The sequence below is a fragment of the Aporhodopirellula rubra genome, assembly GCF_014192335.1.
Classification (GTDB): domain Bacteria; phylum Planctomycetota; class Planctomycetia; order Pirellulales; family Pirellulaceae; genus Rhodopirellula; species Rhodopirellula rubra.
Genome location: NZ_JACHXU010000018.1, coordinates 1 through 57,671, shown reverse-complemented (window position 1 = coordinate 57,671; position 57,671 = coordinate 1). Strand labels below are relative to the sequence as shown.

The following is a 57,671-nucleotide window of genomic DNA, read 5'->3' as shown; positions in this document are numbered from 1 at the left end:
GACCGGTGTGAATCTTTGTCGGATCGGCGGCGTAGTCAAACGGATAGAGCATGGCTTCGGGGACGCCCAAGTCGACGAGCCAGTCGCGACACTCGGGACCGTGATACGTGACTGCGTCGGCCCGACGTAGCAGCATCCGGCGCTGCAGGCGACGAAGGAAGCTCGAGCGGCTTGCTTCGATCCAAGGTGACGTGCTCACTGCGATTACTAGCTGACAGCGGCGGCGTCGCAATCCGAACCAGCCCGACGTGGTGCAGTAGATGTCCGACAGGATCGAGCGGAGCCCGAGTTCCGACGAGACGACGACATCGGGGCGTGCTCGACGCAACTGGGCGATCGTATCGAGAGGCATGTGAACGTAGTTGACGTCGCTGTAACCACCGGGATGGTGATCCATGCGGGTTCGCGTCCACGTCCGTTGAACGCGAAGATCGAGTCCACCGTGTTCGGCGAGCCACGCACGATTGCCTTCCATGGCCACGCTGACCAGCACGATCAGATGCCGCGTTTTTGCGGACCACGATTGGCACACGGCCGTCATGTTGGGCGCGAGGAAGTTCAGCAAGCAAACGACGGTCGCGTCGATCGGTTCATCGGATGATGCCGACGGACGGAGAGTTGTTTCGCTCACGCGATTTCTCCGACGACCGAATCATGTGGGCGTGCTTCTCGAAGCGGCCGGGACGCCGTTTTGGTCACGAGAACCGGATAGAGGCAACACATGACAAACGCGATCGTGACAGGACCAGGGAAGGTTTCGAGCACCGCGTCTTCGGCCAGAGAGGCGATCACGACGAATGCGGCGACACCGCGGATCATCAACGCATCGGAACTCGTCACGAGATAAACGCACCACAACATCAGGCACAGCATCAATGATCCACCGATCAAGCCGGCGGCGAGCGTTGCGTGGAGGACCGCGTTGTGGGTGGCCTGAGAGTGGTCAATCATCAACGACGGGGCGGCATTGAATCCGTGACCGATGATCGGGCGGTTCGCAATGAGGCTGATGGCTTTGGTCCAAATCTTGGAACGGCCAGTGCCGCTGGTGATCTCTTCCGCGTTTCCCGACTTGGAGACTTTCGCCAAGACCTTTCCGACGAATCGATCCTCCTTACCTTGCATGTAGATCGTGGTGACGCCGACGATCCCGCAAAGGACCGCGAGCGACACGGCCATCACTCCCGCTCGGCTGAAGATTCGGTCGAGAAAAAGGACGATGACGCCCGCCGCACCGGCGACCATCGCGGTGCGGCTCATCGTCAGGTATCCGCCCAGCGTGAACATCACAATCAAGATTCCCGCAGGCAAGATTGGCAACGTTTTGGTTCGATAGAAATAGAGGGCGAGGATCAGTCCGATCATCATCGATCGGCCGGTGCCGTTTGGGTGAGCGGTGCCGCCGAGTCGTTTTACGATCAGGCCACCCTCGAGCAGCTCAGGAAAAACACCGTATTCGGGAACGAAGAACCAGAACGTTAGTGCCAACATCGTGGTGCTTGACACGCCGGCGAGAATCGCGAGACCGACGCCACGCAATTTCAGCGTCAACAAGGCGGTGATGACGAACAGCAAGTAGCCGAAGTTAATCAGCGTCGTCGGCAACGACGTCCCGCTGATCGCAATGGGCGTGGCCATTCCCGCGAGGAGCAAGATCGTGGCGATCGCGAGCGAGGGGAGTGTGAGGAATGTTTGGCGAACGGAATCCGAGGTCATGACTCCGTAGAGTCCTAACGCTCCCGCCAAACCGGCGACCATCAGTTTGAACGCGACGGTTGTGTCGAGCCCCACGGTCATTTTGGGGGCACCAGACGAAATGTCTAAGGGCCCCAGGAAGACAGCCATCACGATCAGCAACCACATCGCAATCACCAGCGGTGACATTGAAGGATGCGATTGAGAGGGAGCCACCGGCGTTGACATGGAGAGCGGGGTCGAAATCGAGGGACAAAGTGAAGCAGGACGCGTCGGGGAAAGATCGGAACGACGTCTGCCAATTTTTTTGAGCGATCGATTCAACGAAATGCAAATCGATTCGCGTTTCGCGGTGCGAATGAATCGGAAGGCACGCTGGCGACCTCATTTGCGTTTGGGAGAGCCAGTCTAATCTGCATGGCGGATTCTGCATCGGTGGCGCCACACACGGGATTGATTTTTCTGCCGGTGAATTCGGGTGGTATGGTCGCTCCTCGGTCGTTTTGGACACTGCCATTGCGGTGCGACGGGCGGGGAAGGTGGCGAGACCGCCGGGATTCCGATTGGGGTGGATTTCGGCGGTGATTGACCGTTGGCGGGGCCGCTCGGTGCGGCTCCGGTAGGACTCATTTTCGTCGCATTGCTTGGGTAGTTCGGCGTCTTCGTTGCCTTTCGCAGATTGCTCTCGAAGCATAGAATCCGGCAAAACGGACGCTCGAGCTTCGATGTAGCTCAGATGTTAGGGTCGCCCAACGCGTCAAGAGTGACGGCAGGTCTCGCTATTTGTCGAACGTCTTGACGGTTTTGGTTGCGGCCTGAGTCGCGATTCATCGCTGTGACACATCGCCCGACTCGCCCGTTTTTCGTGATTTTCCAGTCGGTTTCCCACTCCACTTCACTCTTTCCTCAAAGAGTTTTTCGAATGACCGCTTCGGCTCCCCTTGCTGCCACCGACCGCGTATTTAACTTTTCCGCTGGACCGGCCGTTTTGCCGGAGTCGGTGCTCCGCGAGGTCCAGGATGAAATGTTATGTCTTCCCGGTGCCGGGGCCTCGCTGCTCGAAATCAGTCACCGGGACAAACTGTTCGTTGAAATCCTGCACGACGCCGAAAACACTCTTCGCAGTCTGCTCGGTATTAGCGACGACTACAGCGTGATGTTCATGCAAGGCGGGGCGACGCTTCAGTTCTCCGCGATTGCGGCGAACCTGCTCCGCGGGAGCGGCAAGCGTGCGGAATACCTGCTCACCGGATCGTGGGGCAAAAAAGCGATCGCCGAAGCGAAAAAAGAAGGTGAAGCCGTCGCGATCTACGACGCCAAAGAATCCAACTACAACCGATTGCCGTCGGCGTCGGATTACAGCGTTAGTGACGACGCGGCCTATCTCTACTACTGCAGCAACGAAACGATCCAAGGCGTTCAGTTCCAAGATGAACCGACCTGCCCCGAATCGGTGCCGTTGGTCAGCGACGCGTCGAGCGATTTCCTGTGCCGACCGCTCGACGTGCAGAAGTACGGTCTGCTTTACGCCTGTGCTCAGAAGAACGCCGGACCGGCAGGCGTGACCGCCGTCGTGATGCGGAAAGACCTGATCGAAAAAGCTGATCCGTCGGTCCCTGGTTACCTGTACTACAAGAACCACCACGACAACGATTCGGAATGGAACACACCGCCAACGTTCGCGATTTACGTGCTCGGCAAAGTGGCACGTTGGCTGCGTGACGACATCGGTGGTCTAGCAGAAATGGAAAAAATCAACCGTGAGAAATCCGGTTCGTTGTACAAAATCATTGACGAGAGCGGTGGGTTCTACCGAGGGCATGCCGTCCCCGAATGCCGATCGCTGATGAACGTGACTTTCAATTTGCCGTCAGATGAATTGACCGCCAAATTCATCTCCGAAGCTGGTGAAAACCGGTTGGCGGCGTTGAAAGGACACCGCAGCGTCGGCGGTATCCGCGCCAGTATCTACAACGCAATGCCACGTGAGGGTGTCGAAGCCCTCGGCCAATTCATGACGGACTTCCTCAGCCGTAACGGCTAACCGAGAGTTCGCGCAGGTTGGGCGATCGTCGGTCGCCAACTTTTTGAATGAACGATTACGTTGACGGACTGCGGTCCGTCTCTTTTTTACCTGAACCGATCAATCATCTCCTTTCCCCACTCTCCTCCCATGCATCGCATTCTTGTTCTCGACGATATCGCCCAAGAGGGAATTGACCTGCTCGAAGCCGCTGAAGGTATCGAGTACGAAGTTCGCACGAAATTAAAAGGCGACGATCTCAAGAAATCACTGAACGAATTCGACGGCGCGATCCTTCGCAGCGGCGTAACCATTACTCCCGAATCGCTCGAAGGAAACACGCGGATGCGTGCCCTCGTGCGTGCCGGTGTCGGGACGGATAACATCGACAAGCCTGCGGCGACGCGTCGTGGAATCGTGGTGATGAACACTCCGGGCGGAAACACCGTTTCGACCGCGGAACACACGTTTGCGATGATGCTGGCACTGAGCCGCAACATTGCTCCGGCTCACCAAAGCCTCGTCGAAGGTCGCTGGGACCGGAAAGCCTACATGGGCACTCAGGTCGCCGGTAAGACGATCGGAATTGTCGGCATGGGGCGAATCGGTCGCGAAGTCGCCTCGCGGGCTCGTGCGTTTGACATGAATGTGGTCGCGTACGATCCGTTCTTGACCGATGATCAAGCCGAGTCGTTGAAGGTGCAGCGTGTTGAGACCGTCGATGAAATGTTGCCGATGATCGACTACCTCACCGTGCACACGCCGTTGACGCCCGAAACCAAAGGGTTGATCGGGATGGATCAACTCGACAAAGTCAAACCGGGATTGCGGGTTATCAACGTCGCTCGCGGCGGTATTTACGATCATGACGCGTTGGTCAAAGGGCTCGAAACCGGCAAGCTCGGTGGCGTTGCTCTGGACGTTTACGAGAACGAACCGTGCACGGACAGCCCGCTGTTTAAAATGCCCGGCACGTGCTGCACGCCGCACCTCGGGGCAAGCACCGAAGAGGCTCAAACGCAGGTCGCGGTCGAAGGCATCCACCTGTTGATCAACTATCTCAAAACCGGGGAAATCCGGCACAGCGTCAACGTTGCTTCGCTCGATCCGAAGACACTCGATGAACTGCGCAGCTATCTGAATATCGCCCACCGTCTCGGACTGCTCGTCAATCAATGGCACGGTGGCGGGATCGACCATGTTCGTTTGCTGTATCGGGGTGCGGTCGCCTGCAAAGACACTCGCGTGCTCAACAACGCGTTCTGTGCCGGTTTGCTCGAGCGAGTCGTCGAAGATGCCAATGTGATCAACTCGGAAATGCTGTTGCGTGAGCGTGGAATCGAATTGACGGTCGAACACAACAGTGATCAAGGTGCGTTCACCAGCAGTATCTCGGTCGAAGTTTCCGGCAGCGGAAAGAGTGTCAATGCCGGTGCGGCAGTGCTCGGCCATGAAATGCCTCGTCTGATCCTTCTCGACGGATATCGGTTGGAATCGTTCCTCGACGGACGTCTGTTCGTGTTCGCTCACAAAGACGTGCCCGGGATCATCGGGAACGTCGGAACGATCTTCGGCAACAGCGGCATCAACATCGCTCAGATGGCTGTTGGCCGAGAAGGTAACGCTGCAGGTGGCGACGCAATCGGTGTCTTGAGCCTGGACAGTGACGTGCCAGAATCGGTGATGAAAGAGCTGATGGATATCGACGCGATCACGCAAGCGAAGATCATCGAGTTGCCCGCCGCGGGTGAATTGCCCAGTTGGATGAGCTGAGCTCGCTCGCTGCGAGAACCGATCACCACGAGACTCCGTGCCTGAGTGCCAAAGCCTGAGTGCCCGAGCCTGATGCCTGAAACGATCCCTTTTGCTGCTCTGCGATATAATCTCGACCACGTCAGTTCGCTTACTGACGTGGTGGCACCTCCGGAGGGCCCGCGAGATGTGGCACGGGATTCAGCGACGGTGGATCGATTGTATAAACGCCATCCCGCGAACGTCGTTCGTGTCATTGCCAATCGAAGTGAACCCGGCGATGAGGAACGCGAGCGGTTCGAACGTGCCGGTGAATTCATCGAGCAATGGATATCTGAAGGCGTTCTCCATCGCGACGACGCACCGGCGATCTATGCGTTTCGTCAGTCCGGTTCCATCGGCGGCGTTCGTGAAGAGTGCTGCGGTTGGCTCGTCGGTGTTCGGATCGGTGAACGGGAGGCGACCCGGCGTGGTGGTGACGCTGAGGGCGAATCGACCGGAGAGAGTCCCGAGGACGGATCGCCGTTACCTTGGATGCTCGCAACCGACCTCGCTTGCACGCCCGTGGTTGCGTCGTGTGTGGATCCAGACGGGCGTCTTTTCGGCCCGATTGATGGCGTATTGAGCGGGCCGAATGTCCAGGCCGCCGATTTCGATGGGCGAGTTCATTCGCAAGTTCGGGTGGACGACCCGGCGGTCGTGAAGACGATTTGCGATTCGATTTCGAGCCAAACGTTGAGATTGGTCGAGGGCCAGAGGCACTACGAGGCCGCCCGAGATTATCGGGACCGGGTGCGAAAATTGAGCGGCGAGCTGCCCGGGGACCATCCCGCGAACTTCGTATTGACGATGCTCGTTGAGGAAAAGTCGAACGCCAAGGACTCGCTCGAGCGGGACGAATTCGTCGCAGATGGTTGGCTGTTGGGGGGGAATTGCGATGCGGTGCGGCTTCCCGAGAGTGTGGGGGCATCCGACGGCGATGGGCTGCCTTTGCCGCTCGCGGGGCTCTTGTTTTACCCACTCGTTACGTCTTTCCGGTTCGACGCAAACGTCGCATCTAGCTAAATTGGGATTGCAAGATCGGGGGAGAATACCGACGCTACCCCACCACCGACCTTTGCACACTCCACCCAAACTACGCCTGAGACGGTACTGATGTCGACCTCCGAAGTAATGCCCAACTCGCCGAGTTCATCCGGAAAATCGGCTTCGCCTGGCGACCGAGCAGCCGCGGAATATGATCCGATGGGCGACGAGTTGTTGTACAAGGAGGAGGAGCTGGACGGTCATGATCCGCAGCGACTGCCTCGTCCTGAGGCGACCGAACCGTTGCAGGTGATGTGGGAGTACGTGACGGTTTTGACCCTCGTCCACATCGTCGCTTTGCTCGCGGTGGTGCCACCGTTCTTTGGTTATTTGTTCACTTGGCCGGCCTTCATTGCTGCCATTGCGGGGCACTTTGTTTTTGGCATGTTAGGCATCACGATCGGCTATCATCGATTGTTGACGCACCGAGGATTTACCTGTCCGAAGTGGTTGGAGCACACGCTCGCGATTCTGGGCATGTGTAATTTGCAAGACAGTCCCGCACGATGGGTGGCGATTCACCGGATGCATCACCAGCATTCCGATCATCAACCTGATCCCCATTCGCCGTTGGCGAGTTTTCTATGGGGGCATGTGGGCTGGGTCGTTTGTCGGCACCGGGATCTCGATCGTACGAGCCGCTATGAACGTTACGTCCGCGACCTGCTACGAGACCCGTTCTATCTCAAACTCGAACGCAAAGACGGATGGTTCTTTGTCTTCTTGGCACACGCGATCGTGTTGTCGGTTATCGGTGGGGTGATCGGACTCGCGATCAGCGGTGGCGACTGGTCGGTCGCCTTGCAGCATTATCTGAGCTGGGCCGTTTGGGCCGTGGCCGTCCGAACCGTTTTCGTGCTTCACGGCACTTGGTCAGTGAACTCGCTGGGCCATGTGTTCGGTTATCGGAACTATGAAACGCGAGATCACAGCACCAACAATTGGTTAGTGGCCCTGATCAGTCATGGCGAAGGTTGGCACAATAATCATCACGCGGCACCACGTGCCGCACGCCACGGTCACAAGTGGTACGAGTTCGACATGTCGTGGGGCGTGATCCGTCTGCTCGAAATGGTAGGGCTCGCCAAAAACGTTCAGCGTCCCAAGGCTGTCAGCGTCGCGGGCAAAACGATCTCTTAGACGCGGACGCTAGTCTTCCGTTTTGACGATTTCGGCCATGAGATAGCTCTTCAGGCTGTTGATGACTTGGCGAACGCATGGCGCGAAACTGGCGCTTCGGCGGTCGCGTCCACGAACCGGAGTCACGGTCACGCTGATTTGTGTTTGCGTCAGTGAGGTGCCGCGGATTCCACGTTTGCCGCGTGACTCACTGAGCCGGATTAGAGTGTTGAAGGTCATTTGATGGTCGGCGGCGCGTCGTCCGTTGCCGCCCGAAACATTCAGACGCAGCGACAGTTCGCTGCCGTTGACGTTGATGATTTCGGCGCGATGGTCGGAGATGAATCCGCGGAGCTTTTCAACCGCGAGGTCGGTCGGCACAGGCGTCGCCAATTCGAATTCTTGTTGTTTGCTGGAGTCGTTGGATGTGAACCAGCTAAGCCAACCGGATGACTCCGTCTTCTCTTCTAGGTCAAACAATCCGCTGCCGAGTTGGACGACTCGGTTGCGGCCGTTTTCCTTGGCCTGCATCAGCGCTCGGTCGGCGCGGGCCACGACTGTTTCGGGGGCGTCGCCGGTTTGAAATTCCGTTACGCCGATGCTGACGGTGACCGACTGGCCATTGAGTCCCTTCAGGGGTGTTGCCGAAACGGCTTCGCGGATTTCTTCGGCACGGCGGGTAGCGGTGGAGTTGTCGCTGCCGATCGCGAGGAAGGCAAATTCTTCACCGCCGTATCGTGCGACGAGATCCGAGCCTCGGGTGTGTCGTTCGAGAACGTTGGCGAATTGGATGAGCGCTTCGTCGCCGGCTTGGTGGCCGTGGACGTCGTTGACCTTCTTGAAATGGTCGATGTCGCACATGATCAGGCTGAACGTGACGCCTTGCTGTTTCGCTTTGGACGTGCTGTGCATCAAACGTTGATCAAATTCGGCCCGGTTGGCGACACCGGTTAAGGGGTCACTGGTTGCTTTCTTGTGAAGCGTTTGGATTTGACTCTGCATTTGAGCGCGATCAGAAATATCTCGGACGATGATCACGGCTCCGTTGCCGTGTTCAAGGCCTACCGGCGCGACGTGCACCAGGACGTCGCGTCCGGGTAATTCCAAAGCAGGTTTAGGTGGTGCCAGTTGATCCAGGTCCGGCCCGTCGTCTTGCGGGCTGCTCGAGACCAGTTTCATGGTGCGAGTCACCGAAATTTGGCGTTGTAGGCATTCGTTCACCGGGCAGTCATTCGGGTCACTCTTGCCGACAGACGCAAATTTTAACGCGTCGGAATCCCAATGGGTGCCTACCGAAGCGACAGCAGCGATTCGAGTCATTTGAGCCATCGAATCGTTCCAATAGAGAATCTCGCCTTCTCGATCGGTGAACGCCACTCCATCACGCAGGTGACTGCCGAGTGTTTCGAAGTAGGGTGACTCGGCCGACGCGTCTTTTTCATTGCGTCGGGATTTTGAGCTGTTGTTGTCGAAGATGGACGCCAACGGTTGGCTCGACGTTGATTCGCCGCCAATCATGATTCCGGCATGCGGTGAACCAATTGGTTTTCCGAGTAGACCACCGGAAGTGTTTTGGAGTTGTTGGAGCCATCGATCCACGACGCAGCCGTGAAGCATTTCGGGGCGCTTCTCCAGCATGGTCGCGAAGTCGCGTGTTAGCTCGGGATCGAATTGCGTGTTGCTGCCGCGAAACAGTTCTTGCAGAGCACGTTCTCGACTCATCGCACCACGGTAAACTTGATCGGTCGTCATCGCATCAAACGCACCGGCCACGGATAGCATGCGTGCCCCCAAAGGCAGTGCATCGCCGCGAATGGCATCGTCCTGGCGTCGTGATTCGTACCACGTCCCGCTGTACCGAACAGTCTCGAGAAGGTTTTGGTCGTCCGTGCATCCGCGAAGGATTTCGCAGCCGAGTTCGGCACAGCAATCCATCGTCATTTGCTCTTCGACGGTCAGTTTGCCGGGTTTGCGGAGAATCCGATCCGGGATGCCGATTTTACCAATGTCGTGCAGGAGAGCGGCGACTTCGATGCGATCGCGTTCGTCGTCATTGAGTCCGAGGCGTTCGCACCATGCCGAGCAGGAGAGAGCGACTCGTAGACTGTGCGCTGCGGTGGGCGCATGTTTGGTGCGTAGGGCGTAGAAAAGCGACGTGGCCATCCCCAGACGGACCATCGCCAGCCGGTTTTCGTACTGGCGGGCCATGCCCATTTCAGAAGGCGTGGCGGACGTATCGTTGGACTGATCATCCGAATGATTAGGAGCGGCGTCGGAAGACGCGTCATCATGGCCGACGGCGGTTTGGTGGAGAGCAGCCAAATCGCCGGTGGCTGCATCCCCGAGCCCGATCAAGAGATCGCTCAATCGTGACGCTGACTGGCCCGCATTGCAGTCATCCGCCGTGGGTGTCGCGAGCGGAAAGACGGTGGAGGGAGCGTGCGGCAGGGCGTCTGCAACGTGGTCGTTCATGAGAAAAAGGCGTGGACGTGGGCGAATAATCGGAACGTTGTTGGAAGCCTAGGTCACATTGACGACTCAAGGTGCGAATAACCTTATGCGACATGTGTGATAGGTTTGTTGTTGCCCCCCGATCGGCGTCATAATGCCGAGATCCTGCCTCATCGCGTCGATAGTCGTAACCTGATTCCGTCGGATTATCGGTTCCACCAAACCAAAACTTGCTCTGAAGGCCACCTCCACTTACTATGCAACGTTAGCGGCGGGGGCCAAACGTGTTACAAACGAATCGCGATGTAGGCGAGATTTCTCTTCACGCCTGCGTTTTTACCCCGCTTCGACTTTTTTCATCCTCGCGAGCTACCACGTGAGCCTTTCCGACGTCGATCGACTCCTGCTGCAACGATGCCTCGACCGCGAACCGCGGGCATGGCAAAACTTTGTCGATCGCTTCGTGGGGTTGGTCGTCCATGTGGTCCATCGCACTACCGCCGGGCGTGGCATCTCGATCGATGAGGCGACACGCGATGACTACGTTGCCGAAGTCTTTTTGGTCTTAGTGCGTCATGACTTTGCCGTGCTCCGTCGTTTTCGGCGGCACTGCTCGCTGGCGACGTATCTGACCGTGATCGCTCGACGAGTCGTTGTTCGCCGATTGCAACAGTCGCAGCGTGAGTCAGGTGTGGCAAAAGAAGCCGCTCAGTCTCAACCGACGACCAACGGCAAGCACGCGGGGCCATCGGATGCGGACATTCAACGCATCGACAATGTGGAAGAGGTCGAGCACCTGATGACTCGACTGGACCCTCGCGAGGCGAACGTGGTGAGGATGTATCACCTCGAGGGCAAAACCTATCAAGAGATCAGCCGTGAGGTCGGTGTCAGCGAGAACACGATCGGCCCGTTGCTGCACCGAGCTCGGCAAAAAATGCACCCCGGCTGAACGAAGCCTGCCCGCCTGTGTCGAGCAGTGGGGCAGAAGTAAACGGTCGCTCGATTACGGAGTCGACTGCGTGCCGTCACCGCGATATTCGTTGATCCAGTTTTGGATCCGGTCGCCACTCATGTATCCGATTTCTTCGGAAAGGATTTCGCCGTTGCGGACCAGCATCAGTTTGGGAATGCTGGAAATATCGTAACGCTGGGCCAGTTCCGGGTTCTCGTCGACATCGATCTTCAACACCTCAACATCGTCGGGGAGTTGGCCCGCGAGCGTCTTGAGTTCTTGATCAACGTCGCGGCAAGGGGGACACCAAGTCGCGCCGAATTTGACGAGAATGATCTTGTCTTGATTGATGGTCTGATCGAAACGGGTTTGAGTGACAGCTTCAACCGGTTCGGCGGGCGTTGGCGGTTTGCATCCGACGCTCATCAAAACGACGAGGCCCGAGATGGTGACGGGTAGCGCGAATCGAAGGGACGCTAAGTTGATCATTTTAAACGAGTCCAGAGGCGGGGGGAATCAAGGTTGAGGCGGGAAGAATTAACGAATCATACATTATTGTAATGAACGTCGATGCTTCGATACCGCCGTTTTTATCCCCGTCCGCGTTAGCGTTCAAATTACCGCTGGTGCACGTGATGCGTTGCGGTGTGCCACGCCATCTTCGGATGGACGTCGGTAAATCGCGGCGGTTCCAACTCGGGTTTTCACGCCAGCAATCACTGCGGTCTTTATTCACGGTGACCCTCAGGCAATGCTATCTCGGAGGTAAGCATCACCGTGTGAACGTGCACTGCCTCGCGTAGGAAACTGCGTAGAGGCATTGTCACGGCGACCGTGGGCGATTGGTGAGCTGGGCCGGATCGGCTCAGTCATTTCCCTTCAGGAATCGGTCCATCATCGTCCAGCCGGGATCGAACGTGAGGCCTGACGCTACCGCAGTGGTTTCGTCGTAGGCTTTCGCGTCGTCGGCTTTCACACCGTGGCCTGCCATGACGAGAGGGACCGGGCCGTGGGTGTGCTTTTTGGTTCGGCAGAACGTGGGGTGATCGGGGAGGATCAAGATTCTGGCATCGTCACGATCCCGGACCGCGTTCCACAACGGCGCGACGATGTGTTCATCGATTTGTCCGAGGGCTTCGACTTTGGCGTCGGCGCGTCCTTCATGCGAGGCTTCATCGGGGGCTTCGATGTGAACGCAAACGATGTCGTACTTCTCGAGAGCTTCCACCGCGGCGGCGCCTTTGCCGGCGTAGTTTGTGTCGAGGTAACCGGTGGCGCCCTCCACTTCGATTCGGTCCCAACCCGCGATCGCGGCGAGTCCACGCAGGAGGTCAACGGCCGTGATCATGACTCCTTGTAAGCCATAACGTTCGTTGAACGTTGGTAGCCCTGGTGCACCGCCACTGCCCCAGAGCCAGACGTTCGTGGCCACCTTCTTCCCCGCGGCACTGCGGGCGGCGTTGATCGGATGTTTCGCCATGATTTCAGCCGACGCGTTCATCAAGGCGACCAACACGTCACTGCCCGGTCCTCGTGGAAAGTCATCGGTGACCGACAGGTCCGTCAGGTCATGAGGTGCCGATGTCCGCGTCGAAGGCGTGAAGGGGGATGGGTGTTCCGTATCGCCGCGATAGATCAGCAGGTTGCGATAGCTGACACCCGGCACGAATTTCAATCGGGCGGCGAGGTCGGGTGCGATCGCCGGATGGTCTCCGCCGAGCAGTTTGGTGTTGAGTTCTTCGAGCAACGCCGTGGCGTCCTCGGTGCTGATGTGGCTGGCGGTGAAGTCGACCATGATTTGGTCTTCGACGGTGACCAGGTTACAGCGGATTGCGCAGTCATGGGGACCGAGTTGGATGCCTGTGGCTGCAGCCTCGATGGGTGCCCGACCCGTAAAGAATTCGTTCGGGTCATAGCCGAGAAGGCACATGTTGGCGACTTCGCTGCCGGCGGGGAAATCGATCGGCGTGTTGTCCGTCACGCCAACGCAACCGGCCGTCGCGATCGCATCCATCGTCGGAACGTTCGCTGCCTGGAGCGGTGTTTTGCCGCCGAGCGATTCGAGCGGTTCGTCGGCACAGCCGTCGGGGATGATGATTACGTATTTCATGGCGATTCCTCCGCCGGTTTGATCTGAAAAATGTCCGAATGGCAAGTCGTAGAGTGTCGTGCAAGCGAGGAAAAAGTGAAAGGGCGGGCAAAACAAGCGTTTTCAACAGGATCGTGGTAACCCGCGCCGGCTGATCAATCGGCCGAATCGACAAGGTTGCCCCGATCCGATCCTGGTGTGGCGAAAAACCGCAGTGACGAACCTTGAATTATGGCGAGATCGAGAGAGCAAGACACACTGAATCACTTGCCCCCCCGTTTATTTCGTCGAAGAGTTTGTCGCTTATGTCAGTGCCCACGAACGCTCCGTTGAAACAGCATTGCCGGATTACCGAACTCGACTCGCTGCGTGCGTTGGCGGCGATCAATCTCGTGCTCTTTCATTTCACCCACGTCTATGCGGTGAAGTTCGGCTTTTCGACACCACTGGGCGGGCAATGGCCGTTCGGCGCCTACGGAGTGATGATGTTTTTTATCCTCTCCGGCTTCGTCAACAGCATGTCGTTGATGCGGCGTGGCAAACCTCGAGACTTTCTGGCCGCTCGGTTGATTCGGATCGTGCCATTGTTCTACATCGCGATCGTCGCAAACCTCGTCATCTGTCGAGCGGCGCCCTTGAACAGTGACCCGATCTCGACGCCACAGTTCCTCGCAAACCTGACGCTGATGCCTCGCGTGTTTGGCTATCAGTGCATTGATCCGGTGATGTGGACGTTGCAGGTCGAGATGATGTTTTACGTTTTGTTGGTGGCCTTGATGCGGTTCGGTGGTTTGCGGAATTACTTTGTCGGTTGGGGCGTGCTGTTGTTCGGCTCGCTAACGCTGTGCCCCACGCTCGATATGTTGCAAGCGAGTTATGGCAGCACCGTTTGGTTTGCGGTGGGGACGGCAGTGCGGCACTTGTTGGCTCTCGATTTTGTGCCCATGTTTGCGATCGGTTTTTTGCTCTACCAAATCAAGACGAACACTGGTCGGTTGAGTTTGAATTTGGCAGGCATTGTTGTCGCTGCCACTATTTTTCACTGCATCGATCACGGCAAGCACAACCCGGCAGCGACGATGTTGATCACCGCCGTGGTCGCGGCGGCGGCTTGGGGGAGTATGCCACTGCTTCGATTCCGAGCGCTCGTTTACATCAGCGGGATCTCGTACGCGGTCTATCTGTGCCACAACAATCTTGGTTGCGTGCTGATGAACACGTTCGATCAGGCGGGTGTTTCGCCGGTGGCGTGTTTGTTGATCGTGATCGTGTTTTCGTTCTCGGTCGGCCTAATCGTCACGCGTCGGATTGAGCAGCCGATCACACGTAGGTTGCAAGCGTTCTATCAACGTCGCTACGCCACAACCTGAGCGTGCTGAGTATCCGAACGCCCGGCGCTCGGACCGATGGAGACGGTCGAGCGTGCCGCTATCTGCCGTGGTCCACTGTCGCAACGACGGCGGACCACGTTCGGGTGAACGCAGTTACCTTTCAGTGCCCACGTGACTTGCAGGGACTTTAGCGTTCGCGGAACAGTTCGCTGATCGATTGGTCGTGGTGGATACGTTTGATCGCTTCGGCGAGTAGTGGTGCGACCGAGAGTTGCACCAGGTTGGGAAGCATCTTTTCGCCCACGACGGGGATCGTGTCCGTAACGGTGATCGAGTCGATCGGTGCGTCACGCAGTCGTTCGATGGCGGGACCGCAGAACACACCGTGGGTACACGCGATGTGAATCTCTTTGGCACCGGCTTCGTGCACCAATCGAGCGGCTCCGCAGATCGATCCGGCCGTGCTGATCATGTCATCGAACATGAGTGCCACGCGTCCTTCGACGGGGCCGCCGATGATCGTGCTTTGGCGGACTTCGAGCGCGCTGGAGCGACGTTTGTCGACGATCGCGAGCGTTCCGCCGAGTCGTTTGCCGTGGCCGACGGCCCGTTTGATGCTGCCCTCGTCTGGGCTGACGACGACGATTTCGTCACCCTCGAATCGACGGCTGATGAAGTGATCGTTGATGACCGGCGCGGCGTAAAGGTGGTCGACGGGCACGTCGAAGAAGCCCTGAATCTGCGCGGCGTGCAGGTCCATTGTGAGGACTCGGTCAGCGCCGGCGCGGGTGATCAGGTTGGCAACCAATTTCGCCGTGATCGGGACACGTCCTTCGTCCTTGCGGTCTTGGCGTGCGTAACCGAAGTACGGGATCACGGCAGTGATTCGCTCGGCGCTGGCACGTTTGCAGCAATCGATCATCGTCAACAGTTCGATCAAGTTGTCGTTGACCGGCGGGCATGTCGGCTGCATCAAGAAAACGTCGCGGCCGCGGACGTCTTCATCGAGCTTGCAAAAATTCTCGCCGTCGGGGAATTGTCCCAGCGAGATCCGTGCGGGCTTGAGGTGGAGATGTCGACACAGCTTCTCAGCGAGTTCCCGGTTGGCTCGTCCGCTGAAGATTTTGAGTTCACGCATATCCCATCGCTCGCATTGTTTGGTCGACCAGTTTCAGTTCTTCTGGATTGTTGATCGACAGTGATTCGCAATCCTTCAGGACGGGCAGTGCTTCGACGGCACGTCCCGATTCATTCAGTAACCGGGCGCAATCGGTGAGATAGTATTCGCCCTGTGCGTTGTCGTTGCTGAGGTTCGACAACGCCCACAGCAGGTCCGGAGTCGAGAACAGGTAAGTGCTCATGTTCACTTCCTTGATCTGACGTTGTTCTTCTGTAGCATCCTTGTGCTCGACGATGCCAGTGAATTGCCCGGAGTCGTCACGCACGATTCGGCCCAATCCCGTGGGGTCGTCTTTGGTGAGGGTGCCTAGCAGCAGCGCGGGGCGGGTTTTCTCAAAATGCTCGATCAGCGTTTTCAGGCTTTCCGATTGCACCAGGGGCGAATCACCTGCGATGACGAGTGTCAGGCCGTCGTGCCCCTCGAGATGTTCGCGGCACATTTGGACGGCGTGTCCGGTGCCGAGTTGTTCGTTTTGTTCGGCGAAAACAATGTCGGACTCACCGCGGGTTTGCAGTTCGTCGCGGACGGCCTGTTTTTCATAGCCGATGACGACGACTTTTTTGCCGATTCCGGCTCGGGTGGCCGCGTCGAGGACGAAGTGGATCATCGGTCGATCCACGACGGGGCAGAGCACTTTGGGCAGGTCGCTGTTCATGCGAGTGCCTTTGCCAGCGGCCAGGATGACGGCCAGCGCGGTACCATGTGTGGGGCTAGGTCCGGAGTTCATAAGACTTTGTTGGGAATTCCAGTAGTGTAAGGATGTGTCGGTGGCGTCCGGTGCCGCCCAATCGTCCTCTGTGGAGCGGATTCGGACAAGGCGGTGTGACGTCCGGAAATTGAGCTGAGAATTTTTCACGCGGATTCTAAGAATTCGCTCAAGTTTCCCTCCGGCTTGCTCTTGCCGCCGGTTTCACACGATTGCTAGTCTGGCTCTCGACCGACGTTCCAGGATTGTTTCTGTCCGAAAGACTCAAATCCCACTTCAGAAAACGCAGCGGACACGCCGATACAGAGGGTGTTCTCAATAATCTGCGCTTGCGAAGTCTCCACTGATTCTGACGGAATGCATCCTGGGACAAGGATTGCGGCGCTGGTAACCGAATTGAGAGTTGTCGTCTTCACGACCTGAAATCCGCACGGGAAATCCGTGTGGAGCGAGGGGGTGTGCCGACTCGGTTGCCGCTCAGCCCAATTCTAAGACCGTTTCTGATCGTCTCGATTTAATTGTCATTTCCGGCGCCGCTCTTGCGGTTCGGTACCCACGAAGGGTGACAATCGGGATTGTCAGGTTCCGCCTTCCTCCCAGGGAGCCAGTGAAGATGCAAATTTACGGACCATTTCGTCTATCGACCACGCAAGCCGCCTCGCCAACTAGCAGCACATCGGCTGCCGGTCGCGGTGCCAATCGACTCGCCACGCCTGCAGCAGGAAAGCCATCCGCCGCTCCCGTGGATCAATTGGATCTATCGTCTGCAGCGAAAACGTCCTCGGCTTCCGCAGCCAACCGTTTGCAAGACAGTTCGGCAGTCGCCGGTGGTGGCGAAATCCGCGTCGATCGCGTCGCCGACCTCCGTCGCCAAATCGCTCAGGGCAACTACGACACGCCTGAGAAGATGGACATGGCCCTCGATCGTTTCCTCGACGGCCTCGCATAATTCTCGAGAATCGTCTGAGGACGATTCTCACGCGCGGTCCGGCGTCGTTTCAACTGGCGACGTCGCACCGTCCAAGACACCTGAGTCGCGGAATTGGTACGTCAACCGCGGCTCAACCGGACACGGAGGCCGAACAATTCGGTCCCCTGGCAGATTGGTGCGCTGGCATACCGATGCCCTGCCAGTCGGTGAAAATCGGCCAATCGGTAGGAATGTGCCAATCGGTACAGAGTCGTTCTTAGCCGACTTGGTTACCGTCGATTCGGTCTCAGGGCGAGTTCCCGACCGGCGAGTTCCCTGACCGGCCGAATCCACTGCTCGACCGGTTTCCCGTCGCAAAAGGTCCATCTTAAAGGGAGCGACGCTCAGCCGAACTGCGCTATGTTCGGTGGACGCTGAACTATTTCGCCGCTTGAAGTGATTCGAACGAGCGGAGTTCGTAGCCGATTCCGACGTAGTCGAGCAATTTGCACAGGGCTCGGGCCGCAATGCCGAATCCGTCGGGGCCGCTGAAGCCACCGAATTGGCCTCCGCCACGAACATGTGGCTCCAGATCGACGAAAATTCCGTCGACGCCACGCGCGATCATGCGTTCGTGCAACGTGGGTAGGAAACCCTTGAGGTCTCGCAGGATCGCTTCGTGGGCGCTGTCGCCACGGTCGGCCGGAACGAAATGGCTCGCGGACTCTTCATCCACATGATCGACACGTCCACCGAGCGTCGGATCGCTGTAGTCCTTAATGTGCAACCAACCGAGGGAAGGTTTCATTGCCTGGTATTGAGCGTAGACTTGGTCGGGAGTGAAGCCCTGCATGACGATGTTGGCGCCGTCAAAAATCGTGACCATTGCCGGGTGGTTCACTTTGGCCGCGATGTCGGCGAGCAAGTGCCCGGTTTGGCCGACCAGATTGGCTTCCACTTCGAGGCCGAACGTCAGCCCTCGTGCGTCACAGGCTTCCGCGATCGCGCCGAGTTGATCGACGACTTGATCGATGTGATCTTCGGGTTGGGTGCCTTTGGGGTGATAGAACGAGAACCCGCGGAGCAGTTTGGAACCGAACGCTTCGGCCCGATCGCAGGCCGTTTTGACGTCTTCTCGGAGATAGGTTTCAAAGGGGACGAATTTGTTGGCCGTCCCGTCATCGACGTCTTTCAGCTTCACTTTTCCGATCGGCGACCCGATGCTGGAGACCTTGAGCCCGTAATCGGCGTGCATTTGTTGCAGCAAACTGATTTCGGCGTCATCGAGCACCATCACGTTTTTGATGCCGTTGCCGACATCGACAAAGCGGATCGAATAGTACTGCAGCCCGATCGCGGCCAAAGCGGCAAACTGTTCGTTTGCTTTTTTGGTCATCGCGGACTCGTCGGCAAACCCACTTAACAATACGTTCGGTGCAGAATTCATCAAAAGAAATCTCGGAGGCAAAGAGGTAACAAGTCGGCGAATAGTGTGCGATAAATCCTCGCTAGAGTGAAGCCGCCTGTTCTCCTCTCTCCCGTTGGGCTGATTCGATGACTGTCGCGATCGGCGTTTTCACCTTGAGCAATCGGCAGACGTTCTGGCGTCGGTATGAACGGATGGAGTTGGAGGCTGTTTTTCACGGCACGGGACGCCGTTTGACAGTGTTTTGAGGGAATGTGGTGTTCGGGATCGGGCGAGCCGCGTCGTCGGCGATGGAAACAGACGCCAGGTCGAGGCGGCGTCTCGGGCTGTGACTGACGTGCGGCTAACGTGGGGCTGCGGGGCACCGTTTCGAGGGTTTCGTCTCTCCAGGCACCGGGCTGGGCTTGTGGCGTTTTTTGGGCTTCCATATCATGCCGCCCTGCGCTAATTGTCTGTCGTTGCGGTTTGATGCCCCACCGCACACCTTTATTACAACCTCACCGGTGCCCGGAAACCTTCCCTTGCTGCTTCCTTTGGACCCCACATTTCTCGATCTCTTTGCCATGTTGCCCACGGTTGATCAAATCGTCGATGGTGTTTCGTGGATGTCGATGATCGGGCAGGAAACGGGCTCTCAGGCGGTTGATCCGACCGGGCAGACGGGGCCGGCCTCGCCGCTACAGTTGTTTTTCAGCAGTCCGTTGCCGCTCATCGCCGGATTGGGGATGATTTGGTATCTGACCTGGTTTTTGCCTGAAAAACGCAAGCGTCAGGACGAGGCCAACCTGCTGTCGTCGTTGATGAAAAATGATCGCGTGATCACGATCGGCGGATTGCACGGCACCGTGGTTTCGGCTCCGTCGGACAGCGACGTGGTTACTCTCAAAATCGACGAGGCGGGCACGACCCGAATCAAAGTCAACCGATCGGCCATTTCGGCGATCTCAGTTCACGCCAAGGGTAAGTCGCTCGATAAAGACGGCCGCCCCAGCAAAACACCTGGCGGTGAATCACCGTCCAAAAACGCCTCCGACGAGGACTCGTCGGACTAGCTGACACTTATTCTCAAACCGCCAGCGGACCTGTGGGACGTGTCAATGATTGACGCGTCAGCGCAGCCGCCAGCGAAAACCCCAACCGTCTTTCGAAAAATCACGATGGATCTCCCTTCCTCTCGCCTCGACTCGGTCATTTCCTCCGCCACCTCATTCGCGTCGGATTTGTTCTCGAACCTTACGATCACGCTCGCCCAAACCGATTCCGCTGTCGCGGGCGAAGTGCGAGGCATCTCTGCCGATCAATGGATGGTGCTGCTCGTTGCAGCCGCGATCCTGATTCTGCCATTCGTTTTCGGCGGTTGGTTGGCCAAACAGCTCAAGATGCCCGGATATGGCACGCGGTTCGGGTTTGTCCTCGTCGCGATCATCGGCAGTGGCGTGACCCTGTTGAACAAATTGCCCGGCCTGGGCGTTGACCTCCAGGGCGGAACGATCCTGGTCTACGAAATCGACCCGGAGAAGCAAAAAGAGCTGATCGACGCGGGCTCGCCGATTTCCAGCCAAGACCTGGTCGAACCGCTGACTCGCCGGATCAACCCGTCGGGTACCCAAGAAATCGTGATTCGTCCCTATGGTGAATCGCAAATCGAAATCATCGTGCCCGCGGTCGACGATCGCGAAGTCGCGCGGATCAAGAAACTCGTCGAAGAGGCCGGTGTGTTACGGTTCGCGATTCTGGCGAACCAAGTCGACCACCAAGCGATCATCAGTGCGGCAATCGATCAGAGCGAGTCCAATGACCCGTCAATCGCAACGAGAGTCAAAGTCGGTGATATCGAAGACGGGCTCTACGGACGCTGGGTCAAAATGGGCCGCGAGTCAAAACCAAATGCCGATGGTGTTCGCCCGCTGCGAATGTCGACGCAGGGCACACTGATCAGGAACCCGAACAACGGGAAGATTTTGGAATTGCCTCGCGAACTGCTCGGACGCGATGAAGAAGTTAAAGTCGCCCAGTGGCTCAAGACGCAGCCGTTTTCCGAAATCGAAGTGTTGATGATCATCAACCCACTGCTGGATATCCAAGGAAGCGACCTCTCCTACGCCGCCAGCACGTTTGACGAAAACGGTGGCCCCGCCGTCGCGTTTAACTTGACCGATTTCGGCTCGGGACGTTTCCGGGCTCTCACCCAAAACAACTCGCCTGAGGGAACCCGCAAACGTCAACTCGGGATCATCCTCGATGACACGTTGTTATCGGCTCCTAACATTCTGCAAGCCATTTCGAAGGAAGGCCGCATCACGGGTAACTTCACCCGCGAAGAGGTCGACAGCTTGGTTCAGATTTTGAAGGCCGGCCAGTTGCCCGCTACGGTGACCAAGCAACCAATCGCTGAAAACCAAATCGACGCCACGCTCGGTGCCGACACCATTCAAAAGGGTGTGTTCTCGATCGGTTTGTCGCTCGGTTTGGTGCTGTTGTTCATCCTGTACTACTACCGTTTCTCAGGTGTCATCGCGTGCGTCGCACTGATCATGAACCTGATGATGATTCTCGCCACGATGGTCTTCATCAACCAACCACTGACACTGCCCGGTCTCGCCGGTTTGGTGCTGACGGTGGGGATGTCGGTTGACGCAAACGTTCTGATCTTTGAACGGATTCGCGAGGAATTGAAAAAGGGTGCCAAGGAACGCATGGCGATTCGCAACGGTTTCGCTCGAGCGACCACGACGATCGTCGACGCCAACCTGACAACGTTGATCACGGCAATCGTGTTGTACGCGATCGGTACCGATCAAATTCGTGGTTTCGCCGTGACCTTGATCCTCGGCATCATGTTCTCCATGTTCACCGCGATTTACGTCTCGCGAACACTGTTCGATCTGGCTGAACGTCGGGGATGGTTGTCGCTGTCGATGTCTGACACGGTCAACTCGGTTCGTGCGGCGATGTCCGGCGGTGGCGAGTTCGATTTCATGGCACGCGGACGGATGATGCTGTTTGTATCGTCAGTACTCGTGGTGGCCGGTGTGGTCGCGCTGATCTCTCGCGGACAAGGCATCTTCGATATCGATTTCGCAGGTGGCTCGTCGGTTCAATTCCGTCTCGATGCTCCTACCGACACCGAGGATGTTCGCCGTATCGTCGCGTCGGCATTCCAAGACAGTGGCGACGAGAAAGTTCAGTTCACCGTCAACGGTGTCAGCATGGAAGGTGCCGCCGAGAACACGATCTTCAAAGTGGACTCGTCGGTTGACCAAGTTGACTTGCTCAAGAAAGCGATCCAAGACGGATTCGCCAAAGAAACGACGGTCGGTTTGTCGACCTACCAAGTCGACATCAAGCCCGCTGACCTTGGTCCGGGAACGCTCGACCAAACCGAACAACCCGCCGCCGAAACGACGGGGGCAACTGCAACGCCCGACGTGAGCGACCAATCGGAATACGCACGCTCCTACAACGGCGTGATGTTGACGGCTTTCCAAGCGACGGAAGGAACCACCGAAGAGGTCGCCGACGACGCAGAAGCGTCCGAGGAACCTGAGATGCGTGATATCGAATTGCCAGGTTTCAGCTACAGTACCTCGGACATTTCCCTCGGCATCGAGGGCAGTGAAAAACAAGCCGTGATCAACGAAGACGGTTTGAAGGACGCGATTTTGCAGGCTGCCGAAGCGGCCGGCGTTTCGGTCAACGAGCGTGGGATTCGTCTTCGCCCACTCGGCGAAGGTGCCGAAGAGTGGGCCGGCGGATCGGCTCTGCCTTATTCAAGCTGGCGAGTGCAGTTGCCGTTGACCGGTGACAACGCGATCGCAGTGATGAAGCAACTCGAGCAGAAGCTCGGCAGCGATCCGGTTTGGATCAGCAGCAGCAGCGTTGGTGCTCGCGTGGCAGGTGACATGATCAGCCGTGCTCTCGGTGCTCTGTTCGCATCGCTGTTGTGCATCATCGGCTACATCTGGTTCCGCTTCCAACGTGTGATCTACGGCGTCGCCGCTGTGGTCGCCTTGCTTCACGACGTGTTGATTACCCTCGGTGCGATCGCCGTGAGCTATTGGGCCGCGGGAGCACTCGGGTTCCTTTTGATCGATCCTTTCAAGATCTCGCTGACGGTTGTGGCGGCATTGCTGACGATCATCGGTTACTCGCTCAACGATACGATCGTTGTCTTCGACCGGATCCGTGAAACCAAGGGTAAGGCTCCTCGTTTGACGGGCGACATGATCAACGCGAGCATTAACCAAACGCTCAGCCGAACGTTGTTGACTTCGATCACGACTTTGATCGTGGTTGTGCTTCTTTACGCGATGGGCGGTGAAGGTATTCACGCGTTCGCGTTTGCATTGGTCGTCGGCGTTTTGGTCGGTACTTACAGTTCGATGTTCGTCGCCAGCCCCGTGCTGCTGTACCTCGTCAATCGCAACGAAAAGAAAGAAGCTGTGGCCACTCAAGGCCGTTAAGTCGGTTGAGTCGAGGCTCGCGGAGCCTGATTCCTGCGAATGCATCCCATAACGCGTGCGGCAATTTTGCTAGCACGCGTTTTGCATTGATGGACTGCATTGCTGGGCGGTTCGAGCACGCGAGGCAGTTCGCGTCGTCTTCCTGGTGCTCAAAAAGCAGCGTTCGCATCTCGGTAAAAAAAGCACATCCCTTATTGTCGGATGATATGCTACTGCTCCGTTGTTGCACTTCGTGAGGCGATAGCGGGTCTCATGGCACCGCAAGAAGGCGAGCGTATGCGAGAGTTGAATCAGAAGGGGCGGCTCGAGACCCGACCGAGTCGAGCGTTCACGTTAATTGAGTTGCTGGTGGTGATCGCGATCATCGGCGTGCTCGTGGGGCTGTTGTTGCCGGCCGTCCAGGCGGCTCGGGAAGCGGCTCGACGGTTACAGTGCTCGAACAACCTGAAACAGATCGCACTCGGTTTCCACAATTATCATTCGGCCCACCGGCAATTGCCTCGGCAACAGGACCCCGTGAACAGGCATACGTGGGCGGTGGGCATTCTGCCGTTTATCGAGCAGGGGGCGATCTACGAGCGGTACGATTTTGACGTTGCTTGGAACGCGGTCGAGAACCGCGAAATCATTCAAACGAACATCAGCACGTATCTGTGTCCGACAACGCCGGACAATCGCAGTTTCGCTAACGACGGTGGTTTTCCGACCGCGACGACGGATTACGTTCCGCCTGGATCGATTGCGGCAGAATTCAACAAATCCGGTCACATCACGCGGCGAAAGAACCCCAATGGGATGTTAAAGGGCAGTAAGGTGACTCGTTTTCGCGACGCGTTGGATGGGCTTTCCAACACGCTGCTGATGACGGAGTGTGCGGGGCGTCCGCAGTTCTTCGTCAAGAATCGTCTGGGCCCGTCGACCAACGTCAACGGTTGCGGTAACGCCGACGTCACCCAGTCGTTGGCGAAGTGGGGAGGCTGGGCCAATCCGGGGCACTCAATTCCCATCCACGGTTTTCAGGGCGACGGGCTGACTTGCACGGGGCCGTACGTCATTAACAAGACGAACAACAACGAGGCCTATTCGTTCCACACCGGTGGCCTGCAAATCAACTTGGCCGACGGCAGCGTCAGGTTTATCTCCGAGCAGATCAGTGCGGACGTGTTTGCCTCGTTAATCACGTACCAAGAACACGAAGTCGTCGGTGAATTCTGATGCCCTGTGGTTGGCGTGATCCGGTGACGAGCGACCTGTCGCGATTGATCGTTTCTCGGATGCCCGTCGGTTAGTGGCTGTTCAGCTGGAGTGGCGCAGCTCCGCTGAGATTCCCGAAGGTCGCCCTCTGAGAGGTTTCTCGGTGGAATTTGGCCGTGAACCGATTTTTACCCAGAACGCTCGAAGCGGATCGAATGTTGGCCCGGGACGTGACCGGGGCTGGGGAAAATGACGCCGAGAACCTAAAGTGTGGGTTTTCTGACGTGAATTCTTTCTCCACCACCTGGTTCCCTCAAGGTTCGGTTTTCGATGACCGCGAAACCCACCCCCACACCTACCCCGCAATCCTCTTCCGCATCGCAGTCGAAGTCGGCGAGCGCATTCGGAGCCGTTTCGGCGAGTCCTTCGTTTCCAAAGCTGGAAGAAGAGGTGCTCGCGTTTTGGGACGAGCAGCAGATTTACGAGAAATCGCTGGCCCGTCGTGCCGACGCGCCGACCTTCGTTTTCTTCGAGGGCCCACCGACGGCGAATGGTATGCCGCACCCCGGGCACTGCTTGACCCGCGCGATCAAAGATGTGTTTCCACGCTACAAAACCATGCGTGGCTATCGCTGTGAACGCAAAGCCGGATGGGACACGCACGGGTTACCCGTCGAAGTCGAGGTCGGCAAAGAGCTCGGGATTCATAGCAAGGAAGAAATCGAGGCATACGGTGTCGAACCGTTTATCCAGAAATGCCAGCAGAGTGTTTGGCGTTACATGCGAGAATGGGAAACGCTCACTCGCCGACTGGGCTTTTGGGTCGACCTGAAACAGGCCTACGTCACCTACCATCAGTCCTACGTCGAGAGTGTTTGGTGGAGTCTGAAGAATCTCTTCGATCGTGGATTGCTGTACCAAGGTCACAAGATCGTTTGGTGGTGGGCGCAAGGCGGAACGGCGCTGTCGGCCGGTGAAGTCGGACAGGGATACCGCGAGGTCGCCGATCCGAGTGTTTATGTTCTGTTCCCTTTGATCAGCTCAGAGGCGTCGACGTCCAAACGTTCGCTCGTTGTATGGACGACGACCCCATGGACGTTGCCGAGCAACATGTATGCGGCGGTCAAGTCGGATCTGGAATACGCGGTCGTCGAAGATAGTGAAACGGGTGAACAACTCGTGCTTGCTGCTGCGTTGGTAGAAACGCTCGCGGGTAAGATCAAACGCGAACTCAAAGTCGTCGAAACCGTCTCCGGTGCATCACTGGTAGGTCAACGGTATGAACCGCCGTTTTCCGACTATCGTGATCGTCTTAGCGACCCGCAGGGAAGTCTCAAGACCGGCGAACAAGAGCATCTCTATTGGCGAGTCGTTGCGGCTGACTTCGTGACGACGGATTCCGGGAGTGGGCTCGTCCACCTGGCCCCCGCGTTCGGTGAGGTCGACTACGAAGTGCTCGCCGAAGAACGTCTGCGATTCGTCGAATCGGATCGACCTGAGTTGCTATGTGCGGTCGGACCCGATGGAAAGTTCACTGATGAATTTCCGGCTCTTAAAGGCGAATGGGTCAAGTCGACGGACAAGACTCTGACACGACAATTGCGTGACGGCGGAAAGCTGCTGCACCAAGAACAGTACCTGCACGACTATCCGTTTTGCTGGCGTGCCGATGATGATCCGTTGATCCAATACCCGCGCGAAAGTTGGTTCATCCGGACGACGAAGTTCCGCGAACTGATGTTGAAGAACAATTCGCAAATCGGGTGGCAGCCCGAACATATCCGTGATGGACGGTTCGGCAATTTCCTCGACAGCAACGTGGATTGGGCACTCTCGCGTGAACGTTATTGGGGCACGCCGTTGCCGATCTGGGTTTGCCAATCCACCGGTAGGATGGAAGCCGTTTGCAGCTACGACGAGCTGCTGGCGAAACCGGATGTTCAAGGCACCGAGGTTTGGGATCAGGCCAAGAAAGCGAATCCCGAACTCGCCGACGACCTGCGTGTTCACAAACCCTACATCGATGCGGTGACCTACGCGTCGCCGTTTGAACCGGGGGCTCGGATGAAGCGGGTCACTGAGGTGATTGACTGTTGGTACGACAGCGGCGCGATGCCGTTCGCGCAGTGGGGTTGGCCTCACCAAAACGATGACCGATTCGCCGAGCAATTCCCCGCCGATTTCATCAGTGAAGCGATCGACCAAACCCGAGGTTGGTTCTACAGCCAACTCGCGATCAGCACGATGTTGTTCGGTGAAGGTGCGAGCGTGGATGTTTCCGATTCACCGACGCCGGTGGCGAAAGACGTCACCGGTTCGGCGCTCACGACGTCCGCCGATCAAGCGTACCCGTATCCCTATCGAAACTGCATCGTGCTCGGTCTGATGTTATCGCAGTGGTATGAAGCGACACCGAAAGACGGCGGCGCGAAGATCATTGCGTTGACCGAAGAGGAAACTGCCGAGCACCCGGGCATGTCGTTCACGAAGAAAACGGGCAAGATGTCCAAGCAGCTTCGCAACTACCGTAGCCCGTCGGAAATCTTTGACCGATATGGCGCCGATGCGATGCGTTGGTACTTCTTTGCCAATCAAGCACCGTGGAACTCCATCATCTACGCCGACGGCGCGATTCGTGATTCGATTCCCGAGTTCCTGCTCCGCCTGTGGAATACGTTCAGTTTCTTTACGATCTATGCGGAGATCGACGGGTTCGATCCAACGACGGCGACCGATGCGGATGAACAACTGTCACCGGAAAGTCTCGCGTCAGCGCCGACGTATCGGCCTGTATCGGAAAGAAGCGAAATCGATCGATGGGTGATCTCCGAAACCAACGTTGCGATTGATGTAATCGTGCAGCGTATGGACAGTCTCGATAACTACAACGCTTGCCAAGCGATCACGTCGCTGTTGGATGGTTTGAGCAATTGGTATGTCCGTCGCAGTCGTGACCGTTATTGGGCGAAAGAGACTCAGTCGCAGGACAAGCATGATGCTTACTGGACGTTGTACGAAACGTTGTTGCAATTGACGAAAGTCATTGCCCCGTTTGTGCCGTTCCTGTCTGAGAAACTTTGGCAAGAACTCACCCGTCCGTTCGGTGATCGTGTCCTCAAGAGTGTTCACCTGTGTGATTACCCGGTCGCCGACACGGCTCGAATCGACATGGATTTGTCGCAGTCGATGAAAGTGTTGCGTGAGATCGCATCGCTCGGTCGGTCGGCGCGTGCTGACGCGAAATTGAAGGTTCGGTTGCCGTTGTCCGCGGTGGAGGTCATCCTCACGGACGACTCGCAAATCGCGTGGCTGCAGTCGCACGATTCGCTGGTGCGTGAAGAGTTAAATGTGAAGAACGTCGCGTACACCACCGACGGCGGTGACTACGTGCAGTACAGCGTCGTTCCGAACTTCAAACGGCTTGGCCCCAAGGTTGGTAAGCAGATTCCCGTCGTGAAGAAACTGCTCGGCGAAGCCGACGGGAACGAACTGCTCAGTCAATTGCAATCGGTAGGCAAAGTCACCTTGTCGTTGCCCGACGGCAGCGAGTTGGAACTGGACAACGATGATATCGAAGTTCGGCTCAAGGCGCGCGAAGGTTGGGCGGCTGCCCAAGGTCCGTCGTGCGTGGTCGTGCTCAATACCGAAGTCACCGATGATTTGCGCCGCGAAGGTATCGCGAAGGATTTGATCCGCGCGATCCAAAGTCAACGCAAGGAAATCAACTGTGACTATACCGATCGAATCGAGGTCGGCATCGTGACGCAGGATGCCGAAACGCTGCAAGCGATCGAGCTGCATCGAGACATGATCTGCGAAGAGACATTGGCTGAACGCCTGGTAGTTGAAGCGTTGCCAAATGTCACGCCCGTCGAGATCGAATGTGGTGAACTGTTCGTCGCGAAGGTGAGCGTCTGATGTCAGACAAACCACGATTGCCGATTGCCGTCTTCCTCAGTGGCAGCGGCCGCACGTTGGCGAATTTGATCCATCATCGTGATCAGCACGGTCTGCCGATCGATATCCGGTTGGTGATCAGCAGTCGCCGCGACGTTCGCGGCGTCGATATAGCACGCGAAGATGGGATCGAGACTCTCGTCATTCGTGAACGAGATTATCCGGATGCCAACGGATACAGCGCTGCGATGTTTGCACCGTTGGCCGAACGTGGCGTTGAGTACGTGGTGATGGCGGGCTTCTTAAAGCACGTTTTGATTCCCGATGCGTTTGAGAATCGTGTGTTAAACATCCATCCGTCCTTGTTGCCCGCGTTCGGGGGCCAAGGCATGTACGGTCATCACGTGCATGAAGCGGTGCTCGCACGCGGTGTCCGAATCACCGGTTGCACGGTTCACTATGTCGATAACGAATACGACAACGGGCCGATTTTGCATCAACGGTCCTGTCCGGTGCTCGATGGGGATACACCCGATGCACTCGCCGCGCGGGTTTTTGAACAGGAGTGCCTGGCACTTCCCGAAGCGATTTCGATGCTACCTCGAAATCGTGTAGCGGGTTAGGCTTCGAGCAGCGTTTCGAGATACAGCGTGATGGAATCCGAGAGAGCCTCAGGATTGTAACCGCCCTCGAGAACGCTCAGTAAACGTCCGCCGGAGTGGTCTGTCGCGACACGCAGCAGCGTTTTGGCGATGGTGGCAAAGTCTTCGGTGTGCAACCCGAGCGAACCCACCGGATCATCGATGTGACTATCGAATCCAGCACTTGCGATGACGAAATCGGGTTGGAAATGATCCGCGAACGCGGTGAGTTCGCGATCAAAAAGGGCACGCTGTTCTTCGCGTGAGGTGCCCATCGTTATGGGCAAATTCTTTGTGGTACCGACCGCTGCGCCGGTTCCGGTTTCTAACGCGGCCCCGGTGTGCGGATAGAAATTGTCTCGATGCATGGAGAAGTACGCGACCGCGGGATCACCGTAAAAGATGTCCTGGGTTCCGTTCCCGTGATGGACGTCGAAATCGACGATCAGGACACGGTTCATTCCGTGTGACTTGATCGCGTGGCGGGCGGCGACGGCGACGTGATTAAACAGACAGAAACCCATCGCCTGGTCTTCGGTGGCGTGGTGCCCCGGTGGCCGTAACAGGCAGAATGCCGTCTGGTCTTCGCCGACGGCGAGACGACTTGCCGCGTCACAGGCGGCACCGCTGGCGAGGCAGGCGACCTCGTAAGAGCGATGAGATAGACGAGTATCTGGATCGAGCCAGCCGCCTCCGGAAGCGGCAAACTGTTCAACCCGGTCGATATACTCAGCCGTGTGGACGAGAGCCAGTTGCTCTCGTGAAGCAGGTTCCCAGGACGGACGCCGGCATGCGACGTCGAGTCCTAAGAAATGAAGATGACGTACGATCGGCAGCAACCGTCGAGGGCTCTCAGGATGATCGCCCGTCTGATGTTCCATGAAGATCGGATCGTAATACAGCAACGTCATCTGATGTCGGCAATCATGCCAACGGTTCAGCGCCGGCCGTTTCGGCATCGATCAGAGCGGGCTCGTGACGATGTTCGAGTCGTCCGAGCGTCTTTTCGACCAAATGAAGCAGTTTGTTGGCTGCGCCTTCAAACGCATCTTTGACGGTGGTGTCATGATGGCGAACCGACATCGGTTTCAGGCCGCGTAAGCGAGCCTCCATCACGCACCGCTTGTCATTGTCGTCGTTATGCCCGATGTGTTTGTCTCGGGAATGCTCTTCAGCTAAAAACACCTCGACTCGAGTAATCCTGTCCTCGTAACGCCCTAAGGCGTGCTCGACCGATTCTTGCACATGTGCATGAAGGGTCTCGTCGCCTTGGATGTGGTTGTCGGTGTGAGTTTGAATCTGCATTTGGTCAGCCTTGAGAGGGTGATGATGGAGTGGGCAACGCGCCGCACACTATTCAATTATAGTGCAAACTGCACACCGCAGTGGCGATCTTGGGTAGAATAAATCACCGTCGCGCCAGACGTTACAATCCGACCCCGATTACGCCGGTTTCACGGCGAAGTGTGCGGCCGCGTCATCATCGTGTGCGGCCGTGGCTCACCTGGATCAGGCTCACCCCGATTCGGTCGGATCGACCCCTTTGTCAATCTGTCGCGATTCCCGCCTCGCTCCCCACCTGCACTCCATTTTGTCGAGTGAAATTGCAATGTCTGTACGTCCAAACTGGCCCGTCGAATTCGTCCCACGAGCGTCAAAGTTAATGTGGGTTTTGCCGATCACGAGTCTTGCGATCGCCCTTCTTGCGTGTTGCGTGACGCCCAAAGTGTGGGGCGAAAGCCTCTTCGTTGAGGCTGAAAGTTTTGCGGATCGTGGCGGTTGGGAACTGGACACTCAGTTCATCGAGCAAATGGGGTCACCCTATTTACTTGCGCATGGGATCGGCCGGCCTGTTGATGACGCCAAAACGACCATTTCAGTAAACGAACCGGGCGAATACCGGGTGTGGGTACGCACTCTCGACTGGGTGGCACGGTGGGGGGCCTCGCCGTCGCCGGGCCGGTTTCAAGTACTCTTCGATGGCAAACCGCTCGAGCCGACATTTGGTACCGAGTCACCGGATTGGCATTGGCATGACGGTGGGCTCGTTCGGCTAGACGAAGGCGACCATGAACTTCGTTTGCACGACCTGACCGGGTTCGACGGTCGGTGTGACTGTTTGTATCTCACGACGGAAGTGGATCGCACGACGCCCCCACCGAGCGTCGATGACGTGCTCTCACCGTGGCGACGCGAACAACTCGGGTTGCCGGAGAAGCCTGTTACCAAGGGGCCATATGATTTGGTTGTTGTCGGTGGTGGATACGCGGGCATGGGGGCGGCACTGTCCGCGGCGAGAATGGGGTGCCGCGTCGCATTGATTCAGGATCGAGGTGTCCTCGGCGGTAACGGTTCGAGTGAAGTCCGGGTGTGGGCGATGGGGAACATTCGGCGTGGTAAGTTCCCTCGGATCGGCGAGATCATCGAAGAATTTTGTGATCACGCGACCAAATCACCGGGACGCTATGAAGAGTTCGGCGACGACAAGAAAGAAGCCATCGTGCTGGTCGAATCGAATATCGATCTGATGTTGAACCACTTTGCCTACGCAGTGGATGCTCACGATGTCGAAAAGGGGGGCAGTGATTCGAAAATGACTCGGCACATCGATGCGGTTCGAATCCTCAACACCCAAACGGGAGAAGATTTGAGAGTTACCGGCGAGATGTTCGTCGATGGCACGGGGCATGGATGGATCGGTGAATGGGCGGGAGCGGAGACCGACATGACCGATCGCGGACGAATGGGGATGAGCAACATGTGGAGTTGGGCCGAAGCCGATTCCACGAAATCATTTCCCGAGACACCGTGGGCACTAGATCTTCAAATGGCTGACTTCCCCTATCCGCGAGATCACCACGGGCAGTGGTTTTGGGAAAGTGGTTTTGATCTCGACCCGATCAACGAAGCGGAAGCGATCCGTGATTGGAATTTACGAGCGGTGTACGGCGCGTTCAACGCAATGAAAAACCGCGACGGCGCCGCCGATCACGCCACCGCCGAGTTGACCTGGGTGGCCTACGTCGGTGGGCCTCGCGAGAGTCGCCGAATCATGGGTGACGTTGTCTTGACGCAAGACGACGTGGTGGCCAAGCGGGAGTTTCCCGACGGTTGCGTTCCGAGCACGTGGTCGATTGATCTGCACTATCCCAAAGAGCAATACGCCACGAAGTATCCCGAGAATCCTTTCATCAGTTATGCCGTTCACGATCGCCGCGTCGATCGTTCATACGGCTATCCCGTCCCGTATCGATGCTTCTACAGTCGTAACGTGGACAATCTCTTCATGGCGGGACGCTGCATCAGTGTTACTCACGAAGCCCTGGGTACCGTGCGTGTGATGAAGACCTGTGGGATGATGGGGGAAGTCGTCGGAAAAGCGGCGTCAATCTGCACGCTAAACGGTTGTCTGCCGCGCGATGTTTACGAATCGCACCTTGACGAACTACTGACCCTCTTACGACTGCCCGGCAAGGCACGTCGTTCAACGCCATCGAGCGATATCGTGATCCCCGACGATGCGATGGAAGAGGCCAGTTCGATCGGTCCCATGTCGGGACGGAAGCCTCACGATTTGCCGGGCCTGGTCATCGACGACCGAGATGCGATCCGGACGGGCGAATGGATCGAGGGGACGGGGCTGCGCGGGTACGTCGGCTGGTCGTATCGGTACGCTCAGGAAAACTCAGCCTCAGCGGCTCGCTTTGAAACCAAACCCGAAAAGGCGGGACGTTATCGTTTGAAGATTTACAACCAACCCCACGCGAACCGCGGAACGACCGTTCCGGTGACATTGGTGATTGCCGGGAAGACGGCCTCTCATCTGAGAATCAATCAACGCGTTACGCCAGAATCGGGCGCGATCGATGGAGGCGAATTCGAATTGCCCGCCGGCGAGACCGTGAGTGTTGTGGTCTCGACCGAGAACGCGGGCGGCCTCATCCACATTGACGCCATCGCATGGGAATGGGTGGAGTAACGCGATGAATTTGCGGCAGTGCACGCTGCCGCGGACGCTTACGTGAGAGATCGTCGGTGGAGCCAATATGTTGCTCGCGAATTGGACCGTGGAGATGCCGCGAACGCGAAGTTTAGTTCCATGTCGCGAAAAAATTTGCAGGATCGCCAACACGGGGTGTCTGAGGTGGTAAAACGTGTTGTTGAAATTATCCTCGGGGGGTGAGTATCCGCATTGACGAGTGCAACATGGACCAGACTTTCTCAGGCGGCGTTTTTACCGAGACAATCGACGGCGGTCGGGCGGGAGCAGAGATCGAATTGCTGCCGTCGGGTGTTGGTGCACGCACGCCCGATGGTGAAGCGTTTGTGATCCCTTATCGCGAATGCCAGGTCGAAGTCGGTGGGTTCAGCGGGCGGATGGTGTTCTGCCGAAATGCGGATCGCAGTCTGACGATCTTCTGCGAATCCCCGAAGTTTGCCAAAGCGTTATCGTTCGCTTCGTCGGGAATGCTCGATGACCAGCTAACCTCCGGTTTGAAAAAGCAACGCGGCGAATCGCGACGTGGATTCGCCATTGGCACGTTCTTCGTCATTGCCATGCTCTTGCTCCTCGTTGGTGGGTATTTCGGGATTCGCGCCGGAGCCCGTTCAGCGGTGCTCGCACTGCCGGTCAGTATCGATGCTCAGATTGGTGACGCCGCGATGGGATCCATGGACCTTGGTGGTCCAAAGCTTGACGACGAAGTGGTCGTTGGTGCCATGCAGTCGATTGTCGATCGCCTCGCACCCACGGCGGCTATTGAGGGGATCGACTTTCGCGTCCATGTTGTGGAGTCCAATCAAATCAACGCGTTCGCACTGCCCGGTGGAAACATGGTCGTCTACACGGGATTGATCCGAAACGCGGAGAACCCGGAACAGGTGGCGGCGGTGTTGTCGCATGAGATGTCACACGCAACGCTTCGGCACGGCGTCCAACGGATTGGTCAGTCGCTCGGAATTTGGGCGGGTGTGTCGCTGTTGATTGGCGACGTCAGTGGTCTGATGGGATCGGCCGTGGATTTGATGCAGGTCGCATCGGTAAACAGTTACTCGCGAGCTCACGAAAACGAAGCAGATCGGGAAGGCGTTCGCATGCTGCACGCGGCCGAGATCGATCCGTCGGGCATGGCGGACTTTTTTGAACAGCTCGAAGAAAAACACGGTGATGTCCCGGGAATTTTCGCTTGGGTCAGCACGCACCCCGATCATGCATCTAGAATAGCGAGCGTTCGAGCCCAGGTCGCCGCGTTGCCGTCGCACGAATATCGCGAGATTGAAGTAGATTGGCCCGCGGTCAAACGCCGTGTGGACGAAATGGACGGACGGGAAATTGACCAGCAACCAAACGCCGATCAGGAAAACGCCGAGGTGGAATGATGCAAACTGAGATTCGTGATAGGCCCTCCTTCGCTAACATCCGTGTGCGGTTGGAACCCGGCGACGAAATCGTGGCCGAAGCCGACGCGATGGCGAGCATGAGTTCGTCGATCGAAATGAAAACGCGGTGGAGTGGCGGGTTCGTCAAAGGCGTGTTGAAGCGAATCTTTGGAGGCGAATCAATGTTCGTCAACACTTTTTCAACTTCGACCGGTGGCGAAATCATTCTTACGCAACCATTTCCCGGCGACATTCAATGCCTCGAGCTCAAGGGCAATACGATGTTTTTGCAACCCGGTGCGTTCATCGCATGTGAACCGGGCGTGAAGTTGGGGCTCGGGTGGGCGGGATGGAAAATGTTCATCGCGCGGGAAGGTTTGTTTCGGTTAAAGGTCAGTGGCACGGGACGGATTTGGTTCGGTGCGTACGGTGGGATCTTTCAACGCGAAATCGACAGCGAGTACATCGTCGATTCGGGACACCTGGTTGCTTATGAACCGACCGTTGGGGTCCGCATCGCGTTGGCCGGCGGGCTGTTTTCGAGTTTCTTCAGCGGCGAGGGTTTCGTCACCCGCGTGAACGGTCCCGGGCGGATCTACATGCAGTCGCGATCATTTGACGGTTTGGCCGCGTGGACCAACGCGCACCTGTATTGAATTTAGATTGACATCGCACTCACGATTTTTTCGCTCGTTGGCTCGCCCGCATCATGCAACATCAACTTCTCGCACAACCGGCCATGTCCATTGCCAAATTGACTCTGCAAGCCGGTGAATCGGTCACCTGCGAAGTGGGGGCGATGATCGCAATGTCGAGCGGATTTACCGTCGAGACGACGTCACGAAATCGCGGCGGAGGCGGCGGGCTCGCAAAAGGGCTCAAACGTATGTTTGCCGGTGAGAACTTTTTTTTGAATCACTTCACCGCAACCGCCCCGAATCAAACACTGTGGATTGGCCCAGGATTGCTGGGCGACGTGATGCACTATCCTTTGTCCGGCGGGACGTTGATCGTGCAAGGGTCGAGTTGGTTGGCTTCGGACGTCGGCATTGAAATTGACGCCACGTGGCAAGGACTCGGCAAGGCATTGTTCAGTGGTGAGGGAATGTTTTGGGTCAAATGCAGCGGACGTGGCGATTTGTTTCTCAATAGTTTCGGTGCGATCTATCCAGTCGAGGTGAACGGGGAATACGTTGTCGATACCGGCCACATCGTTGCGTTTGAAGACACGCTGAATTTCAAGATTGGCAAAGCGGGATCGAGTCTCATCGGCAGCGTTCTGGGAGGCGAAGGGCTGGTCTGCAAATTCAGTGGGCAGGGAAAACTGTATTGTCAGAGTCATAATCCGCCGAGTTTCGGGCAACTGCTCGGACCCAAATTGAAAGCACGCTAAGGCCGTTGGTCGGATAGAACATCATGATTGAAATCGCATGTCCCAATTGCCAAAAACGCTACCGGTTGGACGACAAGTTCGCGGGCAAGAAGGCGAAGTGTAAACAGTGCGGCGCCGTGTTGGTAATCAAGGCGCCCACGGCCGGATCAACGAAGCCGGCGAATCCAACGCCGCCGAATCAAGCTGCGGCACCGGCTGATCGTGTCGCGAAACCGAACGCGAAATCACGGGCCGCTGCCATTCCGCCGGTCGTCCCGGTAGAGCTGGTCTCACCTGTTCAACCCGCTGCTCCCGATCATTCGGATGCCGATATCCCGACTGCGACGGCGATTCCAACCGCGACCGAAATTCCAACGGCGATCCCGGTCTCGGATGACCCGTTTGCTGAAATCCCGTTTGCTGAGGTGGTTCCTTCGGCGACCCCGCAGGCGTTTGTTGATCCAAACCTGCCTCGTCAACGCACGCCTTCGCCTGGGAATGCGGCTTCCCCTGGCGTTTCCGAAACGTTGCGTGGCACGACGGGACACATGAAGTACGAGATCAGCCAACGGCCTGATTTTTCAATCGTCAAAATTGACTTGCCCCAGGGTGGCAAGGTGTATGCGGAGCCGTCGGCAATGGTTTCGATGACGCCGACGATGCATCTCGAAGCGGGCTTCAAAGGCGGGCTCGGAAAGACGTTTGGGAGATTGCTCGGCGGAGAGAGTTTGATCATCAATACGTTTACGGCGCAAGACGGCCCCGGCGAAGTGATGTTCGCCGGAGGAGCCGCCGGAGACGTGGCCTATCACCGACTCAACGGCAATTCGCTGTATCTCCAACGCGGAGCCTACATGTTCAACAGCGAAGGTGTGGAGGTGTCAGGGAAGTGGCAAGGGGCCAAGGGTTTCTTTAGTGGTGAGGGCCTCGTGCTGTTGAAGGCGTCCGGGACGGGTGACATTTTCTTTAATTCCTATGGTGCGATCATCCCGATCGATGTTACCGAAGGCTTTATGGTCGATACCGGATACATCGTTGCGTTCGAAGAGTCGCTGCAATACCGCGTCACGGTTCTGCCTGGCCTGCGGACGGCGGGCAAAATCAAATCATTCTTCTTCGGCGGTGAGGGGTTGGTGTGTCAATTCGCGGGAAGCGGTCGTGTTTGGATCCAAACCCGTCAGGTCAAATCGTTCCTTGCCTGGGTGAATGCGTTCCGACCGACGAAAAGCAATTAGATGACTCGCAGCCCGGTGTGTGGCGACCCCATGTCGGGTAAATCCGTTCCCGGTCAATCTTTTCTCAGCAGATGCTCGTGGTTGGTTTTGGCTCCGGTCGTGGCTCCGACGTGTCTGTTGGTGATCTTCGCCAGTGTTCTGTTCGGACGCGATCGCTTGGCGTTTCGAGACGTCGGTTACTTTTACACACCGCTTTATGAATGGGTCGCGACACTTTCTCGCGCGCAACCGTGGGGTGTGTTCGGCGGTGCGATCTGGAATCCTCTCGATCAAACGGGAATGCCGCTCGCGGGAGAAACCACGACGGCGGTGTTCTATCCACTGCGAATGTTGGTTTATGCACCGCCCTGGTCTGCCGAGACCGCGATTGCGGTTTACGTTGTGCTGCACCTCGTGATTGCTTCGCTGACGGCATACCACGCGACCCGATGTCTCCGCTGTGATCCCTGGTCGGCCAGTGTGGCCGGTTTGGTATACCCGCTCTCCGGGATCGTTTTGTTTTCTGCCACCAATCCACCGTTCTTGGTTGGCGCGGCTTGGTTGCCACTGATTTTGGTTCCGTTGTTATCGAAGCATTGCCGATCGGTCATCACACCTGCCGTGGCGATGACGCTGGTGATTCTCGGTGGTGATCCGCCGACCGCATTACACGCGGTGATCGTTGGTGCGGTCGTGCAGTCGCTTCGCGTTGGCGGACGTTTGTGGAACCACGGGAGACGCGGTTGGGATTCCGCAGCGGTTAGGCATCGACCGTTTGCAGATGCCGGTGAATGTCTCAAACAGATCGTGGTGGTTTGTGTCCTGGCTGCATTGATGGCGTCGCCGCAGATCGTCGCTTCGGTAGCCTGGTCGGCTCGCAGTGATCGGGTGCAGCGAGCAGGCGGGCCCGCGACGTCGAAGATCGATGCGCAGGCATACGCGTTTTCGGTGCCTCCTTGGCGAGCAATGGAGTTCGCGTTGCCGAACCTTTATGGAGCACCGTGGCCGATTAATACGCGTTGGGACCGGTTGGTGTTTGATGGAGGCGTCAATCGTGCGGCGACGTCGCTTTGGACGCCATCCTTGTATTGCGGAATTTTGTTTCCGATCCTGATCGCCGGCGCCGTCCTCGTTCGTTTGACGAAACGTCACCGGCGATGGCGGATCGGGATGATGTGGCCGTGGTGTGTTGTTTTCCTAATGGGAATTGTGAGTGCGGGTGGCGAATATGGGCCCGCCTACGTGCTGCGAAGCGGATTTTTGGCCATCAACGGATTGCTCAATGCGATCGGCTCGACGTTTTCTTTGCCTGAATCGTGGATGCGGCTTCCGGGGCGATGGGGAGGTCCATTCTGGTTCCTGCATGAGTTTCTTCCCGGCTACGATTCTCTGCGATATCCCTCGAAGTGGTTGCCTTTTGCGGCGCTCGCTGTCGCGATTGGTTCAGCAATCGGAGTTCGCCGTTGGGGATTGGTATGGAGGCGGCGGGACGCGGTTCAGGGTGGCTTTGGGCCATCTCAACGAAAGTCTCTGTTGGTTGTCGTCTGCGTCGGCGGTGTGATATTGGTGAGTTTCCTCAGCGTGATGTCGGTGCTTCAAAGCTCGACATGGAACTCGACCGATCCGTTCTGGGGACCGTTTGATGTGGATGCCGCAGGTCGCGGTTTCCTTTTCGCGTTGATGCATGTCGCCGTTGTTGGAGTGGTTTTATGGTGTGGGGCGAGATTGTGTGTGCGTGGTGCGAGAACTCAGTGGCTGGTCGCAGTGATCGCGATCGATTTAATGGTGGCAAACTTCGGGCTCGTTCCGCGGATCGACCGAGATCGCGAAGCGAGTTTGCTAAAATCGAATCAGGTTGACGTTATCGATAACGACGCTTCATTGCGATGGATGCGGGTTCATAACAACGACGGGCTCCCCAAATCTTGGGCCGAAACCTCGAGCGAAGATCGCATGATGACGGTGGAGGTTGGGCTTCGTCGTGCCCGATTCGGGCGTTGGCATCTCGAACACGGCGAGGCGGTGATCAACAACATGGTCTCAATCGGATCACGCGAGCTAGCGGAATTCTGGTATCACGCGAAGGCATTGGACAAGGAACTGAAGTCACCGCGTGCCGAACGATGGCGAAGTTGGTGTCGGATGCTCGGTGTGGCAGGATATCTCCGAATGAGCGATCCGCTGCCTAATGAACCGACAACGAAAGACACGGGCGACCGGCTACCTCAGATCGAATTTGAAGTATTCGATGAATCTGGGCAGCATCATGATTGTTGGGATGTTCTTCGACGAAACGAAAACGTTGTCGTGTTGGATTCGGATCGGGCAACCGCTTGGCGGCAAATGCTCGAGCGTCTGGCGAGCGAAGAAGACAATCCCCCGGCGTTTGTTTCAGAGGATGTTGCGAGCCGTGTTCAACCGAATGATGAGGCAACGGTCCGGCGACCAATCTTGATGAATCCGCTGGGGCATGATCCAACTGTCGAGACGTCCGAACCGGTTCTCATGTCGCGACGAGTTTACCAAGACGGTTACTGGGGCGTCGAGTTGACTTCGACTGAGGGTGCGGGGGAATCGATGGACGCAGCGGTGTTCCCGGTCGACTTCTTGTCGCAAGGGTTCATCTGTCCTCCCGGCAGTTGGCGGGTCGATTTTCGTTACACGCCGTGGTGGTACACACCGACCGTTGTTCTGGCATTTGTAACGTGGGGATGCGTGTTGGTTTCAACGCTTAGACGACGTCATAGTTGAGTGCGTCGTCGATCGCCGCCTCGAATTCTTTGTCGGTTAATTCGAGTAGGTCTCGCATCGAGTGCAGCGTCGCGAGTTTCTTCTTGCTGACATCGTCTTCGGACGCGGTGGCGGCCAAGAACATGCCTTGCAGTGCGAGCAACCGTTGTTGCATCGTCCATCGCTTGGAAACGGTCAACACATAGTTGTTAGCTTGGATGCCCGCGTGTCGGGCGATCGAGCACAGCCTGCCGAGTTCTTCGCGGTCGGTCGGTCGATCAAAGAGGACTTCGGACAACCCGAGCAGCGTTTGAATTTCCGGTTCGCTGATATCGTCGTCGACCAAGGTCATCAAGACCGCCGACCGAATCGCTTCGTCGCGGAACTTTTCTTCTTGGACCATTTGATGCGTGGCTTGGTCCATTTGAAGAACGGTCTCATCCCAACTCGATTTGCACTGATCGCACTGCACGAAGAGCTCAGGTGCGCCGATCGGCACCGTGGGGATTAGGTAGAGCGTCAGGAAAGGACGTCGGGCTCGCAAACGATAGGACTGCGTGGCACCACACGTGGGACAATAAAATTCGCCCCTTTCGCGCGTCCGCGTCAAATTCATGGTGCCGATCAAAATCATGGGCCTAATGGGTTCTGTAGGTCAGGGCGTAAAATCGTGGGGGCGTTTGGTCCGACTTCGCGGGGCGGAGCCGACGAGCGGGGAAACCAGCGAGATGGACAAATAGGCAGTGTCGCAGGAGCCGGTTTCTCTATGAGGATAGCGACTCGTCAAAATCGGAGCGACTTTCACCATGAAAACTCGGTGTATTTTCTGGGTATCGGTGCATTGGTCGTTTTGCCTAAACTCCCCGCTCGACGCCTGTGGTGAACGATTCACCGGTCGACGACGAACGCTTCGATGGAGTCAAACGGCATGGATGCCAACGCCCAACGCACCCACTCGGTCTGCGCCTCGCAATCACCTCAGTGGAATTTCGGCCCTTGGTCGACACGCCGCCATTCCATTTGGGCGTGCGGAGCCTCGTTCTTCATCGTCCTGATCGGCGTCTTAATGACGGCATCGGAATCAGATGCGGCGAATTATCGAACACAAAATTTTCTAGTCGAGGCACCGACGCCTCAACTCGCCAAATCGGTCGGCGACGCGGCGGAACGGTATCGCGACGATTTAGCGACCTACTGGACAGGATCAAAATTGCAGCCTTGGCCGGCACCGTGTCCGGTTCGAGTGGTCGCAGGGCCGAATCTCGCCGCCCAAGGCGTCACCACGTACAACCCTGCCCCGGTGCGTGACTTTCAAATGGAAGTCATCGGCACCCCTGAACGAATTCTCGACAGTGTGCTGCCTCACGAAGTCACGCACACCGTGCTGGCAACTTTCTTCGGCCGTCCGTTGCCACGTTGGGCCGACGAAGGAATTTGCACGACCGTCGAACACGTTTCCGAACGCACCAAGCACGAAGCCAAGCTGCGTGAGTTCTTGTCATCGCGTCGCGGCATCGCGATGAACCGTTTGTTCCTGTTGACGGAATATCCGGCGGACGTGTTGCCGATGTACGCTCAAGGCTATTCAGTCTGTCAATTCTTGATCGCCCAACAGGGGCCGAAAACGTTCATCGAGTTCCTCCAGGATTACATGCAGCGTCCGTCGTGGACCGCGAACGTGCAAAAACACTACGGATACGATTCGCTCGCAGAACTGCAAGAATACTGGCTCTCGTGGGTGGAAGCGGGCAGTGGTCCGGTCGCTCAGTTCGTCAAAGCGGACACGCGTGCTGCCGCCGCACCGGATGCCGCGGTCGCCTCTCTCGATACATCGACCCGCAACGCTTCTTCACGATCGCCTCGTCGATCGGCACCGGCAACGGCGCTTGCGGCAACGTCACGACCACCACGTGGACACGCCGCGGATCGGAATCGTAACCTCGTTGCCGCGAATGATCGTGGGCGTGTTAGTGAATCCGATTCTGGCAGCGGTTGGTATCATCGCCGCGCCGAGGGATTGGATTCGCCGCAAACCGAAATTGAAATGTTGCCGCCCGGTGACCGTGTCGCTGTGGCCACAGTCGACAATTCTGCAGTCGCACCGGAACAGGGACGCAGTTCGACCCCGACATGGGCACCCCCGTCGGTTCTCGCAAGCGGTCGCTATTCCGCGGCAACTCCTCAAGCCGAAACATCGGGATCGATACCGTCCAATCCTGCCGTGCTCGATTCACGCGTGATCGATCGAGCTCCGACTCGTTCGATTTGGCGATAGCCTCACGTCGGACGTTGCTTGGTTTCGCGTTCGCGGTTTTCCTTCTTACTCGTTTCGCACTCTTTCGGATCATGGTTGTGTCGTGACGGCGACCGTCGCCAGCGAACCGTTTCTCTTCACACCGGGCATGTCTGGCATTCCCTCCGGTGCAGGGAGTGGTGCGCCTTATCCGGGCGGAACACTAGGGCCAACCGATGGACTCGTCGATCAGGCGCGTCAAGAAATCTCACAGATCGTTCGTGAGGTTGCCGCGGCGCAGCGGAGCGACGGTGGGCGTGACAAGTACCTGCGGTTCTTGGCTGATCGCATCTTACGTGCCATGGCCGCTCACGGTGTCGTGGTTTGGATGTCGGTCGACGAGCAGACCGATCCGACGACGTCTGGCGAAAGTGGCCGCCCTTTTCACTACTGTGCCGAACACCGACTCGGCACTATTACCGATCATCATTTCGACGCAACGGCAACGGCGGTTCATGACCGGTTGCTGATTGAAGTCGCCGGGCAGAACGCTCCCGTGGTGGTGCCGCCCACGCCGGGGGCATCGGACGAAGACGTTCCTGCCAACCCCGCCGAGTATCCTGCCGCGATCGTTCCGGTCTTGGTGGATCCGGCGGCCGCATTGCCTGATTTCCTCATCGAGGTATTTCTCGAACCGGGAGGCAGTCCCGCGAGCCAGCGAGGTTCGCTGCGTTTTCTCGCACAAATGGGCGAGTTGGCGGGCGAGTTCTTGCGAGCCGATCAGTTGCGGTCACTTACCCGGCATCTCGGTGCGGTTAAAGAATGCAATGCGGTTATCGACCAAATGGGGCGTTTGACGTCGACGCGAGCGATCGAAGCGGCGTGGGTGGATGCGACCGCTCGCTTGATCCATTGCCCGCGGGTTGCGTTGGTCCGTGTGGATCGCGGACGGCCGCGGATCGTGGCGGTCAGTCATGTCGATCGGATTGACCAACACAGCGAAGCGGCGGATGCGATTCGCGGTGCGGCGGAAACGCCTTTGCGTAACCAAAAGTCGTTTGCGTTCGCATCCCTCGAGACCGAACGGCGTGGCGGCGCCGATCGACGTGAGTCGTCCTCGAATGCCCCTAAATCCGGAGTGAACTCTTCCCCGGTGGCTCCGCGATGGGTCGTCGCCCAACGCCCCGAATCACGCTGGCGATTGGTGTTGCTCGAACCCGTCGAAGAAGCCAGACAGCTCAAAGAGCCGATCCCCGAAGTCCGGATGATGCTCGAACGACTGCTCGTCGGCGGACATCAAGCTTGGATGGCCGCGCACCGAGTCGAAGCGATCCCGGGAGGACGTTTTTGGAATCGATTGTCAGCCACCGAAGATGATGAGATCGATTTTGCATCCGCTCGAGATGGAAAGCCCGGGCACGCCCGTGCGATCTATTCCGTCGCCCGTCGCCGCGCCGGTTTGATTACCGCGATCGCTCTGACAACGATCTTGTTGCTTTGTTTGCCGATCCCGTCTCTGATTCCCGCGACCGGTTTAATTCGCCCGCTCGAACTCGATACCTATCACGCGGTTACGGATGCGACGGTTGAAAAGTTGCACGTCTTTCACGGTCAAACGGTGTCGGCGGGCGATGTTCTCGCGACGTTGGTGTCGCGTGACCTTACCGAGCGGAAAACGACTTTGCTGGGACGCCGGGCCGTGTTGATGCAGCGACGTGATCAACTCAATCATGCCCTCGTCGCGTCTGGGAACATGACCAGTGGATCGGGCGAATTGCAAAGCGATCATGAAATCAGTGAAGAGATTGACGCGATCGATCAACAACTCGATTTGATCGCGGACAGTGAATCGGATTTGATCCTCCGTGCGCGTCGTGATGGGCGAGTGGACGCGTGGCGGTTGCAGGAACGTTTGGCGGGGCGGCCGCTCAAACGCGGCGACGCCGTGTTGAACGTGATCGCCGAAGACACGACTTGGGTTGTGGATGCAACGATCCCGCAACGACGCGTGGCGCGAGTTGACCAGGCGATCGCGGTCGACAGCCTCACCGCGGATGTCTCCACACGTTGGGCACCCGGCGATTCGCACTCCGCAACGCCTCATCGGTTTGGGCCTGTCGTGGCTGACCCTGTCGACGGGACGCCTGGCGTGATTCTGCGACTGACATTGTCGGCGGCTCCGACGCTGGGCGATCAACCGTTGACCGAAACGCCCGCGAGGGTAGCGATACATTGCGGTCAAACATCGCTCGGTTGGTTCCTGTTTGAAGACATCGCCAGTTGGGTACGAACCCGCATCGGAGTTTATCTATGAAATCACCACTTTGGTTTGCGTTGCTCGTCCTCGCGTTTTCGTTGGATTCGCGGGCCGAAGATGCGGTCGTGGTCGTGAGGGATGTCGTCGTTGAATTTGCCGGCAAGGTCGATGTGCCGGCGCGGCAGAGCGGTCCGGTCGCGGAACTCAACGCAAGACAAAATCAATGGGTGACGAAGGGGCAAACGATCGCAAAGCTCGACGACACTGCACTCGTGATCCGTCGACGGGCTGCGGCGCTGCGCTACGAGTCGGCTCGATTGATGCTGAACGACTACGTTGAAATCCAGTATGCGGAAACCGCTCTTGCCGAAGCACAAGCCGAACTCGATGACGGACAAGCGGCGAGTGATCGTGTCAGCGGAGCGGTCGCGCGAAACCAGTTGCGTCGGATGAAGCTGGCGACCGAACGGGCCGAATTGGAGTTGGCACGTGCACAGAAACAACGACGCCAAGACGAAATCGACATGCAGCTCCGGGCGGCGGATCTCGCGATGATCGATCACGAACTCAAACAGCTCGAATGCAACAGCCCGATCGATGGAATCGTTCTCAACGTGCATCGCGAGTTAGGCGAGTGGACTCATGCGGGCGAACCGCTCTTCACGATTGCCGATGCGGGCGTGTTGCATTTGCACGCACTCGTCGCCGCCGATCAACTCGATCCCGCACGGTGCGTTGGTTTGCCCGTGACGGTTCAGTGGTCGAGCGATTCGGAACGAACGATATCACGCCGGGGCACGGAGGGTGCTGCAACCCAACCGCGTTCGCAAAACTCCAATTCCCAAAACCAAAACTTCCTCCGTGGGCAGGTGATTTCGGTTGATCCGACGCGTTTGCCGGGGAACCGTTTTCGGTTGCATGCCGAAGTTGAGAATCGTCGCCAAGTTGTTAGTCAAGACAAACAGAATGATTCAGGGCGCGTCGCCGATGGATGGCAATTGTCTCCCGGTATGGATGTGACGATGCAGATCCATTGTTCCGATGCGGACATCGCGTGGAGAAACCAACGTGCCGCCGCGGGTCCGCTGCGATGACGGCCGCGCCGCTGCGCCGCGACCTGCAGGTTTCGCCACTGTCGGGGAATCGCGATTGTGTGATTGTTGACGATATCGGAGGGCGATTCGCGAGAGTCAAACGTTCGGTTTGGGAGCAGGTGCGCGGCCAGGCAATTGATGCAAACTCGCGGCCAACCGATGCGCAAACCCTCGGAGCAATTCCATCGGTCGCCGACGGTCCCCTCTGGCAACAGGCCGTCGACGCGGGATGGACAGAAAGTCGTCCAGTTCGTGCCGCGGGCGCCGCGTGGTCGTTACTCTCGATACGGATTCCGGTCGCGTCGATCGATCCCATCGCCCGATGTTTGGTCCGATGGAGTGATCTAGTTTTTGCTCCTCGAGCGATCTTGTTTTGGATCGCTGCCGCGATTGCGGGCCTGATCATGATCGTCGTGCGTTGGGAAAGTTGGGCCGGTTCGATCCCGACGCTGTCGGCGTATCTGCAATCGCTGGAACCACTGAGTGTGGCGGCGATTTTTATGATCACGAAATCCGTGCATGAGTTGGGCCACGCCACCGCCTGCCGACGATTGGGCTCCCGTTGCGGTGTTGCCGGGATATGGATGTTGTGTTTGATGCCGTGTCCGTATGTGGATGTGACCGAAGTGTGGCGGCAACCCAATGCGATGCGTCGCGCCGCGGTGATGGCATCCGGCATGATTGCTGAAGGGGTGTTGTGTGTGATTGCGATTTGGGCATGGATATTATCGGGGGCCGCCGAAGTGCAGTTGGCGGCAATGAATATTGTTTTGGTGTGTGGCGTCAGCACGATCTTGTTTAATGCAAACCCACTGATGCGATACGACGGCTACTTCATCCTGAGTGACCTCGTTGATAGTACTAACCTGAGAGGCGAAGCACGACGTGCGTGGCAGCGGTTTCTGATCGAACCGGTAACCCGTTGGCGATTCCTAGGCCGTCGTAGTTGGGCGATGCTCGCCTACCATGGTGCGTCAGCGGTGTACCGAATGACGCTAGTGATTGCGATCGCGGCAATGTTGCTCGGAATCGCCGACCGTTGGGGCGCCTGGCGGTTGGTCGCGTCCATCATGGCTTTGTCGGTCGTTCGTGCGATTGGTCGAAGATTAAAAGGCGGTTGGGCAATGTGGAACGGGGCTGGACGTTGGAACGCGGTGTCGACGCTGCGGCGCCGGGGACTCTTGTTGGCCGTGATTGCCTGTCTCATCGTTGGAATGTGCGCCCCGTTTCCACGGTATCGTCATGCCAACGGTGTGCTGCGTTGTGAAGACGCCCACAGTATCTATCTGCCCGCCGAAGGAACGGTCGAAGAAGTGACCGCGTATGTCGGGGATCAGGTTGTGCGAGGTCAACGACTAGCACGTGTCAGTGACCCCGAGCTGTCGCTCGAGATTGCGTCGACGCGGGGCCGTGCACGTGTGCTCGAACATCGTTCTCGCGCCGCACGACTGGCGTCACTTCAGTCTGATCGAAGTTTCGGTTCGGCGATGAATCAGAATCGACACGCGGCGCGATCACAGACGCATGCGCCGGAGTCGCAGTGGGATGTTCTCGACGCGGCGACGCGAGCGGTTGCGGCGAAACAGGACGAGCTGAATCGGCGAGAGCAGAAACTCGATGTGCTCGCGACCACGGACGGGGTGATTCTGCCCTCGGGTGATCTGCCGTTGACGCAGAAGGATCTGCACCAAAACCCGATTCACCTCTTTCCCGGTGTGGGGCAACCCGCGGACGATCGATACTCGTGGTGCCGAATCGCATCGTCGGATCGTTTGCAGCTATCCATGTCGATGGATGCAATTGACCAGCATGACGTGCAGGTCGGATGTAAGGTGCGGTTTCGTGTTCCAGGGCACGCGTCGACTGTGTTTGAGTCACGAATTTCTGCCGTCTCGCCGCTGCATGCGACCGATTCGACAGCGGACCCCGATTCGGCAAGCGAGAACAGCAACGAGATCGACCCGAGAGTTTATCAGGCCGTGTGTGATGTCCCCGAATCGATCGGAGTGTCCATCGATTCACTTCCGCGATGGGAAGGCGTCCGGTGCGAGGCGGTCGTGCACTTACCCCCACAACCTTTGTGGGAAGATCTGTGGCAGATGGCACGCGACCTATTTGGCGTGTAACGATCGGCGTCTCGCACTCCGCGATTCGTTCGCAGCGAGTGAACGGATTTGTACCGCCACGTACGGAATCAACGGGTTGATTTGGGTGGTAGGACTTCCGATGGTAATGCTGGCAGACGCGAACGTGAGTCGAAAAATCGAAGCAAGCGATTCGCATGCCGTGGGACCGAGACTATGCCGACGCCTCTTCCTGGTGAGTCCAGAGGCATCGGATTCGTTCGATCTTTCGCGAGATCGTCCGCTCAACGCAGTTCATCACTTGCGAGATTTCTTGGTTTGAATAGCCTTCAAATTTGAGCCATGCGATACGGCGTAAATTCGGGTCGGGCAAACGTTCCATGAGTTCCTGAATCGACTCGGCTGCCTTCATTGCCATCTCCGGTGACGGTTCGCTCCCGAGAACTTGTTCGAGACCTGGCTTAACGGTTTGGTCTGCGGAGATGAAAACGGATTCGCCTCGCACCCGGCCACTACCTCGTTTGGCTGCGCCTTGTCGGCGATACTGTGCGGAGATCTTTCGTGCCGAGATCACTGCGAGCAGTTTCCACAGGTCCGACGGATCATCCAACTGAGTGACACGGTCCTCTTCGATCGCTCGGAAGAGACTGTTGAATGAGCTGATCGCAATGTCTTCTTCATCGAATTCACGCAGACGCGAGCCACGCAATTTGTTGCGGGTCATCGCGACGAGCCTCGCAAAATACGCGTTCCAAATCTCTTGTTGAGTGCGGGGATCACCTTTTTTCAGGTTGGCGATCCACGTCGATAAATCTTCTTCCAATTCCATTGCAAACCTGGTCACACGTCTCGGTCGTCACGTTCTACGGGGGAAGCCTTGTCGGATCGGATTGATCGCGTTCTTTTCTCGCGTTCGGTCATGTCTCGCGCCCTGTTCGGGCGAGTAGTTCGTTTCAGCTTCATCCTAGGGTAGCCGAACTCAGCAAGAGTATCAGTTGGGCTGCCGATTGTCGGTTGTCCCGACGACATTCGCGATCACCCAAAGCGGATAGCTCGCGGTCTGCCGCTAAAACGCTTTGCGGATCGCGTGATCCTTCCGATCTCGTTCCAAGAATTAAAGCTGACAAACCTCTCGTGTGTAGACCTCAATCGATCGCCCCAAATATCGTTTGCCCCTGTGTGCCCCATGCGATCTCAAGGCATCGCCAAGTGACCGGTATGATAGAGTATTCTGGGAAGTGACGCCCCGGGGCAAATTCTGGGGGCGGTCGTCTCGATGGCTGACGCGGTAATCGTCGCCCTAGCGAGGCAAAATCGAGTGATGCGGCGTGACGACGATACGTTGTCAGAAATTGAAAAAAGAGAAAAAACGTGGCCAAGGGTAAACAATTGACGCCGGACGACTTGGCGACGGTCGATCAATTGTGTGACGAGTTCGAAATCGCTTGGCTGCTTTCGGGTGGACGTGAATCGTTGAATCAATGGGTTGAGAAAGCCCCCGCACCCTTGCGTTCGAAAATGTTCGCGGAGTTGTTGGCATTGGACGGTCAATTACGAACGCGGCAGAGCGAATCATCCTTCATGTGTTCGCTGTCCCGCATTTGCCTGTTCGACGTGGTGATGCCTGACCCGGATGAGTCGTCGTTTCTTGGCGAGGGAAGGTTAGCGTCCATCTCGACGGCTCGCCACGCGTTGATCGATTGCCCCACGTTCGCCGGGCTAACGAGAACGGTCGCAGAACGTCTTGAAGACTCCTTTACCGAGAGCCGTTTCGTCAAAGGCGATGCGGTGATGACCCAAGGTTCCCCGACGCAGGGGCTGTTTATCGTTTTGGCGGGGCAACTGGAAATACGGAAAGCATCGGCATCGGGAGAGTCCGCCGTGCTCGACCATTGCGGCCCCGGTAGCGTCGTCGGAGAGATGTCCCTATTAAGTGGAGAGACTTGTACCGCGACGGTGATCGCCACCGGCGAGGTGCAAACGCTCACGCTCAGTGCGGAATCGTTTGCAGAGTTGCGAGAAGAGTTTCCCGAAATTGAGATCGCGCTGAGTCAATTGGTCAGCGACCGGCTCGGACGCCGCGAAATCGATGCGTTGTGCGGACGCATTCTAGGTGGATACCGATTAATTCGATGTATCGGCCGAGGAGGTATGGGAGTGATCTATGAGTGCCACCCTGAGCATGAACCGCAACGCCGCGTCGCGTTAAAAATGCTCCGCCACCGTTTCGTTCATGACGCGGCAGTGGTCGACCTCTTCCATCGCGAGTCAGAAGTCTTGCAGAATCTACGGCACCGCAATGTTGTCGAAGTTTATGATTCCTTTGTTGACGTACGCACGCGTTTCTTCGTTCTCGAACTGTTCGACGGCACGGACCTGCGTCAGGTGCTTCGGCAACATGGACGTTTAGCAGAGCCGACGGTGCGTCGATTGATCGGGCAAATCGCGGCCGGACTGTGTCACGCGCACTCGCAGAATGTTGTGCACCTCGATATCAAACCCGAGAACGTGTTGCTCGACCGAACCGGGCGAGCAGCGTTGGCTGATTTTGGGCTGTGCCAAGATTTGGACCAGGATCAGGCGGATCTTTACATTAAGGGGACACCCGCATACATGGCACCCGAGCAATTGTGCGGCGATGCGGTTACCCCGAGTTCGGATTGGTACGCGTTGGGTTGCGTGATGGCAGAGTTAGCCACCGGGCGAAGATTGTTTCAAGACCGTGATCCCGTCAATCTGCTCGAACTCAAACGGGCGACCGTTCCGTCGGCGGATTGGCCAGCGTTGAACGTCTCCGAGGAACTTCGAGACGTTCTCTCAGGCTTAATTCACCCGGACCCGGCCTGTCGCCACTGGAATGCCGATCAATTGTGCGCGTGGGCGGATGTTACGCCTGAGTTGACCGCTGAAATTGCGAGCAAAGACGACTCGGACGCAACATCGACATGAATGCTCCCTTTTTGACCGCTCAATGGCGCCGGCTCGTGATGTTGAATTTCGAGATCAATCCCGACGCACTCCGCGAATTCATTCCAAACGGAACGGAATTGGACTTTTGGGAGGGCAAGACATTCGTCAGCCTGGTTGCGTTCCAATTTTTGCATACGAAGGTACTGGGGATTCCGATCCCGTTTCATCGCAACTTCGACGAAGTCAATTTGCGGTTCTACGTACGCCATCGAGCCGGCAGTGAATGGCGACGCGGCGTTGTGTTTGTGCGAGAGGTTGTGCCACGGTTCGCGATCGCGGCGGTGGCAAGATGGATCTACAAAGAGAACTACGTTTCATTGCCGATGCGATCGACGCTCATGAGTCCGACACCCCAGTCCAACGGACAGGCGACCTACGGATGGCGACACTCTGGTCGCTGGTTAACGATCGGAGCTGAATACACCGGAGATCCGTTTTATCCTGATTCCGGATCCCAAGAAGAATTCATCACCGAACATTACTGGGGCTACTCGTCAAAGCAAAACCGCGGCACGATCGAATACCAAGTCGAACATCCCCAGTGGCGAGTCTGGGAAGCGACGAAGATCAACCTCGACGGCGATTTCGCAGGTTTTTACGGAGAGCAATTCGCCGCCCCTCTCTCCTCACCCCCGTGCTCCGCCTTCGTCGCCGAAGGCTCACCCGTCACCGTAAGACAGGGCCAGCGAATTTCGTAATTGCACGGCCCTGTACTTAGGCGAGCTTTTGGGATGAACTCCGGTTCCAAACACCCTGCCCCTCGTTGGCAAACGCCGAGTCTTCGTTCTTAGAACCGACCCGCATTGGATTGACGTACGAGCAAGTGAGATTCAACGCAGACTTTTCACTTGTTTGTACTCACGTTCATCAATGACGTCCTCTGGCCGACCTCGATGTCCCTCCAAAATGCCGTGTTCGCAACACCGCGAAAAAATAAGCAAAGAGAAACCGCATATGTCTGAGTCATCGCGCCGTTCGGATCGAAAATCTTCGTCTGATTCTGGTCAAACGCCCGTGATGCCTGCGGTGGATGAGCGGATGCCGTTGTCGATGGCTTCGACGCCTCATCCGTCGGTTTGGGATATGGAGGAATTACTGAAACAGTGTGAGTTCCGAACGCAGTCACGCAGCGGTCCGGGCGGCCAGCATCGCAATCGAACCGCTTCGGGGGTATTCGTTACATACCGGCCGGCCGAGATCACGGCGGAGGCGACCGAGGAGCGGAATCAGCATCGCAACCGAGACGTCGCGATTCGCAGGCTGCGGTACGTGTTGGCGGTGAGTTTGCGGACGCCGTCTCCGTTGGCGGACGCTGCGGTCGCCGATTCGCAGGAGCAGGCCGTTCGCGACCGTTTTCGTGGTTCGCCGCTGAAAATGGCGGAACAGAATGACGCGAAACCCGCGGTGATCGCTCTTTTGCTCAATGATTTGCACGTCGCGGGCGGGCAGCCGAGTCTGGTGGCACCGTTTTGGAAGGTTTCGACCAGCCGAATTGCCGCGTGTTTGCGGTCGCACCACCCCGCGATGACGCTCGTCAATCGCATCCGCCAACACCACGGCCGCGGTCCACTGAAATAAGCGACGAAATTGCCGGTGGAGCTCTGAGGTACTGGGACTGCGAAATCTTGCTGACTTTCGTTAAGTTGTGCGGTTTCTGACTCTGTCCCATTCTCGAAACCGATCCTTCTGCCGATGCTCGATCGCAAATTTATTCTGCAAAACCCCGAAGTCGTGTCCGAAAACTCGGCCCGGCGTGGGGTTTCTGTCGACGTTCAATCCATCTGCGAACTCGAATCGCAACGCCTCGCGGCGCTGAAACGGTCGCAGGAATTCAACACCCAGGCGAACGAAACGAGCAAGCGAATCGCCGGTGCGAAGGACAACGAGGAACGCCAAAAACTGATCGCCGAAGGACGTGCGCTGCGTGACCAAAAAGACGCGGCCGCCGCGGAACAGAGCGAACTCGAGGCGAAAATCCTCGAATTGCAGTCCGTTTTGCCGAACCTCACCCATCCAGCGGTTCCCGATGGCGGGGAAGAAGATGCCAACGAATTGGGGTTTGGCAAAACCGAAAAGCCGAGCTTCGATTTCAAACCGATCGACCATTTAGCGATCGGTGAGAAGCACGACATGTTTGATTTCGAAGGCGGTGCTCGCGTTGCCGGATCGGGCTTCTATTTCCTTCGAAACGCGGCCGTGCGTTTGGATTTGGCGTTACAACAGTTCGCAGTCAGCTTCCTTAGCGATCGTGGGTTCACTCCGGTTGCCACACCGGATTTGGCCCTGACGAGCGTGTTGCAGGGGACCGGGTTCAACCCTCGTGGCCCTGAGACTCAGATTTACAGCATCGAGAACACCGAGCTGAACCTCGTCGCCACCGCGGAAATCACGCTCGGCGGGATGCTCAGCGGACAAATTCTCGAGAGCGAAAAGTTGCCGCTGAAACTGTGCGGGCTTAGTCACTGTTTCCGGACCGAAGCCGGAGCGGCGGGCCGAGCGTCACGCGGCCTGTATCGGGTGCATCAATTCACCAAAATCGAGATGTTCGCATTCACATTGCCTGAACAGAGCGACGCGATTCACGAAGAGATGCGTGAACTCGAATGCGAACTTTTTGACGCGTTGGAAGTCCCTTACCGGATCGTTGACACCGCGGCAGGTGATCTCGGCGGCCCAGCGTATCGCAAATACGATCTTGAGGCGTGGATGCCCGGCCGCGGTGATGGCGGTGAGTGGGGCGAAGTCACCAGCACGAGTAATTGCACCGACTACCAGGCTCGGCGATTGGACGTTCGTTACAAAACAGCCGGTCAAAAAGGGACACAGTACGTTCACACACTCAACGGTACCGCGGTCGCGACCGGCCGTGCGATGATCGCGATCCTGGAAAATCACCAACGTGCCGATGGGTCGGTCGGCGTGCCGAAAGTGCTGCAGCCTTGGGTTGGGAAAGAGGTTCTCGAACCGATCGCATGACCGATCGGTTTGGGGCACTCGTTGCTGCGAGTGACCAACGAACGCACGATCGCGGTCGGTAACAGGTACCACCATGCTCCTCGTTCTAGGAGCCTCCATTGATAACAAAATTCAACACATCACCATTGCAATTGAACCAATATGAAGACTGACGAATTACGCGAAAAGTATCTTGAGTTCTTTGAAACCAAAGGCTGTGTTCGCCAACCCAGTGATGTGTTGGTGCCGGCATGGGATCCGTCGGTGTTGTTCACACCGGCGGGGATGAACCAGTTCAAAGATCACTTTCTCGGTAAAGTGAAGCTGGACTTTACGCGTGCCACGACGTGCCAGAAATGCCTGCGAACCGGAGACATTGACAATGTCGGTCGGACGGCGTTCCACCACACGTTTTTTGAAATGCTCGGTAACTTCAGCTTCGGTGACTACTTCAAGCCGGAGGCGATTGCCTGGGCGTGGGAATTTCTCACCGATAAGAAATGGTTGGGGATCGAACCGGGCCGTCTGAACGTGACGGTTTACAAAGACGACGACGAAGCGTTCAAGATTTGGAACGAAACGATCGGTCTTCCGACGTCGCGTATCACTCGAATGGACGAAGACGAGAACTTCTGGCCGGCGTCGGCGCCGAGTGAAGGTCCCGATGGAGTGTGTGGACCGTGCAGCGAAATTTATTACCAACTCGATGACGGCAGCGACGTCGAAATTTGGAACTTGGTGTTCACCCAGTTCAATCGTGTCGGAACGCCACCGAACAACCTGCATCCGTTGCCGAGCAAGAACATCGATACGGGGATGGGACTCGAGCGGACAGCCAGCGTTCTGCAAGGCGTGCCGACGAACTTCCACATCGACAGTTTGCTTCCGATCGTGCACGCTGCGGCGGAAGTCTGTGGCGTCAAATACGAGTACGAAGGCGACAACGGTCGGCGTCTCCGCCGGATCACTGATCACGCTCGCGCGGCGGTCTTTTCGATTCATGAAAACGTTTATCCCGGACCCAAGGACGCTCGGTCGGTCATCCGTCGTCTCATCCGTCGCGCCGTTCTCGACGGGTATCAGATGAACCTGCGTGAACCGTTCTTGTATCAACTCACCAGCGCGGTCGCCGAAGCATCCAAGGCTGCATATCCCGAACTGAGTCAAACGACCCAGCGGGTTGGGGAAGCGATTGAGGCCGAAGAACGTGCGTTTTTTGCGACGATTGATGGCGGTATGAAAAGGATCAGCCATCTTTTCGAGGACATGCAAGCCGAGTCGTCGGTGATGGTGCCGGGCGCCGAAGCGGCGGACCTTTTGACTACCTATGGCGTGCCTCCGGAGTTGGTACAGACGCTCGCTGCCGAGCAAAACTTTACGTTCGATTGGGTTGGTTTCCGCGAGGCGATGGAAAAACACGCCGGCGATAGCGATGGCGGGCAACGTGTCTTGTTCCAAACCGGTCCGCTCGAAACACTGAAGGAAGCTCTTCGCGAGACCCCTTTCGTCGGCTACGAATCGACCGAGGCGGAAGCCACGGTGAAGGGCATCATCACGGGCGACGGGAAAGAAAAAGGCGATGAGGGGCAGTTGCTTTCACACCTGGATCGTCCGGGTGACGCGAGCCTGCGAATCGTCCTGGATCACTCGCCATTTTACGGAGAGTCCGGCGGACAGGTCGGCGACACCGGCGTCATCGAGAATGAAAACTTCCGCTTTGAGGTTCTCGACACGCAGCGGCACGCTTCGTTGATCGTGCACCACGGCAAATTGGTCAGTGGGAAGATCACCGAAGGCGAAGCCTGCACCGCCAAAGTGGACGTCGAAAATCGAACGGCCCTAGCCCGTGCTCACTCGGCCACTCACGTTTTGCATCATGCGTTGCACACACACGTCGGCCGCCACGCCGAACAGCAGGGCAGTAAAGTCGAACCGGACCGCTTGCGTTTTGACTTTACCAACCCGAAAGCGATCCCGGACGAAACTCTGGTCGAGATCGAGAAGGATGTTTTGAAACTCGTCAAAAAGAGTGAGCCGATCCGTTGGGACACCGTCTCGCTCGATCAAGCACGCAAGGCCGGTGCGATGATGCTATTCGGCGAGAAGTATCCCGATCCATGCCGGATGGTCTCGATGGGAGAATTCAGTCGTGAACTGTGCGGCGGGACTCACCTGACCAACACCGCCGATATCGGTGCGTTCGAGGTTGTCGTCGAAGAAAGTGTGTCCACGGGCACGCGTCGAATTCAAGCATTAACGGGTGACCGTGCGAAACAGCATCGTGAGCAGACGTTGCATTTGCTCGACCAAGTTGCCGAACGCTTGGGGTGCAAACCCGCCTACGCCGCCGCGGCGACGGAGGCATTGATGGAAAACGTCCGAACGTTGAAGAAAGAATTGTCCGCAGGCAAAGCGGTCGAGCATTCCGACGAGTTTCAGTTTGACCCGGCCGCCGCCAAAGCGACTCCAACAGACACGTCGGATTACAACGCCGTCCGCTCCGCAGTGCGTGCGTTGACCCGGCGGCTTAACGTGGCGATCGATGACGTCATCGACCGGCTCGATTCGTTGCTAACCGATCGCAGTCGTCTGGTCGCTCAACTGAAAGAGGTTTCCGAAGGCGGCACGGTATCGGCCGACGATTTGATCGAGTCCGGTACGACGGTGGGCGATACGTTGCTCGTCGTTGCAGAGACCCCCGGTGCCAACCCAAATTTGATGCGAGGATGGATTGACCAAATTCGCAAGAAGAGCAAAGGTCCAACGGCCGTGTTGTTAGGCTCCGCTCAAGGCGATAAGGTCGTTTTGGTGGGCGGTTTGAGTCGTGATCTTGTTGATCGCGGCCTCAAAGCGGGAGCTTGGGTCGGTGCCGCGGCAAAGGTTGTCGGCGGTGGCGGTGGCGGTCGACCCGACATGGCGCAGGCCGGCGGTAAGGATCCCGCAAAGCTTCCTGAAGCGATCGAGCAGGCTCGCAAGAGCATGACCGAGCAGCTAGAAAAGTCGACCGCATAGCGTCGGTCGTCCTTGGGGCCGGTCTCCGGTCTCGGAGGCCGTTTGGCAGGGAGGCCGGTAAAGCCGGCAGGAGTGTATCAGGGCGTGAGGAAACCGGGGCTGCCGTAATCCTGAGCCTTGCCTGATGACGCTTGTTCTAAACGCGGTATCAAACAACGCGGTATCAAACAACGCGGTATCGAACAGTGCGGTATCAGTGCCGCGTTCCTGCGTCCGTTTTAACAGTCCGTGACTCGGCGTGGACGCTGGGCCGCGACCGCTCGTCGAGCCGGTTGTGGTGGGTGGGGTTCATCAACGCGTCGCGGTGGTGTTGCGTGCACGGGAGCCGCCGTGCTGGCCTGCTTCGCCGCGTGGGGGACGCCTGCGGCGGCATCGAGGTCACCGAGGTATTCTTCACGCACCTTCGGATGCCGTTTGACTTCATCGGGCGTTCCGTCGATCAACACTTGGCCTTGGTAGATCACGTAACACCGGTCGACGGTGGTTAGGATTTCACGAGCCGCGTGGTCCGTGATCAGCACGCTGATTCCGGAATCTCGCAGTTGGGTGATCACACCTTGAATCGATTGGACAGTTACCGGGTCGATCCCGGCGAACGGTTCGTCGAGCATGACGATTTGGGGATCCGAAACGAGGCAACGTGCGATTTCGAGTCGTCGCCGTTCCCCACCGCTCAATCCGGCCGCGGGGCTTTTGCGAATGTGCGTGATGTTGAACTCTTCGAGGAGTTCGTCTGTGCGTTCTTTACGTCGCTTGCGGTCGAAGCCGAGCAGTTCGAGCAGGGCTGAGATGTTTTGTTCGACGGTCAGCTTTTTGAAAACGCTGGGTTCTTGCGGCAGATAGCCCATGTTCCCGTCGCGTGCTCTTCGGAACATCGGCCAATCGGTGACGTCCTGGCCACCAAGATAGACTCGGCCTCGGTCGGGCTGCACCAACCCGCAGATCATTCGAAAACTGGTCGATTTTCCCGCCCCGTTGGGACCGAGCAATCCGACGATCTCAGCTTCTCCGACACTAAGGTTGACGCCATCGACGACCCGGCGACGTCCGTAGGTCTTTTGCAGACCGACGGCCTCGAGGATGGGTTCTCGTTCGGCGAACTCTTCTCGGCCGTTGCTGGGCAAGGTGGCGGAATCGAAATCGTCAGACATAGTAGGCCGGCATCTTGGGATGCGGGAAAGGAACTTGGATGGTTCGGTAACAATCGCAAAATCCGGCCGCCAGCACAATCTCGACCTGAGAATCAGGGGGGTGCATGACCGGGTTTGCAGCTTGAATTGGGGTCGGCTTAGAATCTCCGGTGATTTACAATCTCGAGCGCACAGCCGGGGGAGCTAGGAATTTTGGGTAACTCTTTGAAGGATATTTGCCATGGAATCGGCACCGAACCAACCGACCGCTGAAGATATTGCTGACCTCGTCGTGAAACGACTTGTCGAAGGTGGCGGGATTC

The 57,671-nt window shown here is 57.4% G+C and carries 41 protein-coding genes (1 of these 41 running past the window's edge); 27 read left to right on the top strand and 14 right to left on the bottom strand.

Going from position 1 to position 57,671, the window contains the following annotated elements:
- A protein-coding gene (locus tag FHS27_RS21635) for a glycosyltransferase family 4 protein (RefSeq protein WP_184306936.1) crosses the window boundary here: on the bottom strand, positions 1-631 show its 5' portion. Its footprint begins 581 nt before the window's first position; 631 of the gene's 1,212 nt are visible here — the first part of the coding sequence; it begins with the start codon at positions 629-631; the stop codon falls past the left edge of the window.
- Positions 628-1,884, bottom strand: a complete 1,257-nt coding sequence (locus tag FHS27_RS21630) for an O-antigen ligase family protein (protein WP_246420504.1) — start codon at positions 1,882-1,884, stop codon at positions 628-630. The genes FHS27_RS21635 and FHS27_RS21630 overlap by 4 nt, the downstream gene beginning before the upstream one ends.
- A 733-nt stretch (positions 1,885-2,617) precedes the next feature.
- On the opposite strand from FHS27_RS21630, the gene serC reads away from it, so the two are divergent.
- The 4 genes from serC (at position 2,618) to FHS27_RS21610 (ending at position 7,696) form a co-directional block, all read left to right on the top strand.
- The gene (gene serC, locus FHS27_RS21625; RefSeq protein ID WP_009097621.1) at positions 2,618-3,739 is read left to right on the top strand and encodes a 3-phosphoserine/phosphohydroxythreonine transaminase; all 1,122 of its coding nucleotides are present in this window, start codon (positions 2,618-2,620) and stop codon (positions 3,737-3,739) included.
- A 129-nt stretch (positions 3,740-3,868) separates the two neighbouring features.
- On the top strand, positions 3,869-5,491 hold the full coding sequence (serA, locus tag FHS27_RS21620) for a phosphoglycerate dehydrogenase (protein ID WP_009097619.1): 1,623 nt from the start codon (positions 3,869-3,871) through the stop codon (positions 5,489-5,491).
- 72 nt (positions 5,492-5,563) lie between these two features.
- A complete protein-coding gene (locus tag FHS27_RS21615; protein WP_184306933.1) occupies positions 5,564-6,535 on the top strand; it encodes a DUF1015 family protein in 972 nt (323 codons plus the stop codon).
- Between the two features lie 90 nt (positions 6,536-6,625).
- The gene (locus FHS27_RS21610) at positions 6,626-7,696 is read left to right on the top strand and encodes an acyl-CoA desaturase (RefSeq protein ID WP_184306931.1); all 1,071 of its coding nucleotides are present in this window, start codon (positions 6,626-6,628) and stop codon (positions 7,694-7,696) included.
- A 9-nt stretch (positions 7,697-7,705) separates the two neighbouring features.
- On the opposite strand, the gene FHS27_RS21605 is transcribed toward FHS27_RS21610, so the two are convergent.
- The gene (locus tag FHS27_RS21605; protein ID WP_184306929.1) at positions 7,706-10,147 is read right to left on the bottom strand and encodes a sensor domain-containing diguanylate cyclase/phosphohydrolase; all 2,442 of its coding nucleotides are present in this window, start codon (positions 10,145-10,147) and stop codon (positions 7,706-7,708) included.
- A 355-nt stretch (positions 10,148-10,502) separates the two neighbouring features.
- Between FHS27_RS21605 and FHS27_RS21600 the strand changes: the two genes are divergently transcribed.
- The gene (locus tag FHS27_RS21600) at positions 10,503-11,078 is read left to right on the top strand and encodes an RNA polymerase sigma factor (RefSeq protein WP_184306927.1); all 576 of its coding nucleotides are present in this window, start codon (positions 10,503-10,505) and stop codon (positions 11,076-11,078) included.
- 54 nt (positions 11,079-11,132) lie between these two features.
- Here FHS27_RS21600 and FHS27_RS21595 read toward each other — a convergent pair whose 3' ends face one another.
- The 3 genes from FHS27_RS21595 to FHS27_RS21585 form a co-directional block, all read right to left on the bottom strand.
- Positions 11,133-11,570, bottom strand: a complete 438-nt coding sequence (locus FHS27_RS21595; RefSeq protein WP_184306925.1) for a thioredoxin family protein — start codon at positions 11,568-11,570, stop codon at positions 11,133-11,135.
- A gap of 1 nt (position 11,571) precedes the next feature.
- A complete protein-coding gene (locus FHS27_RS21590; RefSeq protein WP_184306923.1) occupies positions 11,572-11,817 on the bottom strand; it encodes a hypothetical protein in 246 nt (81 codons plus the stop codon).
- A 129-nt stretch (positions 11,818-11,946) separates the two neighbouring features.
- Positions 11,947-13,191, bottom strand: coding sequence for a cofactor-independent phosphoglycerate mutase (locus FHS27_RS21585; protein WP_184306921.1), 1,245 nt, complete (start codon positions 13,189-13,191; stop codon positions 11,947-11,949).
- 284 nt (positions 13,192-13,475) lie between these two features.
- Between FHS27_RS21585 and FHS27_RS21580 the strand changes: the two genes are divergently transcribed.
- On the top strand, positions 13,476-14,540 hold the full coding sequence (locus FHS27_RS21580; protein WP_221225288.1) for an acyltransferase family protein: 1,065 nt from the start codon (positions 13,476-13,478) through the stop codon (positions 14,538-14,540).
- 148 nt (positions 14,541-14,688) lie between these two features.
- On the opposite strand, the gene FHS27_RS21575 is transcribed toward FHS27_RS21580, so the two are convergent.
- Both FHS27_RS21575 and FHS27_RS21570 read right to left on the bottom strand, forming a co-directional pair.
- Complete coding sequence (locus FHS27_RS21575) at positions 14,689-15,639, bottom strand: ribose-phosphate diphosphokinase (RefSeq protein ID WP_009097602.1); 951 nt, start codon at positions 15,637-15,639, stop codon at positions 14,689-14,691.
- A complete protein-coding gene (locus tag FHS27_RS21570) occupies positions 15,632-16,408 on the bottom strand; it encodes a sugar phosphate nucleotidyltransferase (protein ID WP_184306919.1) in 777 nt (258 codons plus the stop codon). Before FHS27_RS21570 ends, FHS27_RS21575 begins: the two co-directional genes overlap by 8 nt.
- 592 nt (positions 16,409-17,000) lie before the next feature.
- On the opposite strand from FHS27_RS21570, the gene FHS27_RS21565 reads away from it, so the two are divergent.
- Complete coding sequence (locus tag FHS27_RS21565; RefSeq protein ID WP_184306917.1) at positions 17,001-17,336, top strand: flagellar biosynthesis anti-sigma factor FlgM; 336 nt, start codon at positions 17,001-17,003, stop codon at positions 17,334-17,336.
- A 400-nt stretch (positions 17,337-17,736) separates the two neighbouring features.
- On the opposite strand, the gene FHS27_RS21560 is transcribed toward FHS27_RS21565, so the two are convergent.
- Positions 17,737-18,744: a sugar phosphate isomerase/epimerase family protein gene (locus FHS27_RS21560; protein WP_184306915.1), complete on the bottom strand. Its 1,008-nt coding sequence runs from the start codon at positions 18,742-18,744 to the stop codon at positions 17,737-17,739.
- A 500-nt stretch (positions 18,745-19,244) separates the two neighbouring features.
- Here FHS27_RS21560 and yajC point away from each other — a divergent pair, with 500 nt between their 5' ends.
- The 5 genes from yajC (at position 19,245) to purN (ending at position 28,900) form a co-directional block, all read left to right on the top strand.
- A complete protein-coding gene (gene yajC, locus FHS27_RS21555; RefSeq protein ID WP_221225287.1) occupies positions 19,245-19,775 on the top strand; it encodes a preprotein translocase subunit YajC in 531 nt (176 codons plus the stop codon).
- Positions 19,776-19,880: 105 nt separating this feature from the next.
- Entirely contained in the window at positions 19,881-23,186 is a 3,306-nt protein-coding gene (secD, locus tag FHS27_RS21550; protein WP_246420502.1) for a protein translocase subunit SecD, read from the top strand.
- A gap of 252 nt (positions 23,187-23,438) precedes the next feature.
- Positions 23,439-24,401: a DUF1559 domain-containing protein gene (locus FHS27_RS21545; RefSeq protein WP_184306911.1), complete on the top strand. Its 963-nt coding sequence runs from the start codon at positions 23,439-23,441 to the stop codon at positions 24,399-24,401.
- A 309-nt stretch (positions 24,402-24,710) separates the two neighbouring features.
- Positions 24,711-28,298 carry an isoleucine--tRNA ligase gene (ileS, locus tag FHS27_RS21540; protein WP_184306909.1) on the top strand — a complete coding sequence of 1,196 codons (3,588 nt, stop codon included), beginning with the start codon at positions 24,711-24,713 and terminating at the stop codon, positions 28,296-28,298.
- On the top strand, positions 28,298-28,900 hold the full coding sequence (gene purN, locus FHS27_RS21535) for a phosphoribosylglycinamide formyltransferase (protein WP_184306908.1): 603 nt from the start codon (positions 28,298-28,300) through the stop codon (positions 28,898-28,900). The genes ileS and purN overlap by 1 nt, the downstream gene beginning before the upstream one ends.
- On the opposite strand, the gene FHS27_RS21530 is transcribed toward purN, so the two are convergent.
- On the bottom strand, positions 28,897-29,829 hold the full coding sequence (locus FHS27_RS21530; protein WP_184306907.1) for a histone deacetylase family protein: 933 nt from the start codon (positions 29,827-29,829) through the stop codon (positions 28,897-28,899). The two genes, purN and FHS27_RS21530, sit on opposite strands and share 4 nt — an antisense overlap.
- A 13-nt stretch (positions 29,830-29,842) precedes the next feature.
- Positions 29,843-30,223, bottom strand: a complete 381-nt coding sequence (locus FHS27_RS21525; RefSeq protein WP_009097576.1) for an HPF/RaiA family ribosome-associated protein — start codon at positions 30,221-30,223, stop codon at positions 29,843-29,845.
- Between the two features lie 304 nt (positions 30,224-30,527).
- Here FHS27_RS21525 and FHS27_RS21520 point away from each other — a divergent pair, with 304 nt between their 5' ends.
- The 6 genes from FHS27_RS21520 to FHS27_RS21495 all read left to right on the top strand — a co-directional run bounded on the left by FHS27_RS21520 (position 30,528) and on the right by FHS27_RS21495 (position 39,634).
- Positions 30,528-32,897, top strand: coding sequence for an FAD-dependent oxidoreductase (locus FHS27_RS21520; protein WP_246420500.1), 2,370 nt, complete (start codon positions 30,528-30,530; stop codon positions 32,895-32,897).
- Positions 32,898-33,124: 227 nt separating this feature from the next.
- Positions 33,125-34,297, top strand: a complete 1,173-nt coding sequence (locus FHS27_RS21515) for a M48 family metallopeptidase (protein WP_184306905.1) — start codon at positions 33,125-33,127, stop codon at positions 34,295-34,297.
- On the top strand, positions 34,294-34,953 hold the full coding sequence (locus tag FHS27_RS21510) for a TIGR00266 family protein (RefSeq protein WP_315854648.1): 660 nt from the start codon (positions 34,294-34,296) through the stop codon (positions 34,951-34,953). The genes FHS27_RS21515 and FHS27_RS21510 overlap by 4 nt, the downstream gene beginning before the upstream one ends.
- A 53-nt stretch (positions 34,954-35,006) precedes the next feature.
- Complete coding sequence (locus tag FHS27_RS21505; RefSeq protein WP_009097566.1) at positions 35,007-35,690, top strand: TIGR00266 family protein; 684 nt, start codon at positions 35,007-35,009, stop codon at positions 35,688-35,690.
- A gap of 23 nt (positions 35,691-35,713) precedes the next feature.
- On the top strand, positions 35,714-36,904 hold the full coding sequence (locus FHS27_RS21500) for a TIGR00266 family protein (protein WP_184306903.1): 1,191 nt from the start codon (positions 35,714-35,716) through the stop codon (positions 36,902-36,904).
- Positions 36,905-39,634, top strand: coding sequence for a hypothetical protein (locus FHS27_RS21495; RefSeq protein ID WP_246420498.1), 2,730 nt, complete (start codon positions 36,905-36,907; stop codon positions 39,632-39,634).
- On the opposite strand, the gene FHS27_RS21490 is transcribed toward FHS27_RS21495, so the two are convergent.
- Positions 39,615-40,247 carry a zinc-ribbon domain-containing protein gene (locus FHS27_RS21490; RefSeq protein ID WP_184306902.1) on the bottom strand — a complete coding sequence of 211 codons (633 nt, stop codon included), beginning with the start codon at positions 40,245-40,247 and terminating at the stop codon, positions 39,615-39,617. The genes FHS27_RS21495 and FHS27_RS21490 overlap by 20 nt on opposite strands.
- Positions 40,248-40,679: 432 nt before the next feature.
- Between FHS27_RS21490 and FHS27_RS21485 the strand changes: the two genes are divergently transcribed.
- The 4 genes from FHS27_RS21485 (at position 40,680) to FHS27_RS21470 (ending at position 47,323) form a co-directional block, all read left to right on the top strand.
- Complete coding sequence (locus FHS27_RS21485) at positions 40,680-41,888, top strand: hypothetical protein (protein ID WP_315854654.1); 1,209 nt, start codon at positions 40,680-40,682, stop codon at positions 41,886-41,888.
- An 82-nt stretch (positions 41,889-41,970) separates the two neighbouring features.
- Complete coding sequence (locus tag FHS27_RS21480) at positions 41,971-44,160, top strand: biotin/lipoyl-binding protein (protein WP_184306900.1); 2,190 nt, start codon at positions 41,971-41,973, stop codon at positions 44,158-44,160.
- Complete coding sequence (locus FHS27_RS21475; RefSeq protein ID WP_184306899.1) at positions 44,157-45,197, top strand: HlyD family secretion protein; 1,041 nt, start codon at positions 44,157-44,159, stop codon at positions 45,195-45,197. The genes FHS27_RS21480 and FHS27_RS21475 overlap by 4 nt, the downstream gene beginning before the upstream one ends.
- Positions 45,194-47,323, top strand: coding sequence for a peptidase M50 (locus tag FHS27_RS21470; RefSeq protein ID WP_184306897.1), 2,130 nt, complete (start codon positions 45,194-45,196; stop codon positions 47,321-47,323). Before FHS27_RS21475 ends, FHS27_RS21470 begins: the two co-directional genes overlap by 4 nt.
- Before the next feature lie 172 nt (positions 47,324-47,495).
- Here the strand turns inward: FHS27_RS21470 and FHS27_RS21465 are convergent, their stop codons facing one another.
- Entirely contained in the window at positions 47,496-48,110 is a 615-nt protein-coding gene (locus tag FHS27_RS21465; RefSeq protein ID WP_009097556.1) for an ECF-type sigma factor, read from the bottom strand.
- A 542-nt stretch (positions 48,111-48,652) separates the two neighbouring features.
- Here FHS27_RS21465 and FHS27_RS21460 point away from each other — a divergent pair.
- The 5 genes from FHS27_RS21460 (at position 48,653) to alaS (ending at position 56,218) form a co-directional block, all read left to right on the top strand.
- On the top strand, positions 48,653-50,230 hold the full coding sequence (locus FHS27_RS21460) for a protein kinase domain-containing protein (RefSeq protein WP_184306895.1): 1,578 nt from the start codon (positions 48,653-48,655) through the stop codon (positions 50,228-50,230).
- Positions 50,227-50,949, top strand: a complete 723-nt coding sequence (locus FHS27_RS21455) for a YqjF family protein (protein WP_184306894.1) — start codon at positions 50,227-50,229, stop codon at positions 50,947-50,949. The genes FHS27_RS21460 and FHS27_RS21455 overlap by 4 nt, the downstream gene beginning before the upstream one ends.
- Before the next feature lie 256 nt (positions 50,950-51,205).
- Entirely contained in the window at positions 51,206-51,829 is a 624-nt protein-coding gene (locus FHS27_RS21450; protein ID WP_184306893.1) for a peptide chain release factor family protein, read from the top strand.
- A gap of 114 nt (positions 51,830-51,943) precedes the next feature.
- Entirely contained in the window at positions 51,944-53,227 is a 1,284-nt protein-coding gene (gene serS, locus FHS27_RS21445) for a serine--tRNA ligase (protein WP_184306892.1), read from the top strand.
- 141 nt (positions 53,228-53,368) lie between these two features.
- Entirely contained in the window at positions 53,369-56,218 is a 2,850-nt protein-coding gene (gene alaS / locus FHS27_RS21440; RefSeq protein ID WP_184306891.1) for an alanine--tRNA ligase, read from the top strand.
- A gap of 218 nt (positions 56,219-56,436) precedes the next feature.
- Here the strand turns inward: alaS and lptB are convergent, their stop codons facing one another.
- A complete protein-coding gene (gene lptB, locus FHS27_RS21435) occupies positions 56,437-57,369 on the bottom strand; it encodes an LPS export ABC transporter ATP-binding protein (protein WP_184306890.1) in 933 nt (310 codons plus the stop codon).
- Positions 57,370-57,671: the final 302 nt, after the last annotated feature.

Excerpts from the sequence above, each read along its gene's own strand:
- FHS27_RS21630 (WP_246420504.1), bottom strand. The coding sequence starts at position 1,884 with ATGTCACCGCTGGTGATTGCGATGTGGTTGCTGATCGTGATGGCTGTC.
- serC (WP_009097621.1), top strand. The coding sequence starts at position 2,618 with ATGACCGCTTCGGCTCCCCTTGCTGCCACCGACCGCGTATTTAACTTT.
- serA (WP_009097619.1), top strand. The coding sequence starts at position 3,869 with ATGCATCGCATTCTTGTTCTCGACGATATCGCCCAAGAGGGAATTGAC.
- FHS27_RS21615 (WP_184306933.1), top strand. The coding sequence starts at position 5,564 with ATGCCTGAAACGATCCCTTTTGCTGCTCTGCGATATAATCTCGACCAC.
- FHS27_RS21610 (WP_184306931.1), top strand. The coding sequence starts at position 6,626 with ATGTCGACCTCCGAAGTAATGCCCAACTCGCCGAGTTCATCCGGAAAA.
- FHS27_RS21605 (WP_184306929.1), bottom strand. The coding sequence starts at position 10,147 with ATGAACGACCACGTTGCAGACGCCCTGCCGCACGCTCCCTCCACCGTC.
- FHS27_RS21595 (WP_184306925.1), bottom strand. The coding sequence starts at position 11,570 with ATGATCAACTTAGCGTCCCTTCGATTCGCGCTACCCGTCACCATCTCG.
- FHS27_RS21585 (WP_184306921.1), bottom strand. The coding sequence starts at position 13,191 with ATGAAATACGTAATCATCATCCCCGACGGCTGTGCCGACGAACCGCTC.
- FHS27_RS21580 (WP_221225288.1), top strand. The coding sequence starts at position 13,476 with ATGTCAGTGCCCACGAACGCTCCGTTGAAACAGCATTGCCGGATTACC.
- FHS27_RS21575 (WP_009097602.1), bottom strand. The coding sequence starts at position 15,639 with ATGCGTGAACTCAAAATCTTCAGCGGACGAGCCAACCGGGAACTCGCT.
- FHS27_RS21570 (WP_184306919.1), bottom strand. The coding sequence starts at position 16,408 with ATGAACTCCGGACCTAGCCCCACACATGGTACCGCGCTGGCCGTCATC.
- FHS27_RS21565 (WP_184306917.1), top strand. The coding sequence starts at position 17,001 with ATGCAAATTTACGGACCATTTCGTCTATCGACCACGCAAGCCGCCTCG.
- FHS27_RS21560 (WP_184306915.1), bottom strand. The coding sequence starts at position 18,744 with ATGAATTCTGCACCGAACGTATTGTTAAGTGGGTTTGCCGACGAGTCC.
- secD (WP_246420502.1), top strand. The coding sequence starts at position 19,881 with ATGGATCTCCCTTCCTCTCGCCTCGACTCGGTCATTTCCTCCGCCACC.
- FHS27_RS21545 (WP_184306911.1), top strand. The coding sequence starts at position 23,439 with ATGGCACCGCAAGAAGGCGAGCGTATGCGAGAGTTGAATCAGAAGGGG.
- ileS (WP_184306909.1), top strand. The coding sequence starts at position 24,711 with ATGACCGCGAAACCCACCCCCACACCTACCCCGCAATCCTCTTCCGCA.
- purN (WP_184306908.1), top strand. The coding sequence starts at position 28,298 with ATGTCAGACAAACCACGATTGCCGATTGCCGTCTTCCTCAGTGGCAGC.
- FHS27_RS21530 (WP_184306907.1), bottom strand. The coding sequence starts at position 29,829 with ATGACGTTGCTGTATTACGATCCGATCTTCATGGAACATCAGACGGGC.
- FHS27_RS21525 (WP_009097576.1), bottom strand. The coding sequence starts at position 30,223 with ATGCAGATTCAAACTCACACCGACAACCACATCCAAGGCGACGAGACC.
- FHS27_RS21520 (WP_246420500.1), top strand. The coding sequence starts at position 30,528 with ATGTCTGTACGTCCAAACTGGCCCGTCGAATTCGTCCCACGAGCGTCA.
- FHS27_RS21515 (WP_184306905.1), top strand. The coding sequence starts at position 33,125 with ATGGACCAGACTTTCTCAGGCGGCGTTTTTACCGAGACAATCGACGGC.
- FHS27_RS21510 (WP_315854648.1), top strand. The coding sequence starts at position 34,294 with ATGATGCAAACTGAGATTCGTGATAGGCCCTCCTTCGCTAACATCCGT.
- FHS27_RS21505 (WP_009097566.1), top strand. The coding sequence starts at position 35,007 with ATGCAACATCAACTTCTCGCACAACCGGCCATGTCCATTGCCAAATTG.
- FHS27_RS21500 (WP_184306903.1), top strand. The coding sequence starts at position 35,714 with ATGATTGAAATCGCATGTCCCAATTGCCAAAAACGCTACCGGTTGGAC.
- FHS27_RS21495 (WP_246420498.1), top strand. The coding sequence starts at position 36,905 with ATGACTCGCAGCCCGGTGTGTGGCGACCCCATGTCGGGTAAATCCGTT.
- FHS27_RS21490 (WP_184306902.1), bottom strand. The coding sequence starts at position 40,247 with ATGATTTTGATCGGCACCATGAATTTGACGCGGACGCGCGAAAGGGGC.
- FHS27_RS21485 (WP_315854654.1), top strand. The coding sequence starts at position 40,680 with ATGACGGCATCGGAATCAGATGCGGCGAATTATCGAACACAAAATTTT.
- FHS27_RS21475 (WP_184306899.1), top strand. The coding sequence starts at position 44,157 with ATGAAATCACCACTTTGGTTTGCGTTGCTCGTCCTCGCGTTTTCGTTG.
- FHS27_RS21470 (WP_184306897.1), top strand. The coding sequence starts at position 45,194 with ATGACGGCCGCGCCGCTGCGCCGCGACCTGCAGGTTTCGCCACTGTCG.
- FHS27_RS21465 (WP_009097556.1), bottom strand. The coding sequence starts at position 48,110 with ATGGAATTGGAAGAAGATTTATCGACGTGGATCGCCAACCTGAAAAAA.
- FHS27_RS21455 (WP_184306894.1), top strand. The coding sequence starts at position 50,227 with ATGAATGCTCCCTTTTTGACCGCTCAATGGCGCCGGCTCGTGATGTTG.
- FHS27_RS21450 (WP_184306893.1), top strand. The coding sequence starts at position 51,206 with ATGTCTGAGTCATCGCGCCGTTCGGATCGAAAATCTTCGTCTGATTCT.
- serS (WP_184306892.1), top strand. The coding sequence starts at position 51,944 with ATGCTCGATCGCAAATTTATTCTGCAAAACCCCGAAGTCGTGTCCGAA.
- alaS (WP_184306891.1), top strand. The coding sequence starts at position 53,369 with ATGAAGACTGACGAATTACGCGAAAAGTATCTTGAGTTCTTTGAAACC.
- lptB (WP_184306890.1), bottom strand. The coding sequence starts at position 57,369 with ATGTCTGACGATTTCGATTCCGCCACCTTGCCCAGCAACGGCCGAGAA.